The 57,308-nt window shown below is 60.9% G+C and carries 48 protein-coding genes and 7 pseudogenes (1 of these 55 running past the window's edge); 31 read left to right on the top strand and 24 right to left on the bottom strand.

Translation table 11 applies throughout. The features are described from left to right. From K289_RS45300 to K289_RS0127175, 4 genes and pseudogenes are all read right to left on the bottom strand, one after another. Positions 1-77 (bottom strand): annotated as a pseudogene (locus K289_RS45300) (FAD-dependent oxidoreductase); its annotated part reaches 520 nt to the left of the window's first position; the annotation flags it as partial. A 474-nt stretch (positions 78-551) separates the two neighbouring features. Then, positions 552-872 (bottom strand): annotated as a pseudogene (locus tag K289_RS45295) (Dps family protein); the annotation flags it as partial. A gap of 92 nt (positions 873-964) precedes the next feature. Next, the gene (locus K289_RS0127180; protein WP_027554404.1) at positions 965-2,566 is read right to left on the bottom strand and encodes a GMC family oxidoreductase; all 1,602 of its coding nucleotides are present in this window, start codon (positions 2,564-2,566) and stop codon (positions 965-967) included. 655 nt (positions 2,567-3,221) lie between these two features. Then, a complete protein-coding gene (locus K289_RS0127175; protein ID WP_027554403.1) occupies positions 3,222-4,634 on the bottom strand; it encodes a PLP-dependent aminotransferase family protein in 1,413 nt (470 codons plus the stop codon). Positions 4,635-4,721: 87 nt separating this feature from the next. Here K289_RS0127175 and K289_RS45290 point away from each other — a divergent pair. The 8 genes and pseudogenes from K289_RS45290 (at position 4,722) to K289_RS45275 (ending at position 10,511) form a co-directional block, all read left to right on the top strand. Beyond that, a pseudogene (locus K289_RS45290) lies at positions 4,722-5,157 on the top strand (cupin domain-containing protein). After that, a pseudogene (locus tag K289_RS45285) lies at positions 5,154-5,477 on the top strand (carboxymuconolactone decarboxylase family protein); the annotation flags it as partial. The pseudogenes K289_RS45290 and K289_RS45285, both read left to right, overlap by 4 nt. Positions 5,478-5,482: 5 nt before the next feature. Further along, entirely contained in the window at positions 5,483-6,364 is an 882-nt protein-coding gene (locus K289_RS0127160; RefSeq protein ID WP_027554402.1) for a LysR family transcriptional regulator, read from the top strand. Positions 6,365-6,650: 286 nt separating this feature from the next. After that, positions 6,651-7,187 carry a DUF1003 domain-containing protein gene (locus tag K289_RS0127155; protein WP_245284015.1) on the top strand — a complete coding sequence of 179 codons (537 nt, stop codon included), beginning with the start codon at positions 6,651-6,653 and terminating at the stop codon, positions 7,185-7,187. A gap of 56 nt (positions 7,188-7,243) precedes the next feature. Then, on the top strand, positions 7,244-7,753 hold the full coding sequence (locus tag K289_RS48990; RefSeq protein WP_198024778.1) for an OsmC family protein: 510 nt from the start codon (positions 7,244-7,246) through the stop codon (positions 7,751-7,753). 233 nt (positions 7,754-7,986) lie between these two features. Beyond that, entirely contained in the window at positions 7,987-8,649 is a 663-nt protein-coding gene (locus K289_RS0127145; protein WP_063614202.1) for a peroxiredoxin-like family protein, read from the top strand. A 190-nt stretch (positions 8,650-8,839) separates the two neighbouring features. Next, positions 8,840-9,799, top strand: a complete 960-nt coding sequence (locus K289_RS0127140; protein WP_027554399.1) for a LysR family transcriptional regulator — start codon at positions 8,840-8,842, stop codon at positions 9,797-9,799. A gap of 16 nt (positions 9,800-9,815) precedes the next feature. Beyond that, entirely contained in the window at positions 9,816-10,511 is a 696-nt protein-coding gene (locus tag K289_RS45275; protein ID WP_035685968.1) for a peroxiredoxin-like family protein, read from the top strand. A 408-nt stretch (positions 10,512-10,919) separates the two neighbouring features. Here the strand turns inward: K289_RS45275 and K289_RS0127130 are convergent, their stop codons facing one another. Further along, positions 10,920-11,159, bottom strand: coding sequence for a hypothetical protein (locus K289_RS0127130; protein ID WP_156918205.1), 240 nt, complete (start codon positions 11,157-11,159; stop codon positions 10,920-10,922). Positions 11,160-11,317: 158 nt separating this feature from the next. On the opposite strand from K289_RS0127130, the gene K289_RS0127125 reads away from it, so the two are divergent. Together K289_RS0127125 and K289_RS0127120 are read left to right on the top strand one after the other, a co-directional pair. After that, positions 11,318-11,947 (top strand): nitroreductase family protein, encoded by a 630-nt coding sequence (locus K289_RS0127125; protein WP_027554397.1) that lies wholly within the window; start codon positions 11,318-11,320, stop codon positions 11,945-11,947. A 21-nt stretch (positions 11,948-11,968) separates the two neighbouring features. Further along, on the top strand, positions 11,969-12,514 hold the full coding sequence (locus K289_RS0127120; RefSeq protein WP_027554396.1) for a carboxymuconolactone decarboxylase family protein: 546 nt from the start codon (positions 11,969-11,971) through the stop codon (positions 12,512-12,514). Positions 12,515-12,690: 176 nt separating this feature from the next. Here K289_RS0127120 and K289_RS0127115 read toward each other — a convergent pair whose 3' ends face one another. Further along, entirely contained in the window at positions 12,691-13,377 is a 687-nt protein-coding gene (locus K289_RS0127115; protein WP_027554395.1) for an antibiotic biosynthesis monooxygenase, read from the bottom strand. Positions 13,378-13,784: 407 nt separating this feature from the next. On the opposite strand from K289_RS0127115, the gene K289_RS0127110 reads away from it, so the two are divergent. Further along, entirely contained in the window at positions 13,785-14,702 is a 918-nt protein-coding gene (locus tag K289_RS0127110) for an NADP-dependent oxidoreductase (RefSeq protein ID WP_027554394.1), read from the top strand. Positions 14,703-14,889: 187 nt separating this feature from the next. Further along, positions 14,890-15,171 (top strand): DUF427 domain-containing protein, encoded by a 282-nt coding sequence (locus tag K289_RS0127105; protein WP_027554393.1) that lies wholly within the window; start codon positions 14,890-14,892, stop codon positions 15,169-15,171. A gap of 387 nt (positions 15,172-15,558) precedes the next feature. Here the strand turns inward: K289_RS0127105 and K289_RS0127100 are convergent, their stop codons facing one another. From K289_RS0127100 to K289_RS45265, 4 genes are all read right to left on the bottom strand, one after another. Then, positions 15,559-15,915: a hypothetical protein gene (locus tag K289_RS0127100; RefSeq protein WP_027554392.1), complete on the bottom strand. Its 357-nt coding sequence runs from the start codon at positions 15,913-15,915 to the stop codon at positions 15,559-15,561. Positions 15,916-16,533: 618 nt separating this feature from the next. Then, positions 16,534-16,953 carry a cupin domain-containing protein gene (locus K289_RS0127095; RefSeq protein WP_027554391.1) on the bottom strand — a complete coding sequence of 140 codons (420 nt, stop codon included), beginning with the start codon at positions 16,951-16,953 and terminating at the stop codon, positions 16,534-16,536. Positions 16,954-17,220: 267 nt separating this feature from the next. Next, complete coding sequence (locus K289_RS45270) at positions 17,221-17,697, bottom strand: MFS transporter (RefSeq protein WP_027554390.1); 477 nt, start codon at positions 17,695-17,697, stop codon at positions 17,221-17,223. 16 nt (positions 17,698-17,713) lie between these two features. After that, positions 17,714-18,055 carry a hypothetical protein gene (locus K289_RS45265; protein ID WP_198024777.1) on the bottom strand — a complete coding sequence of 114 codons (342 nt, stop codon included), beginning with the start codon at positions 18,053-18,055 and terminating at the stop codon, positions 17,714-17,716. A gap of 551 nt (positions 18,056-18,606) precedes the next feature. On the opposite strand from K289_RS45265, the gene K289_RS50715 reads away from it, so the two are divergent. From K289_RS50715 to K289_RS45260, 3 genes are read left to right on the top strand one after another with little or no spacing between them, the layout of a single operon-like run. Further along, positions 18,607-18,753, top strand: coding sequence for a hypothetical protein (locus K289_RS50715; RefSeq protein WP_156918203.1), 147 nt, complete (start codon positions 18,607-18,609; stop codon positions 18,751-18,753). Then, entirely contained in the window at positions 18,753-19,229 is a 477-nt protein-coding gene (locus K289_RS0127075; RefSeq protein ID WP_027554389.1) for a redoxin domain-containing protein, read from the top strand. The genes K289_RS50715 and K289_RS0127075 overlap by 1 nt, the downstream gene beginning before the upstream one ends. Before the next feature lie 34 nt (positions 19,230-19,263). Further along, entirely contained in the window at positions 19,264-20,706 is a 1,443-nt protein-coding gene (locus tag K289_RS45260; protein ID WP_035685929.1) for an MFS transporter, read from the top strand. A gap of 315 nt (positions 20,707-21,021) precedes the next feature. Here K289_RS45260 and K289_RS0127065 read toward each other — a convergent pair whose 3' ends face one another. Next, a complete protein-coding gene (locus K289_RS0127065) occupies positions 21,022-22,062 on the bottom strand; it encodes a hypothetical protein (RefSeq protein ID WP_245284014.1) in 1,041 nt (346 codons plus the stop codon). Positions 22,063-23,208: 1,146 nt separating this feature from the next. Between K289_RS0127065 and K289_RS0127060 the strand changes: the two genes are divergently transcribed. From K289_RS0127060 to K289_RS47850, 6 genes are all read left to right on the top strand, one after another. Further along, on the top strand, positions 23,209-24,357 hold the full coding sequence (locus K289_RS0127060) for an efflux RND transporter periplasmic adaptor subunit (protein ID WP_371260861.1): 1,149 nt from the start codon (positions 23,209-23,211) through the stop codon (positions 24,355-24,357). Beyond that, positions 24,354-27,527: an efflux RND transporter permease subunit gene (locus K289_RS0127055; protein ID WP_027554386.1), complete on the top strand. Its 3,174-nt coding sequence runs from the start codon at positions 24,354-24,356 to the stop codon at positions 27,525-27,527. Before K289_RS0127060 ends, K289_RS0127055 begins: the two co-directional genes overlap by 4 nt. An 81-nt stretch (positions 27,528-27,608) precedes the next feature. Then, complete coding sequence (locus tag K289_RS0127050) at positions 27,609-28,526, top strand: NADP-dependent oxidoreductase (RefSeq protein WP_027554385.1); 918 nt, start codon at positions 27,609-27,611, stop codon at positions 28,524-28,526. An 89-nt stretch (positions 28,527-28,615) separates the two neighbouring features. Then, positions 28,616-29,071 (top strand): (2Fe-2S)-binding protein, encoded by a 456-nt coding sequence (locus tag K289_RS0127045; RefSeq protein WP_027554384.1) that lies wholly within the window; start codon positions 28,616-28,618, stop codon positions 29,069-29,071. 4 nt (positions 29,072-29,075) lie between these two features. Continuing rightward, the gene (locus K289_RS0127040; RefSeq protein WP_027554383.1) at positions 29,076-31,283 is read left to right on the top strand and encodes a xanthine dehydrogenase family protein molybdopterin-binding subunit; all 2,208 of its coding nucleotides are present in this window, start codon (positions 29,076-29,078) and stop codon (positions 31,281-31,283) included. 160 nt (positions 31,284-31,443) lie between these two features. Beyond that, positions 31,444-31,740 carry a sigma factor-like helix-turn-helix DNA-binding protein gene (locus K289_RS47850; protein ID WP_027554382.1) on the top strand — a complete coding sequence of 99 codons (297 nt, stop codon included), beginning with the start codon at positions 31,444-31,446 and terminating at the stop codon, positions 31,738-31,740. 127 nt (positions 31,741-31,867) lie between these two features. Here the strand turns inward: K289_RS47850 and K289_RS0127030 are convergent, their stop codons facing one another. Next, positions 31,868-32,110, bottom strand: coding sequence for a hypothetical protein (locus tag K289_RS0127030; RefSeq protein WP_156918202.1), 243 nt, complete (start codon positions 32,108-32,110; stop codon positions 31,868-31,870). Positions 32,111-32,477: 367 nt separating this feature from the next. Here K289_RS0127030 and K289_RS47845 point away from each other — a divergent pair, with 367 nt between their 5' ends. Together K289_RS47845 and K289_RS45245 are read left to right on the top strand one after the other, a co-directional pair. Then, positions 32,478-33,851 (top strand): helix-turn-helix domain-containing protein, encoded by a 1,374-nt coding sequence (locus K289_RS47845; protein WP_051310859.1) that lies wholly within the window; start codon positions 32,478-32,480, stop codon positions 33,849-33,851. A 512-nt stretch (positions 33,852-34,363) separates the two neighbouring features. Beyond that, positions 34,364-35,170 (top strand): YiiX/YebB-like N1pC/P60 family cysteine hydrolase, encoded by an 807-nt coding sequence (locus K289_RS45245; protein ID WP_051310857.1) that lies wholly within the window; start codon positions 34,364-34,366, stop codon positions 35,168-35,170. A gap of 118 nt (positions 35,171-35,288) precedes the next feature. Here the strand turns inward: K289_RS45245 and K289_RS51740 are convergent, their stop codons facing one another. From K289_RS51740 to K289_RS0126990, 5 genes are all read right to left on the bottom strand, one after another. Next, positions 35,289-35,456, bottom strand: coding sequence for a hypothetical protein (locus K289_RS51740; RefSeq protein ID WP_156918201.1), 168 nt, complete (start codon positions 35,454-35,456; stop codon positions 35,289-35,291). Positions 35,457-35,699: 243 nt separating this feature from the next. Then, a complete protein-coding gene (locus K289_RS50705) occupies positions 35,700-35,840 on the bottom strand; it encodes a hypothetical protein (RefSeq protein WP_156918200.1) in 141 nt (46 codons plus the stop codon). Next, complete coding sequence (locus tag K289_RS0127005; RefSeq protein WP_245284012.1) at positions 35,837-36,853, bottom strand: LysR family transcriptional regulator; 1,017 nt, start codon at positions 36,851-36,853, stop codon at positions 35,837-35,839. The genes K289_RS50705 and K289_RS0127005 overlap by 4 nt, the downstream gene beginning before the upstream one ends. Before the next feature lie 44 nt (positions 36,854-36,897). After that, positions 36,898-37,860, bottom strand: a complete 963-nt coding sequence (locus tag K289_RS45240; protein ID WP_063614200.1) for a LysR family transcriptional regulator — start codon at positions 37,858-37,860, stop codon at positions 36,898-36,900. A 602-nt stretch (positions 37,861-38,462) separates the two neighbouring features. After that, the gene (locus K289_RS0126990; RefSeq protein ID WP_027554378.1) at positions 38,463-39,089 is read right to left on the bottom strand and encodes a response regulator transcription factor; all 627 of its coding nucleotides are present in this window, start codon (positions 39,087-39,089) and stop codon (positions 38,463-38,465) included. Positions 39,090-39,322: 233 nt separating this feature from the next. Here K289_RS0126990 and K289_RS0126985 point away from each other — a divergent pair, with 233 nt between their 5' ends. Continuing rightward, complete coding sequence (locus K289_RS0126985; protein WP_027554377.1) at positions 39,323-39,715, top strand: response regulator transcription factor; 393 nt, start codon at positions 39,323-39,325, stop codon at positions 39,713-39,715. A gap of 97 nt (positions 39,716-39,812) precedes the next feature. On the opposite strand, the pseudogene K289_RS45235 reads toward K289_RS0126985, so the two are convergent. After that, positions 39,813-40,061: pseudogene (locus tag K289_RS45235) on the bottom strand (DUF4242 domain-containing protein); the annotation flags it as partial. 509 nt (positions 40,062-40,570) lie between these two features. Here K289_RS45235 and K289_RS45230 point away from each other — a divergent pair. Continuing rightward, positions 40,571-40,915, top strand: coding sequence for a response regulator (locus K289_RS45230; RefSeq protein ID WP_084788725.1), 345 nt, complete (start codon positions 40,571-40,573; stop codon positions 40,913-40,915). A gap of 61 nt (positions 40,916-40,976) precedes the next feature. Here K289_RS45230 and K289_RS45225 read toward each other — a convergent pair whose 3' ends face one another. After that, on the bottom strand, positions 40,977-47,369 hold the full coding sequence (locus K289_RS45225) for an AAA family ATPase (protein ID WP_051310853.1): 6,393 nt from the start codon (positions 47,367-47,369) through the stop codon (positions 40,977-40,979). 1,724 nt (positions 47,370-49,093) lie between these two features. Here K289_RS45225 and K289_RS0126955 point away from each other — a divergent pair. From K289_RS0126955 to K289_RS0126945, 4 genes are all read left to right on the top strand, one after another. After that, positions 49,094-49,396 (top strand): hypothetical protein, encoded by a 303-nt coding sequence (locus K289_RS0126955; protein WP_156918199.1) that lies wholly within the window; start codon positions 49,094-49,096, stop codon positions 49,394-49,396. A gap of 90 nt (positions 49,397-49,486) precedes the next feature. Next, positions 49,487-50,722 (top strand): ATP-dependent Clp protease ATP-binding subunit ClpX, encoded by a 1,236-nt coding sequence (clpX, locus tag K289_RS45215; protein WP_245284010.1) that lies wholly within the window; start codon positions 49,487-49,489, stop codon positions 50,720-50,722. A gap of 102 nt (positions 50,723-50,824) precedes the next feature. Then, positions 50,825-51,013 (top strand): hypothetical protein, encoded by a 189-nt coding sequence (locus K289_RS52440; RefSeq protein WP_084788724.1) that lies wholly within the window; start codon positions 50,825-50,827, stop codon positions 51,011-51,013. Continuing rightward, positions 51,010-51,219 (top strand): hypothetical protein, encoded by a 210-nt coding sequence (locus K289_RS0126945; RefSeq protein ID WP_027554375.1) that lies wholly within the window; start codon positions 51,010-51,012, stop codon positions 51,217-51,219. Before K289_RS52440 ends, K289_RS0126945 begins: the two co-directional genes overlap by 4 nt. Positions 51,220-51,513: 294 nt before the next feature. On the opposite strand, the gene K289_RS0126940 is transcribed toward K289_RS0126945, so the two are convergent. The 5 genes from K289_RS0126940 to K289_RS50695 all read right to left on the bottom strand — a co-directional run bounded on the left by K289_RS0126940 (position 51,514) and on the right by K289_RS50695 (position 55,380). Then, positions 51,514-52,431 (bottom strand): NADP-dependent oxidoreductase, encoded by a 918-nt coding sequence (locus K289_RS0126940; RefSeq protein ID WP_027554374.1) that lies wholly within the window; start codon positions 52,429-52,431, stop codon positions 51,514-51,516. A 179-nt stretch (positions 52,432-52,610) separates the two neighbouring features. After that, positions 52,611-53,888 (bottom strand): MFS transporter, encoded by a 1,278-nt coding sequence (locus K289_RS45210; protein WP_051310851.1) that lies wholly within the window; start codon positions 53,886-53,888, stop codon positions 52,611-52,613. A gap of 299 nt (positions 53,889-54,187) precedes the next feature. Then, complete coding sequence (locus tag K289_RS48970) at positions 54,188-54,436, bottom strand: nuclear transport factor 2 family protein (RefSeq protein WP_051310849.1); 249 nt, start codon at positions 54,434-54,436, stop codon at positions 54,188-54,190. Between the two features lie 385 nt (positions 54,437-54,821). Beyond that, positions 54,822-55,199 carry a cytochrome c family protein gene (locus K289_RS0126920; protein WP_027554373.1) on the bottom strand — a complete coding sequence of 126 codons (378 nt, stop codon included), beginning with the start codon at positions 55,197-55,199 and terminating at the stop codon, positions 54,822-54,824. 25 nt (positions 55,200-55,224) lie between these two features. Next, complete coding sequence (locus tag K289_RS50695) at positions 55,225-55,380, bottom strand: hypothetical protein (RefSeq protein ID WP_156918198.1); 156 nt, start codon at positions 55,378-55,380, stop codon at positions 55,225-55,227. An 892-nt stretch (positions 55,381-56,272) separates the two neighbouring features. On the opposite strand from K289_RS50695, the pseudogene K289_RS53120 reads away from it, so the two are divergent. Together K289_RS53120 and K289_RS48965 are read left to right on the top strand one after the other, a co-directional pair. Beyond that, positions 56,273-56,734 (top strand): annotated as a pseudogene (locus K289_RS53120) (L-histidine N(alpha)-methyltransferase). 354 nt (positions 56,735-57,088) lie between these two features. Next, positions 57,089-57,308: pseudogene (locus K289_RS48965) on the top strand (IS256 family transposase); the annotation flags it as partial.

Genomic DNA, 57,308 nt, shown 5'->3' with positions numbered 1-57,308 from the left:
CCCCCGATCACGAACAGGTCGACGTCGAATTCCGCTTCGCGGGAACGCGCTGAAGCCTCGGCCGCCGGTCTCGACACGCCTGGCGGTCCCTGCAATGCGTTTGAGTCGCTCAAGTCAGGCATCCAATCCATTCTCTGAGGGTGGTCGAAATGCGTGCGCTGATCGCATTGTCCGTGCAGGCGCGTCGGCAAACGTCGGCCTAGACCGGCGCTCACTCTGGATTCGAATAGCCGTGACTCCTAGCGCACACGCGCCACTTCGGACTCGCGGCATCGTGTTTTGGACTTTCGGCGCAGCGCATCCGTCGACGATCAGCCGTGCGCCTTCGCTCAGGAACCACGCCCGCTTCTCGACCGCGTCTATGTACATGGCAGGCCCAAATCGCGCGAGATGCGTATCGTGCTGGACGGCCGCGTATCGATGGAGAGGACGTTCTGTAGCGCCAACAAAATGCCATCCAAGCGAAGGAGTCTGACGTCAAAGCCCAAGAGGGAATTTTTGCGGGAGCGTATGCAGTCACCCGAACTTCGCGGGTGGGCGTGCGCTCGAGGTTAAGCTCTCCTGGTCGCCTCGAACAGGAACCATGTGCGATGATCCGCCTCGTCGATCCAGTTTTCGATCAGGCTGGCCATGGCGACATCGCAATGCTCTTCGCAGACATTGCGTGTCTGCCGCATGCGCTGGGTGAGCGCCAGGTTGTCTTCCTTCAGTTCGGCCAGCATGTCTTCGGGCGTGACGAAATCGGCATCATCGTCCTCGATATGCTTCACCCTGGCGATGTGGCCGATCGAGCGGATCGTTGTGCCGCCGATCTTGCGGGCTCTTTCCGCGATGTCGTCCGTCATCATGAAAATCTGCGCGGCCTGCTCATCCGCAGTTTGCAAGGACTCAGCCCTTTGACGTTGACGCGACTTGGTCGGTTCCGTACTTGATGACGATCTATGTCGGTTCGCGCCAGAGCTCCTTATGTCCGCTTCAGATCCTCGACCAGCATCACCGTGGCGTGGCGCGCGAGCGCCTGGGTCGGGGCGTTCGTATTGCCGCTGGTGATGTTCGGCATGATCGAGGCGTCGATCACCCGGAGGCCGTCGACCCCGCGGACCCTGAGCCTTGCGTCAACCACCGCTCGCGCATCCCGGCCCATCCGGCACGTGCCGACCGGGTGCCACATCGTCGTCACAGCGCGCTTTGCCCATTCGCCGATCTCGGTGTCCGACTGGATGCGCGGCCCGGGCTCCATCTCTTCCTCGATCACCGGCGCCAGCGACGGCTGCGCCAAAACCTTGCGGATCGCGCGCACTGACTCCACCACGGCCCTCAAGTCTTGCTCCTCGCCGATGAAGTTCGGGTTGATGAGGGGCATCGACGTCGGGTCGCTGTCGGTCAACCGCACCCAGCCACGGCTCTTGGGCTGAAGCACTACGAGCTCGAAGGTGATGCCGGAGCGGTCGCCCGTCGGGCTCAGTTCCTGGTTTGCGATGATAGGGGCGTGATAGCATTGGATTGTCGGTTCGGCGGTGAAGTCGGACGGATTCCAGTGGGAAACCGTCTCGATGCCGTTGCCCGACGCCGGGCCATCCTTGGTCACGAAATAGCGCAGGCCCGCCTTCACGCTACCGAGGCCATGCGCGGCAGCTTGATAGCCAAGATCGCCCTTCACATAGACACGGACCGGTACCATCGGGTGGTCTTGAAGATTTTCGCCCACCTCGGGAGAATCGACGATCACGGCGATGCCGTGCTGGCGAAGCTGCTCGGCTGGCCCGATGCCAGAGTGCATGAGGATCTTCGGGCTATGGACGCTGCCGGCCGACAGCACAACCTCGCCGGCCGTGATTCTCACCAGGCCCCTGTCCATGAGCTCGACGCCGACGGCCCGCTTGTTCTCGACGAGAATGCGGACGACGGTCTTGCCGGTGAGAAGAGTCACGCGGCCCGAGGCGAGGTGCGGGCGCAGATAAGCGTCGACCGCGCTGCACCGCCGCTGATCCCCGACCGTCGACTGCACCGGTGAGACGCCGATCTGGCTCTTTCCGTTATAGTCGGGATTATAGGGAATCCCATATTCCTGAAAGGCCTTGAGGCAATATTGGTTCAGCTTGTTGATGCCCTTGGGCAACTGAACAGCCAGACCACCATCGATGCCGTGATATTTGTCGTGGAAGGTGTCGTTGTCTTCCTGCGCCATGAAGACGGGAAGCAGGTCTTCATACGACCATTTGCCGGTATCGCCGACCGCGTCCTGCCACGCGACGTAATCGCGTATCTGACCGCGGACGTAAGCCATCGCGTTGATCGAGGAGCCGCCGCCGAGCACCTTGCCTGAGCGATATGCTCGCTTGGTGCCGTGCTGGGGAACCGTCTCGTATTTCCAGACATGCCGGTCTTGGGCCAGTATCTTGGCGAAGCCGGCGGGAATGTGAATGAACGGATCGCGATCCGTATCGCCCGCTTCGATCAGCACGATCGAAGCATCGGTGTGTTCGGCGAGATAACTCGCAACGACGCAGCCGGCCGCGCCCGCGCCAACAATGACAATGTCGTACGCTTCCGCTTCTTGGGACATCAGCGTCGTTCTCTTTCGCGCCATTTGTAGTTCAATCAACACTCGCAGCTGGCGAGTCGCCATCGCGGTGCCTGATCCTGAGATTGATTGGACCGAGCTTTGGGAGAGTGACCTTGCAACGCCGACGACGGAAATCACCTCTCGCCATAGAGTCGATAGACGATTGTTATTGCGCATAACTGGTGCCGCGAAATTCGCGCAGTGAACCCCGACCGAGGATCGTTGAGGGCGCACGAGAACGGCAAAAAGCGTACGGGGCACTGTGGGCATTCATGATCCGCGTCAATAAATCGAACGCGTTTCTACGATCTAGGGCCTCGTGGACGGATTGATCATTTGCGCGCCAACGCATTCGAAGGTCACTCAGGAGACGGCCAGACTCTGCGGAAGCGTGGCGAGTGAGCGCTTAAAGCAGCTTGCCTAACAGGAGCCGCTTTGGGAAATGATTATCATCACTATGTGAACTGCCTTCTCTTTCACGCGGTAACCACACTACTTGTCAAAGTTACAGTCGGATGGCTACGCCCTGCGTGCTGGTCATGTCATTCTGGGCCGTGGCGCCATGGCTCTCGTTCCGTACGGAACCAGAGTCGTCAGATCACTCCGCCGCAATAAGAAGTTTCAATCGACAGCCAACGATTCAGTCTCAAACCTCTCAGTTGAACCGACGGATGACTTCAAACAGCCGATCGCAAGATCGAGCCAAGTGTTTCGTCGGCGCGGTCGCTACGCCAAGCAGAAGCCCGGACTCGGCGTTGTCAGCCGATACATACCAGGCTGAAAGCGGCGACGGAGCCATGCCGAACGCCGAGACTTCGCGAGCCACGGCTATGTCCGAAGTTCCCTTGGGTAATTTCAGCAGTACGGCCAGGCCGGGCGCAGCAACCTGATCGGCGGCCATGGCTGTCTGAAGGCAGTCCAACAACGCCTTCCGCTTGGCGGCATAGGCGCGTTTCGTGCGGCGGAGATGGCGCATGTAGTGGCCTTCGCGCATGAACTCGGCGGTCGCGAGTTGCACCGCCGGGCACGGTGCCGGCGCGAGACACGCCGTCACGTCGGCGAACCGGGAGGCGAGTTCGAGCGGCGCGATCAGAAAGCCCAGCCGAATGGTCGGGCTGATCGTCTTGCTGAAGGAGCCAATGTGGATGACCCGTCCATCGCGGTCGAGCGACGCGAGCGCCGGCGCGGCCCTGCCAGACAGCTGTAGCTCGCTCAAATAGTCGTCCTCGATCACCCAAACCTCTTGTGCGGCTGCCCATTCGAGCAGGCGAAGGCGCCGTTCAAGCGACAAGGTGGAACCGAGAGGCGCCTGCTGACCGGGTGTCACGAGTATGAGCTTGGCGTCAGGATGGTGGCGCAAGCCATGATCGATATTGATACCGTCGGCATCAACCGGGATCGGAGCGAGGGACAGGCGGGCGAGCTCAAGTCCCTTTCTGCTCCAGGGGAAGCCGGGGTTTTCGATCCAGGCCGTTTGCCCAGCCAAGCCCAGAACGCTGAGCGCCAGGCCGAGCCCTGCGCCGAAGCCCCCGGTGACTACGACCTGCGATGGCATGCAGATGATGCCCCGAGCGACGGCAAGATAGCCCGCGATTTCCTGCCTCAGTTCGAGCTCGCCGCGCGGATCGGGGTAGAGGAGGGGAACACTCGCCTCGGCACGAACTGCGTGCGCCCGAATTCGCGCAAACAGCGTAGCTGGAAAGCTCTCGGTCGCCGGCACGCCCATCTGGAAGAGCGCAGGACCCTGCGTCATCTCCCGATAGATCTCCATGAACGAGCCTGCGTCCGGCGGCTGCTCGCTCCTGACGAGAATCCGAGGCCGCTGGGCGACGCGCGTGCCAGCGGTTCGCGAGGCCTCGATCAATTGGGCGGCGGCCAACTTCTCGTACGCGGTTCGCACCGTACCTCGCGCGACTCCGAGCTGGGCGGCGAGGTCCTGCCATGACGGCAAGCGTGCGCCAGCCTCCAGTACTCCACCCTCGATGGCCGCGGTCAGCCCCCTTCGGATCTGCTCCGCTAGAGGTAGCTTTGCCGCACGGTCGACCTTCAGCTGAAGCGGCTTGTTCATCGTTCATAGTACACGATTTATTTGCATTCTTGGTACTTTTTTCTGGCCCAACATGGGACATCTATGGGCGGACGGAAGGAGAAGCCTATGAGCGTCGGCACCATAACCATTGTTGCCAGCGCGGCCTTCGCCTTTGCTATTGCCAGGCCCGCTTTGGCACATAACGGCAAGGCCGAAACGGTCACGCCCAAATCGAGCGATTCCTAACATTCCTGGCAAATCGCTCGTCACCCTGGAAGCCGACTAAGCGCCGCGCGCGGCCTCCTTGCCGAACACACGTGCAAAGTCCGCTTTCATCTACGCCTATGTGATTTCGGGCGAGATCGAATCGAAGGCGAATGACGGCGGGACCCGCATCTACAAGGCCGGCGAGAGCTGGTCCGAATCGCCGAATTCAACCCATTCGATCAGCCGCAACGAGAGCAAGACCAAGCCGGCGAAGTCTCTCGCAGTCTCCGTCGTCGACTCCGACGACAAGGCGCTCGCCCCCTGTGAAGTAAGACCGAACGGATCAGAATTATGACCAAGAGGCTCGATTGCAACCAGATGGTTCCCGACGGGGCCAAGGCGTTCGACGGCGTCTATGGCTATGTCATGCAGAGCGGTCTGCCGAGTGAACTGGTGGACGCAATCTGTTTGCGGATCTCGCAGATCAACAACTGTGCCTATTGTCACGACATGTACACCCACGACCTCACCGAGAAGGGGGTGGAGGTCGAGAAGCCTACTCTGGTGCAGGCCTGGCGGGAGGGCGGCGGTCTTTTCAGCGCTGCCGAACGCGCTGCGCATTCCTGGGCCGAGAGCGTGACGCGCGTCGCCGAGACCGGCGCGTCGGGCAGCGCCCGCTGATGAACGACCGACTTACAGCGTTGAAACTGTTTGCCCGCGCAGGTCGCGTCGGGAGCTTTTCGAGTGCCGGTCGTGAGCTCGGTCTCTCTCAGCCCTCGGCGTCACGCCTTATCGCCGCGTTGGAAGCCGACGTCGGCGCGACACTCTTCAGTCGGACAACCCGAGCGGTCACGCTGACGGACGCTGGAGCAGCCTACTTGATGCGTGTAGAGGCGATCCTGGCCTCGCTTGAGGAGGCCGACCATGAGGCTCGCGGCACCGGAGAACTGCGAGGGGTACTTCGTGTCGGAACCTCGTCGAGTTTCGTGCTCCGGGAGATCACTCCGAGGCTGTCGAGATTCTTGTCAGCGCATCCGGCGCTTCGTGTCGAATTACTGTCTAACGATCGATATCAGGATCTGGTCGCCGAGGGCATCGACGTCGCCTTCCGGTTTGGAAGCCTGGCTGACTCAAGCGCCACTGTAAGAAAGGTGATCGACGTTCCGCGCATTCTTGCAGCCGCGCCCCTCTACCTCGAAGAGCACGGCACGCCGCTGATGCCGTCGGATCTTGCAAACCATGCGATGATCATCGGCCCTGCCCATCTCTCACCGACCTTCTCGTTCCGCAAGGACGGGCGTGTCGCGTCCGTCCGTGTGCAAAGTCAGTTGGCAGTGACAATCGTCGAAGGCGCCATCGCCGGCGCGAAGGCTGGACTGGGTATCGTCGCCTCTAGCCTCATCAGTGCGAAGGCAGAGTTGGAAAGCGGTGCGCTCGTTCGTATTCTGTCCGACTGGGATTTCGGCTCGATGGAAGTCAATGCACTGTTCGTGAGCGGAAAGACCATTAAGCCAGCCGCGCGCGCGTTCACGGATTTCCTTATCGGGGAGCTTCGACGCTGACTTCACGAAGCATTCCTACCGGTTATGGATATGATAGCTTTACCCGAGTGGTCGCCGAATTTAACTGCCGAACGCACTGAGTGAAGTAGATGCGGCGCCGAGATCTCCCTTGAATTACAAGACTTACTCTGCACTGCTATCGACCTGCGCGCGCACATGCTGGTTGGGTCAATAACTCGGACGATCTGGCGTTGCCTCAACGCGGTTGATTGGAAATATGCGCGACGCGCCCGCCGTACGGATGAGGAGCAGGGCCATCAAATCCGTAGAACCGGAAATCGACAGCATGGAGCCCACTGAGCGCGAACTGCTCGCCGAATTGCGGCGGCTGCGCCGCTCACTGCGCTTTCGTCCAACTGACACGTGCGATCCGATCGAGTCGCTCTCAGTCGGTCAACGTGTGGCAGACAAGGTCGCGAGCGTCATGGGCTCCTGGAAGTTTATCATCGTCCAGACCATCCTTCTCGCTGCATGGGTTTCGATCAATCTTGTCGCCGCGGCGAGGAGTTGGGACCCGTTTCCATTCATCCTGTTGAACCTCGCTCTCTCGGTCCAAGCTGGCTATGCAGCGCCGATCATCATCATGAGTCAGAACAGGCAGCAAGATATCGATCGAAGAGCGGCAGAAAACGATTATAGGGTCAACGTCAAGGCCGAACTAGAAATCGAGCTCTTGCACGAAAAGATAGACGAACTTCGAGCGCGGGAGGTCCTCGGACTGACCGAGGCCGTCAAATGTCTGACTGATCTACTTCTGCAAACGAGGCAGTCTGCTCGAGCGGACTTTGTCGGCCCCGTTGAACAAGAGGTTTCCGCTCCCTAACCCGGGCTAACGACGCCGCTTTGCATGACGCGCTCACTCCAATGGAAGGACACTCCATGATACCACAGGACAAGGCACCCAAGATCCGCGAAGTTGTCGTCGCAAACGACCCCGGCAATCAGGGCGCGCTGGTTGGCCATGTCGGCGCATCTCAGTTTCCTATCGGCGGTCCGGATGGCGTCGGCCAAATATCACCCGGTCCCAATCCTTACGACCTTCTCAGCGCATCTCTCGCGGCGTGCACCGCTATGACCGTTCGTTTTCGGGCTCGGCGCCGGAAACTTCCGTTGGAGAGGGTGGAAGTGCGCGTCAGCTTCCATCACAGCGCCCAGGGCGAAAGAGGTTCGTTCGAGCGCATTCTCGTGCTGGAGGGAGAACTCGATGCGCAACAGCGCGCATTCTTGTTGGAGGCCGCAAACCTCTGCCCCGTTGGCGAAATTCTCGGCATTAGTGCCGATATTCGTACACGCGCGGACGCCACTACTTCCGGCCGCAGCGCAGGCACTCAGGCCAGCTATGAAGATGATCTGGCTGAACTCCGGATCCCTTATATCGATCCGGATTGAGCGTCTCTCGGCAGTCGATCACTGCAGTTGGGGCGCGGCAGCCTATCAAACCCGCAGGGACTCAGGTTCCGTGCAATCCGTGGCTGGCACGAGACTTAGACCGAAGCTGTGGCATGGAGGCTCGCTCATGTCGAGCGAGAATATGTCAGATTTGCGTTTCGGCACTACCGCCAGACTGGCACCACCCCCAAGGTCAATAGTGAGGGCGGCCGAATACGGTGAGGATGACCGCAATGCGACTCCAAGATGAGCTCGATGTGCTTAGGGACAAGTGTTATGAAAACACCCCTGCGCATAGTAGGCGTGTCCGCCAGGAAGCCATCGACGACTTGGTCTCCTCGGGCATCGCCGAAAGAGCCATTCATGCGGGAGACTATGCTCCCGAATTCCGGCTGCGCGATCCCGATGGCAAAACGATTTCATCCTACTCCGTTTTAAACGGTGGCCCAGTTCTCATTGTCTTCTATAGGGGGGGATGGTGCCCCTATTGCAAGCTCGATTTGCACGCGATCCAGGCTGTCGCACGGGAACTTCGCTCATCGGGAGCGTCGATCATCGCGGTTTCCCAGCAGTCCGCGGACGAGAGCCGCTCCACTGAGCGAGTGAACGGCTTATCGTTCCCCAGCCTCGTCGACCGCGGCGGAAAGGTCGCTCGGGCGTTCGGCCTGCGCTGGAAGCTATCCTGGGAGTTGCGCGCAGCTGAAATAGAATGTGGTCTCGACCTCGCCGCCGTGAATGGCGAGTCGAGTTGGACACTGACGATGCCAGCTCTGTATGTAATAGGCCCCGAAGGGATCGTCGAGTACGCCGATATCAGCGCCGACTACACCCGACGCTGCGACCCAACCGAGCTCTTTCCCGTCCTTAGCCATATTCGCGCACGACTTGCACACTGATCCTCAGCAGTGGCCGGCTTTGGATTCCACAATGCGTGTCCGCTAGTCCAGGGACGTCCGACACGGGTTTCATCGTGCCAGCGCTAGTGGCAACGTGGCTTTAGGATATAGCGCCTCTGCGCGCCGCGTGTTGCTGCATTGCCATCACACGTGCTCAAGAGTGACCAGAATAGTTTGCGGTGAACGTCCAATGGAGCTCCACCAGGTTCGGTACTTTCTAGCTGTTGCGAGCGCGCTGAACTTCACGCGTGCTGCGCAGATGTGCAACGTCACGCAACCGGCGTTGACCAAGGGCGTGCAGAAGCTCGAGCAGGAGCTCGGGGGGCAGCTTATCTACCGAGAGCGTCAATTCACCCATCTCACTGATTTGGGGAAAGCGGTCCTTCCTATGCTCGAGCGCGCGCTTGCATCCACGGATGCTGTTCGACGCCGAGCGCGTGAGCTTCGGCAAAAGGAAGTAGCTCCATTAACCATCGGTCTCGCCCCGTCCATTTCCGCTTCGCTCGTTCTTGAGCCTATCGCTGAGATTCGCAAAGTCGTCCCTGGCCTCCATGTCGAGCTTCGAGAAGAACCGCCAAGCCGCCTAGTTGAGCTTCTGTTGGAGGGCGAAGTAAATCTCGCCTTGGTCGGTGATCTCGACGATAAGCCAGAACGAATCGACGATTGGGCGCTGTTCGAAGAGCGTTATGTCGCAGTGCTCGCCCCGTCGCATGAACTCGCGGGCCTTCCGGTGATCGGAATGGAAGCGCTTCGCCAAGCCACTATTTTGGATCGCTTCAACTGTGACGTAGCTCCGAAATTTCACCGTCTCTGCTTTCCCGACGCGCTGCCGCATTACAATCATCGCAGCAGCCGGGACCTGCACCTACAACATTTGGCGGCCGCGGGGTTCGGAATAGTCCTCGCCCCGGAGCATATGCCCCGGTTACCCTCCCTAAAGGCTCTTCCGATCGAGGGGGATCCGGTATGGCGAGAGGTCCGGCTTCTCGCCGTGCAGGGCCGCCGCTACTCACCGGCGCTTGACGCCTTCGTAAAGGTTGCGCGGCTGCGCGACTGGTCTCTTCACGCGGGATCGCCTCTCCAAACCGAGCATCGTGGCCACCTCGAAGCGAGCGGTATGTCCGCACGACTCGCATCGCCCATTTCTTGAGATGCCCGGTGTGCAGATGAACATCGAATTGAATTTAACCAAGACCCTCAATCAGGTGCGTAGCAAGCTTTTGGCCGGGTTCAGTGACACGGACCGGGAGGCGTACACCCATCTCGTCGAATTTCTTCGCAAGACTGATGTCGCGTCGGGCGCATTGCAGGTTGGTGATACGGCGCCAGACTTTCTCCTGCCCGATGTGCATGGGCGACTTCATTCGTCCGAACATCTTCGTGGTAAAGGGCCGCTCGTAGTTAGCTTTTATCGAGGTGGATGGTGCCCATTCTGCAATGCAGAGCTTCGCGCTCTTCAGGCGATTAAGGCCGAATTTGACAGTCTAAAGGCGAACCTTGTTGTGCTGTCGCCCGAGACCCGTGATCTGCCGAGGCAGCTCAAACGGCAGTTGAACCTCGACCTGACGATGCTCGCGGACGTCGACCATGCCGTGGCAATATCCTACGGCGTCCTATTTCGTATCCCTGACGAAACCAAGGCGTACTACGCGTGGCAAGGTTACGACTTCGGGCGCCGTCACGGGTCGACCGAGTGGATGCTGCCAATCCCGGCGACTTTCGTGATAGATCAAGGCGGCGTCGTCAGAAGCGCCTTCGCCGAGCCCGATTTTACGATCCGCCAAGAACCATCCGATATCCTCAACAAGGTTCGCCAACTTGCGAGATCTCAGGCTGGGGATGCCTCCGCATCCGACGAATGATGTCGGCCAGAGGACTCCGCTACCAGAGTGATCCTGCGAACCGGACTCACAATTTTGTTTCTGACAGGCTCCGTCGAGATAAAGATCAAAAGTTGCGTAGTCGTGCACTGCTGCGCTTGACGCGCTCAATCGAAACCCCAAGACGAAGTCACTCACTTTCTCCGCAGACATCTCGCGTGATTTGAGAGATGCGTTGCCCGATCCCGAGCGGCAGAGGTTGAAACTGATCGAGTGCCCCAGGTTGAAGCCGACCATGTCTGCTCCTGCCAATCCTCGCGCAAACGGGCGGTTGCGTCGTCCATCGTCGGATCGGCGAAAGCTCGCACCACATCGCCGTCCCACGGAGAGCACTTCGCTGTAGCCCTCTGTGATGGCTGCCGGCGCCGCCTTGAAATCGACTCTCTACATTCACGAGCGCTCCCTTTCGGCGTGAGGAGTAGATGTTTGTACCGCCGCGTTGATTTTGCGAGCCACGTCGATGGCATCGATTCCATAACCAAAGGTCATTGGTCCATCGAGTTTGGCCGCAATATTTTCGTTCGTGTGCAAAGGAATTCGGGAAGACGACGACCCGCCGTACAAAAACAGGGGGACGATGAAGGCAATCGTTGTGAAGAGCCGGCGGCGAGCGCGGGTGGCCGGCGCCATCCGGATCGTCCGACCACGTTCTATCAGACTCGCCGGGGTAATCTGGGAAACTACCCATGCCTCCGGCATGAGGTGTCGAACGGACTACATCGCCACAACATTTCCAGCGCATAGGAATCACCATGACTAACGGAATCACTAAGAATAACGGAATCGCAATGACCAACGGAATGACCAACGCCGTCATTGAATGTATCCTGAGCCGAAGCGCCGCCAAGTATTACGACCCCGCCGCCACCTTGAGCGACGACCAGATCCGCGAGCTGGTGCGAATCGGCACCACCGCGCCGACATCCTTCCACTTGCAGAACTGGCGCTTCATTGCCGTGCGCACGCCAGAAGCCAAGGCTCGGCTGAGTCCGATCGCTTGGAGTCAGCCCGCGATCACCGAAGCGGCCGTTACCTTCATCGTCTGCGGCCAGTTGGCCGATTCCAGCGTAGTACCAGAACGTCTAGCACCGCTGGTGGAAACAGGCATCATGCCGGCAGAGATGGTGGCGGAATGGGAAATCCCGGCGCGCGATCTGTACATGGAGTACCCGCAGCGCCAGCGCGACGAAGCAGTACGCACCGGCACCTTCGGCGCGGCGGCGATGATCTATGCGGCCCGTTCGCTGGGCTTGGGTTCGACGCCGATGATCGGTTTTGATGCCGACGCGGTGCACCGCGAGTTCGGGCTGACCAAGGACGAAGTCCCGGTCATGCTGTTGTCCGTAGGGGCGGAGCGTCCGGGAAATTGGCCGCAGAAGCCGCGCCGTCCGGTGGCCGATGTGCTGGATCTCGTGTAGTTATTGGTTACGGAGACTACGATGCCAAGAACAGCAGCTCTAAAGTCGGAACAGGTGCCGGCCGATTGCAAACCCACTCTCGATGCGTTCACCAAGAACATCGGGTTCACCCCAAATATGATGGCGACCTTCGCGCAGAGCCCGATCGCGTTCAACGCCTGGGCCACGCTGCTCGGCTCGTTGAGCAAGGCGCTCGACGTGAAGACCCGTGACAGCATCGGCCTTGCTGTCTCCGAAGTGAATGGCTGCAACTACTGCCTGACGGTTCACAGCTTTACGGCTGAGCATATGGCAAAGCTGCCGGCGGATGAAATCATTCTCGCTCGGAAGGGCCATGCCACCGACCCGAAGCGGGACGCCGCCGTCCGGTTTGCGCGCAAAGTCATCGAGACCCGAGGACATGTCAGCGACGCCGATCTGAAAGCCGTCCGCCATGCCGGCTACACGGATGCGAACGTCATGGAGATCGTCGCGCTGGTGGCCATGTACTCTCTGACGAACTTTTTCAATAACGTGTTCGATCCCGAGAAGGACTTTCCTGTCGTTACGCCAGCCGGGTCGCTCTAAACTTTACGGTCGCGTCGATCATCTCCGAGGTACCCTTGGGGGGTGTCGTGTGATGCGAGCGTGACGGCAAAACCCAGATGCACCCAGGAGAGATTCAAGGGAACGCGTCTGGGCTTTTCGGATGTGCCGACGGCCGCTCGCTGGGGCCGCGCTTCGGGTTCCTGGACGGAGCGGTGTCAGGCGTGGAGGGTCTCGCCGCCCTTGGCGTCTGCGTAATACTGAGGCGCTTCGCGACGGTCGTATTTCCCGTAGTCGCGCACGATGCGCACTCTCCGGACCCGCGCCTTGTCATTCGGCGCGGTAGTGTCCTCGTAGCCCTGCGCCGCAGCTGCGTTCTTCCAGGATATGAGCAGAATCAGATCGCCGGGCGTGAGCAAGGCCTCGAAGATGTCCCAGGACGTGCTGTCGGCGGCCCACGGATTCAGCCCGAGCCACTCGGCGCAATCGTACGGGTTGTTGGTCTGCTTCCACTCCGCGGGGCGAGTCGCGTTAATCAGCGTGACCGTCGTTCCCTCCCCGACTTCGGTCTCCTCGAGCCTCTGCTCCGCGAGGGCGTAGCCTGGCGGCACTTGATTGTCAGCAGTGATCTGGCCGACGCGCAGGTGGTAGTCAGCGAGGATTTCGTCGCGGCCCTTCTGCTGGACCTGGTGATGGCGCATGTGGGTGCGCCAGCGCACGAGCGACTTCTCGTCCCGCCAGTTCGAATGCGAAAGGGTCCAGCCCTCGCGGGTCAGGCTCTTGTAGCGGATGTTCTCGACGAAGCCCTCGACCTGCTCCAGCTCAGGGCGCAGTATCCTGGCGTAGTGGAGGTAGTCATCGAAGTTCCATTTATTGGGGAGCGTCTCGAAAATCACTGAAAACATGGTCGTGTCTCCCACCTAGAGTGCTTCGACGTAATCGATCTCGATGTCGAGGTGCCCGGGCCATGAATGTACTCGCAATTCCAATTGCAGCGAGCTGTACGCCGTCGGCCGCAGCCTCACGACCGCGCTCACCGCGACAGCGTTATTGGCAAGGAATCGACCCGTAAAGCTATGATTTCGATAACCGCGTGTAATGCGGGCGTGCCCAGAGGATAGGCACGTGCAACACCATCGCGGTCGCACGATACCTTTCGAAGGAGCAGATGTTTGTACCGCACGTTTGACTTTCGCGCGCTGTGTCGATGGCATCGATTCCATAGCTACCGGTCATTGGACCATCGAGCTTTGCGTCGTATTTTCCGTGGTCTGCGAAGGAATTCGAAAGATGACGACATAAGAGGTGGACGATGAAAGCGATCGCGGTAACGGCCCAGGCTGCGGGGACGGCCGGAATGAAGCTGGTGGAGCGGCCCGAGCCGCAGGCGGCGATAAACGACGTCGTCGTTCAGGTTCATGCGTCGGGATTCGTCGGAACTGAGCTGACGTGGCCCTCGACCTGGACAGATCGCCTCGATCGTGACCGAACACCGTCGATCCCTGGGCACGACCTGGCCGGAGTGGTCACCGCTCTCGGCTATGGCACGACAGGGCTGTCGGTCGGACAGCGAGTGTTCGGCCTCGCCGACTGGTATCGCGACGGCACCCTGGCGGAGTACGTAGCAGTCGAGGCACGCAACCTCGCGCCGCTGCCGGGCGACGTCGACTTCACAGTCGGCGCGAGCCTGCCGATCTCGGGCCTGACCGCGTGGCAGGGACTGTTCGTGCACGGCCGCCTTCAGGCGGGGCAGAGCGTCCTCGCGCACGGTGCGGCCGGCGCGGTCGGGTCGATGGTAACGCAGCTCGCACGCGAGGCCGGCGCTTACGTCATCGGCACCGGACGCGCCGCCGACCGTCAGAAGACGCTCGACTTCGGCGCGCAAGAGTTCGTCGACCTCGAGAACGACGCCCTGGAAGACGTCGGCGGCGTCGATTTGGTGTTCGATGTCATCGGCGGCGACATCGGGAAGCGGTCCGCAGCCCTGATTCGAGCCGGAGGAACCCTGGTGTCCATCGTCGGGCCGAGCGAGGCACGGCCCGACGACGGTCTGGCGGTCGACTTCGTTGTCGAGTCCGATCGCGCCCAACTGGGTGAGATCGTCCAGAGGGTACGAGACGGACGACTGCGGACGAACATCGGCACCGTCTCGACCTTCGATGACGCCGTCGCAGCCTTCAACCAGAAGAAGCGGATCAACGGGAAGACGATCATCCGCGTCCGTCCGTGAGCGACACGTGCCTATTGATGCACGCGGCTGAGCGGCGCTGCCCAGATCGGCACGTCACCTTCGAGGAAGAGGAAGTACGTAAGCCGGGTTTGCCCCCGCATTTGCGGACCACGCTATCTGGCGCCGACCGAGCGCATCGAGCCCAGGTTGTATCGGCTCGAGCTTATAGCATGGAAGGGAATGTGAAATGGCAGTCGCGACATGGAACGGGACAACGATAGCGGAATCGGACAAGACCGTTGTCGTTGAAGGCAACCACTACTTCCCGCCCGATTCGGTCAGTACACAATATCTTAGGAAAAGCATGACGACCAGCCGGTGTCCATGGAAGGGTCTTGCGAATTACTATTCGGTCATCGTCGACGGCAAAACTAATGAAGATGCGGCATGGTATTACGCCGCGCCCTCCGATGCAGCCGCGGCCATTAAAGGCTACATCGCATTCTGGAAAGGTGTGGATGTAAGGTAATGGACTGACCACCGTCCTGACGGCGGCTAAGGTCGGACCAGCGGACTGGACGTCAATTCGGTGGTACAGGAATTCAGTGTAACCTCTAGCCGCCCACTTGCCTGAGCGGCGCGAGCGACGTTTCGACGCTCGGCCTCTTGGGGCAAGGCCCCGCCGCGCAGGATGTAGGCGCCGCTTATCTCCGCCGACTCACGCCGCTGTCTTGCTCTGATCGAAGAGGTAGGTGGCCATACGTCGCTTCGATCGTGTCACTGGCTACGGTCTATTCAACCCCGATCGGCGCAACACACTTTTCTCGCGATCAAATCTGAAACGGGATACCGCGCCGAAATCGAATCGATCCTCACATCATAGTCCGCGTGTCGAGGTTCGCTCGCTGGGCGGCGCTCAGCTCGGGCGGACTGAGACTAAGGTCGTCGGCAAGATCGCAGCGGCGAGAACCCAGTAGGACCAGCCGTCAAGCCCAGTAAAATGGAAAGCGGAGGGGGCCGTGAGGGAGATCACAACCAATGCGCCGTGCAGCCAGAGATGCAGCCAGTAATGGATGACCCGGATGAGCTCCGTCGCGTGGTTCGTGAAAGCCGGCAGCAGTAGCGCAGTGACGCGGGTCACCACCGAAAACCACAGCGCGACAGGACTGCTCTCGCCCAGTTTCAGCCGGAATGGCGCGACCATCAAGACGATGGCAACAGGATAGTCGATTAGGTAGGTGTGGAGAGACTTTGTGATGAAGCGAAAGGACACGGCGCAACTCCTGCATGCTGGGCTGCTCGATCGAGTTCTTGGGACATCGAGAGTAGGGGGCCAGCGCACACGAACGGTGGATCGATCGTGGGCCACCCGTGCTGCCACCAAGTATCGATGAGGTGTGTGAGGAGGGTATTCCCGTCTGCGCACTGTTAGAAATGCCGGATCGCTATCGTTTTCATTCTCTCCGGCGCCAGGGTCTAAAGCTTTCAGACACAAACGACCCCCACGCAGGAGGTCAGACAAGCGCTCGATTAGAAACCTCTTTCATTGGTTCATTGGGACGCTCCCGGTTTGTCCATCGTAACTGATGTCAACCTAGCGCCGGCGGAGCGAGAGTCTTCCATAACATCGATTCTGAGAAAATCCTGTTCTGACCCCGTGTTCACAGGTCGTCCAAAGTAGCGTGAATCGACGCATTGTTTTCGTCATGGCCCCAATCACTCGGGGCGCCGTGCTCTTCGATCTGATATGCTTCGGTTGAGCCAAGCATCAGACAACGTAGTCGAGGTGCTTTTCGCGGGCGATTTGGCGGGCCGCCCGCTCGAATGAAAGCATGTTCTTGTCATCGTTACCCCCTCGAGGACCCTCGTTCCTCTCAATGCGTCCGAAGGTCTATTTGATGGGCGTGGTAAGAGGATTGTCATTGGTGTCGAGGACGAAAACAGCGAGCAGCTTCGCTGGCTCGGTCTTACTCGCGTTGCGGCTGATCGGATGGATCGCACCCGGTGATTCGGACCAGCTCTCGCCGGCCCGATAGATACGCGTCTCGCCGTCGTTCACTTTCGACTCGATCGCGCCCGAGATTACATAGGCGTAGATGAAAGCCGACTTCGCGTGGGTGTGGGACGGAGAAGCCGCGCCCGGCGCGTATTCGACCTCCACCGCGAGCAGCGACTTTCCTGGGATATTGGGAATGGCCGCCTCGAAGTTCTTCGTGACGGTTTCCGTTTTGCCATCATGGGCCGAGATGGGGCCGACTATCGAGATGACGAGGGGCGTGCAGGCGGCTGCGATGATGGTTCGGATCTTCATTGGCTTTCTCCTTCTTCCGATAGGTCGGTCTTGTTCTTCATTGTTTCCTCCCGGCCTTACCGACCTGCGCCGAACGGGTCAGTCATCGCGGGATGAAGTCGACGTGGGCCCCGGCTCGATAATGAACACCGCGAGCGTTGCGAGAACGCAGGCGAGCGCTGCGACAGCCTTCGCCATGTGGAACCCCAAGAATAGCTGAGGACCGCCCTGCTGCAGGACGCCGCGAGCAGGGTGATAGTGAAGAGCGCCCCGGTGCGCGAGACCGCGCTATTGACGCCAGACGCAGTTCTCGCGCGATCGGATTCGACGGACGTGAGAACGAGAGTTGTCAACGGCGCGATCGCCAGGCTCATGCCCAGCGCCAGCAACAGGAAGGGGGAAGATGTTCGCCCAATAGGTCGTGTTCGGACCGACGCCGACCGCGATGGCGTATCCCAAGGCGACGACGGCACCGCCGGCGAACAATGGCAAGCGCCGGCCGAACCGGCGGCAAAGTATACCAGCGAGCGGCGAGACGGCAGTAATCAGCACCTGCAGGAGAATGAAGGCCAGGCCCGCCACCAACGTCGGCAGGTGCGCGCCCCGGATCATCTCGAACGGGATCAAGGTTAGCATGACCGTGAACGGCCCGTAGAGGAGCGCGGTGAACAGGTTCGCGCCGACGACCGACCGCGAGGTGAAGAGGGCCGTAGGCTCGGAGAGCGCCTGGCTGCGGTCGGTCAGGATTAGGGACGCGCTGCTCACGACGTAATCCCTCGGTTTAGGTCGCGCGATTTGCGGCGCGCGAGCTCATTGACCGGCAGCTTGAAGCCGCGCAATCCGTCTCCACCAGCCGCTTGGCTAACTTGCGGACGTAGGTCTCAACGAAAATGTCGAATGCGTCGATCAGCAATCCTTTGTTGTGCGTCTTTTTATCCGAAATGAAATAATCAGGTCCGTTCTCCAAACGGAGGGCGGTGTCGACGTGGATGTGCCTCGGGTGTAGCGGGGTATTGAGCGCCAGGTCGAAGGGATCGTCATCCTTGCTACGATACTTACGGTCGTATCCCTTGTTAACGAGTCGCGAAACCGCCCACACGACACCAGCTACTTTTAATCTCATCCAAAACTCCTGGCGACACTCCTGGCGCCTGTCGGGCGATGCTAAGCCGGTGGTTTTCCCTGGGGAAATATCCGACTGTTATGGTTTCCATTCCGACGCGCTCACGGCGGCGATAAGGTGTCGACGGCGTAGTAGAGACGGCCGCTGCTCTGGTCTCCAGCCGGCGAAGTGCGTTCGCTTCTCCGTCGCACCTGGAAGATCAGCCGGGCCAACCGTACCGGCGTCGAGCGACACCAGTGACACATCATCGGCGCCATGCCCGCTTATCAGTTCAGGAGCGGATAGCCGCGCGTCTGCGCGCAGGCCGCGACGAGATTGATTGCCGGCACAGCGACTGAACGGGTGGAAGTCTCTGCAGATGCGGCTAGTAGCGTCTCTCGCTACGGCATCACGCCAGCTCGGCTAGCGGCAATAACGATCGTCTATCGACTCTATGGCGAATGGTGATTTCCTTTCGCCGGCGTTCCGGGGTCATTCTCCAAACCATCGTCGTAGACTTTCGGTGCCGCGACCGACACGCGATGCCGGATTGAGAAGCCAGGAGGCTCGATATGCAAAGCTACGACGTAATTGACGTCGTCACGCCTGTCGGAGGTAGGATCAGCGAAGTTACCTTATTCCAGGATGCGACGGCCGTTCTGCGGGAACTGCGAGCGGTTTTGGGCGACTGGCAGTTCAAACAACGAGACCAACTGTGATGCTGCAAAATGGCGACGTCTTTCCCTCTCTTACCTTTGCTCGCGTCGGTGGCGGCGAAATCCGTTTGCCTGCCGATCTGGCCGGTTGGTTCGGCGTGGTCCTATTCCACCGCGGTTCCTGGTGCCCGTACTGCAATGCCCAACTTGCCGCTTTCGCGCGAGCGGCGGACAAATTCGCTGGGGAGGGCATCAAGGTCGTCTCGGTATCGGTAGACGATCGGGAAAAGTCGGAGATGCTCGTCGAAAAGCACAAACTCGGTTTCCCGGTTGCTTACGGCGCCAACGCGCGAGCCGTTTCCGCAGTCACCGGCGCATTCGTCAATGACGATCCCGTCTGTCTCCAGGCAACCGGCTTCGTCCTTAATCCCGAAGGCCGGGTGGTGACGGCCGTCTATTCGACCCGCGCGATCGGCCGTCTGATGCCCGACGATGTGCTCGGTTTTGTCCGCCATCTCAAATCTTTGGCAAAGAACTGAAGAGCGGCGGCAGATTAGCGGGGGAGGTCGATGAATGGCGCAGCCGTTTGTAGAGCCGTGCAGCCGCGGCGTTATCGATGCGGAATTGTGCCCGGCAGAGCTCGGGCGGGGAGAGCCGGGTCGGCATCGGGGCATGGTGCTGGCCGCCTGCGTGCTCGCATCCTCGATGGCGTTCATCGATGGGACGGCGCTGCCCGTCGCGTTGCCGACATTGCGTGCTGATCTCGGTGCCGACCTCGCCTCCGTACAATGGGTTCTCAATGGGTATATGCTGGCGCTTGCCTCGCTGACATTGATCGGCGGCGCGCTCGCCGATGTTTACGGCAAGGCGCGCATGCTCGCGCTCGGTTGCGTCCTGTTCGGTCTGGCGTCCGCGGCTTGCGCGCTGGCGCCGTCGCCCGCTTGGTTGATCGCTGCGCGCGTCGTTCAGGGAGCGGCCGCTGCAATCGTCACCCCTGCCAGTCTCGCCCTGATCGGGGCCACCTATCCGCGCGCGGAGCGAAATCGAGCGATCGGCGTATGGGCTGCGACATCGGCTCTCACCACCGCCGGAGGTCCTGTCCTGGGCGGCTGGCTGACCGAGACCCTGGGCTGGCCATCCGTGTTCTGGATCAACCCGCCGCTCGCGCTCGTAGCAGTGGGAGTTCTGCTGGTCTTCGCGCCCGAAGATGGCCGCATCCAGCGCCGCTTCGACGTGATCGGCGCCACGATCCTGGCTTCGGCGCTCGGGGCGCTCGCCTGGGCGCTCAGCCAGATCGGACCTAGTGAAGCTCAGGGCGCCGCGGACGCTCCGGCCCGGACAGGCACGGCGCTCGCGATCGTCGCCGGCCTCGGCATTGTCGGGCTCGCGGTCTACGCGTTCTGGGAGCGCAGAAGCGAACACCCGATGACGCCACCCCGCCTTGTTGAGAACCACGCCTTCCTCGGGCTGAACGTCGCGACCCTGATGATCTATACGGGGATTTCGATCATGTTCTTCCTGCTACCTTTTGATCTCGTCGATCGCCGTGCCCTGTCGTCGACCGATGCCGGGCTGGTATTTCTGCCCTTCACGCTCGGCGTGGGACTCCTGTCGAATGTCTTCGGCGGGTTGGCGGACAAGATTGGCGCGCGGACCATGCTCATCGCGGGACCGGCAGGTGCCGCACTGGCATATGTTTGGATGGCGCTCGGTCAGAAGGAATCCTTGATGCTTGGCGTTATCGCACCCATGACGCTGCTTGGACTGTCCTTCGCAGTGCTTGTGGCACCGCTCACCGCGTCCGTCATGTCGAGCGTTGACCAGACGAACGAAGGGCTCGCCTCCGGCATCAACAATGCGGCGAGCCGGATTGCGCAGCTTGTCGGCGTGGCACTGGCCGCCGGTGTCGCGTCTTTCGAATCTGGCTACGAGATCGGTCTCGCCGTAGCCGCCGCGACCTCGATTGGCGGCGCCTTTACGGCCGCAATAACCCCGACGCCGGCTGCCATCAGCTAAGGCGTATACGTGAGAAAGCGATAGCGCGCTTTAGGTGGCTATAACGTAGGCGTAGTACCCCCATCGTGCCGTAGACATACGAAGCGGCGGAGCATGAAGCGGATCGGGTCAGGATTTCCCTGCTAACTCTCCATCGTCGGTCGCCCGACGCTGGTCATCGCTTGGCTGCGCCACAAGACGAGACGCACGGTTCTTTCCCGGCGCGTCAACATGAAACCAAGTAAGAATAATTCTCAGACCGCGCGCCATCCAGGTCGGGGATTCCCGCGCATTGCGCAGAACGGAGTAAGCGACTGCGATAATCACGTTCGCAAGTCACGAAACCAATGCACCGATCCTGACGCCGGACATTCCCGCGATGATCGCGGCCGCGACGATGGCGCTCATCGCGACGCTGACACCCCAAAGGCGATCGGCATTGCGTTGATCGACACCGTGTGCGATCAGCACCACTCTCAGCCCGGAAGCAAGGTGGCTCAGGACGAAGAAGGCGCCGAGCGCGTAGTGAGGCAGCAGACGGATATTCCATGCGTCATGAATGAGCCCAGTCGGGGCTCCGATCGCGAAATTCCAATCCGTCGGTATGCCGAGAACGCCTCGCGCGTAGACGAAGACCGAATCCATGTGGCCGAGAATGAACAGTGAGAGATAAGTTCCCGAAGCGACCTGATAGGTCCGCTGGAAGTCATGCGCCGCGGCGCTCCAGCGCCATGCCAGAAAGAGGCCGGTGCCGATCTGGAAAAGCATGGCCGCCACCAACAACGGTTCACCTACGGCAGAGCGATAGACCACGCGTCCGACCTTCATAACGGCCGCATGCGCATCCGGCCCTATCAAGCCGAACAGATGATTGGTGAGATGAAACACCACATACAGGGACAGGACCGCGGCCGTTACCCCGTGGACAACCCGCCAACCCCCGACTGCAGGCACAGCTGCAGCGATCGGATATCGAGCGGACTGCGACCAGATCGCGCTCGCGAGCCAAATCGCGCACCAGACGACCTCGTCGGGAATAGGGCTCTTGATCATGGTCTGGAAAACGCCGAGAAAGACATAGAGCGTTGGCGACACAACGCTGGCATAGGCGAGGCGTCTTGAACTGAGATCGGACGTGGGTCGACAAGCCAGTGCTATCCCAAGAAACGGCACGACGAACGCAACGATCAGGATGAAGATCGCGCTGGCGAGTGCGAGCGGTGGCAGGCTTGCGGCTTGCGTGCCGACGATGGCATGAAAAGCATTGAGGAGAAATGGATAACAAATCGCCGCCGCTGCGGGAAGCAGAGCCAAATAGTCAAAGCGCTTCCCAAGAAATCCTCTGCGATTCTGCGGGCGAACGAATGCTTCCATCATCAACCTATAGAGTCACAACAAAGAAGCCGTTGTGCGAGACGACTTCCAGGACAGGTTTGAGAACCCACCTTCACGTACTGCGTTGCGACCGTGCATGGACTCCCTATTGTTTCGATGACCACATAAACTCACACATTGTCAAAGAACGTTCACGAAAAGGAAGGCAGAGTCGTTCATCGCTTCTCAATTGTCGTCCCATTTCTCAGCCGGGTTCTGTGGCCGAAATGCCACCTCTCGCTTACAAAGATAATTCGTGAGATGTCTCTTTTGGCGATCACCGTCGTCGTTGAGCCAGTGAACGCTCCGATCGGTGTCAAAGCAAGGGGCGAAGGTAGCTTCAGCCGAAGCTGGTGGTCTCCTGAGTGATCTTCGAATGCGTTGGCACGCAAAATGACCAATTCGTCCAAGAGGCGCTAGATCGTGAAAATGCATTTGAGTTATTTATGCGAAGCATGACTGACCCACAGTGCCCTGCGCGCTTCTTGCTGTTCTCGCGCGCCATTTGCGAACTTCTCTCGGGGCTCACGGCTCAATTTCGCGGCACCAGTTGTGCAAACCGCGACGGCAATGATTGCTGATAGGCGACTGAATGCGGCTTAGACGTCGCTGCAGAATATGGCCGTCGGTTTCAAGGTGCGATGTGGCTCGTTGCATGCCTCGCTACGGCATCACGCCGCGCGGCAAGCGGCAATAACGATTGTCTATCGACTCCATGGCGAGAGGTGATTTCCCTCGCCCACGTTGCAAGGTCACTCTCCGAAGCATCGCCGTACCGAAACATTCAGTGCCAAAACCGACACGCGGAACACGATGCCAGATTGAGAAGCCAGGAGGCTCGTGATGCAAAGCAACGACGCAATTGAAGTCGTCGCGCCTCTTGGCGGTGGGGTCAGCCAAGTAACCCTTTTCCCAAATGCGGCTGCCAAATCAAGTCGGAGGTCGGTGTCGGAACAGTGGCGCGAGTGATGCTGCCGGCTGTATCGAGACCGGCCGACGGTAACGGTGTCGACCTGTCCAATTCAATTGCAACATTCTAGGTCCTTGGAGACGGAAGTGAGTGCGACTGACAGAACGGAGTATCCGGCTCCGGCGACGCGGCTCGATCGCGGTCCGTTCCGCCGACTTCCACGATACGCCGGCGCACCGATCGGTATGCTGTTCGCGCTGGCGCTCGCCGGCTGCCACGGGAAGGCGCAATCGCAAGCGGCCGCGCCTCCGCCGCCGGTGACGGTGGCCCAACCGATCAAACGGACCGTCATCGACTGGGACGAGTTCACCGGCCGCTTCGAGGCGGTCGAGGAGGTCCAGGTCCGCGCCCGCGTCGGCGGCTTTGTCACCAATGTCGAGTTCAAGGACGGCGACATGGTGCATGCCGGCGACCTGCTTTACATCATCGACCCGCGGCCGTTCGAGGCGGTGGCCGAGCAAGCCAATGGCCAGCTTGCCGACGCCCGGGCAAAGACCGAGCTTGCCAAGCGCGAGCTCGATCGCGGCCTGACCCTTGTCCAGACCAGCGCAGTCTCCGAACAGGTCGTCGACCAGCGCCGCGAGGCACTGCAGGCCGCGCACGCCGCCGAGATCCGGGCGGAGGGCGCGCTGAAGGCGGCCCAGCTCAACGTCGAATTCACCCATGTGGTGGCGCCAATTAGCGGCCGTATCAGCCGCCATCTCGTCAGTGTCGGCAATCTCGTCAGCGGCAGTGACAATGGCGCATCCACATTGCTGACCACCATCGTGTCAATGGATCCCATCTACATTTATTTCGATGTCGACGAGGCGACCTACCTGAAGAACAACAAGCTGTGGTTCGAGGGCAAGCGGCCGAGTTCACGCGATACGCCCAATCCGATGCAAGTAGCGCTGACCGGCGAAACCAAGCCTTCGCACGAGGGCCACATGGATTTCATCGACAACCGGCTCGATGTCTCCACCGGCACGCTGCGCAGCCGCGCGATCATCCCAAACCACGATCTGTCCATCCTGCCCGGCCAGTTCGGCCGCGTCCGGCTGATTGGCTCCTCGCCCTATGAGTCGCTGCTTTTGCCGGATACCGCTATAGCCACCGACCAGTCGCGCAAGATCGTATTCGTGGTCAAGGACGACAACACGGTGGAGGCAAGGCCGGTGGTGCTCGGGCCGCTCGATGAGGGGCTGCGCGTGATTCGCGAGGGCCTCAGGGCGGAGGATCACGTCATCGTCAGCGGGCTGCAGCGTGCCCGCGTCGGCGCCAAGGTGACGCCGAAAATGGCGCAGTCGCCGGCAGGCGAGAAGGCTCCGGCAGGTGCCAAGCCATGAATCTCGGAAGGCTCTCCATCAACCAGCCCATCCTGGCGATGGTGCTGTCGATCGTGCTCGTGATTGTCGGCGCGATCGCCTACCAGACGCTGCCGGTCTCGGAATATCCGCAAGTGGTGCCGCCGACCGTCACGGTCACCACGCAATATCCGGGCGCTTCGGCGCAGACCGTGTCCGACACCGTTGCCGCGCCGATCGAGCAGGAGATCAACGGCGTTGAGGACATGCTGTATCTCTACAGTCAGGCGACCTCGAACGGCCAGCTCACCATTACCGTCACCTTCAAGCTCGGCACCGACCTCGACAAGGCCCAGGTGTTGGTGCAGAACCGCGTCGCGATCGCGCAGCCGCGGCTGCCCGCAGAGGTGCAGCGCAATGGCGTCACCACGCGCAAGAACTCGCCCGACATCCTGATGGTTGTGTTCATGCTGTCGCCTGACGACACTTTCGACCAGCTCTACATCTCCAACTATGCGCTGCTCCAGGTTCGCGACCAGTTGCTGCGGATCGACGGCGTCGGCGACATCCAGATGTTCGGCGCGCGCGATTACTCGATGCGGCTGTGGCTCGATCCCGACCGGATCGCCAATCTCGGTCTGACCTCGACCGAGGTGCTGGCAGCGATCCGCGCGCAGAACTTGCAGATCGCGGGCGGACAGATCGCGGAGCCGCCGATTGCCGATCGCGCATTCCAGCCGAACCTGGTCTTCACCGGCCGCCTCAAGGATATCAGGCAGTTTGAGGACATCGTGGTGAAGGCCGGCTCGGACGGCCGTACCGTGCGGCTGCGCGACGTTGCCCGCGTCGAACTCGGTGCGCTGTCCTACGCCACCAACAGCTTAATCTTGCGCAAGACGGCCGTCGCAATGGTGGTGACGCAACGGCCCGGATCGAACGCGCTCTCGACCGCCAAGCATATCTCCGACACGATGGCGCAGCTCAAGACGAGCTTCCAGAAGGGCCTCGACTACAATATCGGCTACAACCCCACCGAATTCATCGCTCAGTCTATCCGTGAGCTGATCAAGACGATCTATGAGGCGATGGCGCTCGTCGTCATCGTGGTGCTCGTGTTTCTGCAGGGCTGGCGACCGGCGATCATTCCGATCATCGCGATCCCGGTGTCGCTGGTCGGCACCTTTGCGGTGATGGCGGCGCTCGGATTCTCCATCAACAATCTCACTCTGTTCGGTCTGGTTCTCGCGGTCGGCATCGTGGTCGACGACGCCATCGTGGTGGTCGAGAATGTCGAGCGGCATCTCGAGCACGGTATGAGCCGGCGGGAGGCAGCGCTCAAGACGATGGAGGAGGTGGGTGGCGCGCTGGTCTCGATCGCGCTGGTGCTGTGCGCGGTGTTCGTGCCGACGGCGTTCCTGGGCGGCATTTCCGGGCAGTTCTTCCAGCAATTCGCGGTCACCATTGCGGTCGCGACCGCGATCTCCTGCTTCTGCTCGCTGACGCTGTCGCCGGCGCTTGCCTCGCAGATCCTGGTGCCGCACGAGGAGAAGCGTCCGCCGGCGCGCTGGAACATCATCGCGCGCGGCTGGGAGAGCTTCACCGCGCTGTTCAACCGCATCTTCGACGGCCTAGCGCACGGCTATGCGGCGGCCGCCGACTTCGTGATCCGGCATTCGGCGGTGATGCTCCTGATCTATGTGGCGCTGATCGGCAGCGCGGGCTGGCTGATCGTGACCACGCCGCAGGGCTTCATTCCCGCGCAGGATCGCGGTTACCTCATCATCTCGGTGCAATTGCCGGGCGCCGCGTCGTTGGCGCGGACCACCGCGGTGGTCCGCGAGATCGAGCGGATTGCGCTGGACACGCCCGGCATCGTCCGCGTCGGGGCATTTGCCGGGTTTTCCGGCGCGACGCGCACGCAGGCAGGCAACGCCGCGGCATTGTTCCCGGTGTTCGACGAGCCGGAGGCGCGGGTGAAGAAGGGGCTGACGGCAACCGCGATCACCGCCGAACTGCGCAAGCGGTTGTCGGTGATTCAGGGCGCTTTCATCATCGTCATTCCGCCGCCCGCGGTGCCGGGCATCGGCACCGGCGGCGGCTTCACCATCCGTATCCAGGATCGGCAAGGGCGCGGCCCTGAGCTGCTGGCGGCCGCGACCGACGAACTCGTCGCCGCCGCGCGGAAGTCGCCAAACCTGACTTCCGTCTTCTCGCCGTACTCTGCAAACACGCCGCAGTTATTCGTCGACATCGATCGCGTCAAGGCGCAGAAGCTCGGCGTTCCCATCGCCAATATCAATGACACGATCCAGACCTATTTCGGCTCGACCTACGTCAACGACTTCAATTTGTTCGGTCGCACCTATCACGTGACCGCGCAGGCCGACCTGCCATTCCGCAAGGAGACCACCGATCTTACGCGGCTGCGGACCCGTAACGCCGCAGGCGATATGGTGATGCTCGGTAGCGTCGTGGACTTTAAGAACATCTCGGGCCCCGATCGTGTCGCGCGCTACAATCTCTACTCGGCGTCCGAACTGCAGGGTGAGCCGGCGCCGGGCGTAAGCTCGACGACGGCGCTCAACACCATCAAGAAGCTCGCCGACGAAACATTGCCGAGCGGCTTTTCCCTCGAATGGACCGATCTGTCCTATCAACAGGTGACGGGTGGCAATGCCGGCCTCTATGTGTTCCCGATCTGTGTGCTGTTCGTCTATCTGGTGCTGGCGGCGCAATATGGCAGCTGGACGCTGCCGTTCGCGGTGATCTTGATCGTGCCGATGTGCCTGTTTGCGGCCACCATCGGCGTGCGCATCATGGGCCAGGACGTCAACATCCTGACCCAGATCGGTTTCGTGGTGCTGGTGGGACTTGCCGCCAAGAACGCGATCCTGATCGTCGAGTTCGCGCGCGACATCGAGCGCGAGGGCAGGCCGCGGCTGGAGGCCGTCATCGAGGCCTGCCGGCTCCGCCTGCGGCCGATCCTGATGACGTCGTTCGCGTTCATCCTTGGCGTGCTGCCGCTAGTGCTGTCGACCGGTTCCGGCTCCGAGATGCGCCAGGCGGTCGGAGTAGCCGTGTTCTTCGGCATGCTCGGCGTTACGCTGTTCGGCCTGATCTTCACGCCGATCTTCTACATGGTGGTGCGCAACCTCGCGGAAGGCAAGAACGAGGGCAAGCCCACCCAAACGATGGCGGCCGCGGCGGAGTGAGTTGCGGTGACGCCGATGCGCGACGGGTTTTCCATCCTTGCAGCATTCCACCAGAGACAAATGACCGAGGAGATAATTCCCATGAAGGCAATCGTTGTGACGGACCAGGCGTCGGGAACGGCCGGGATGAAGCTGGTGGAGCGGCCAGAGCCGCAGGCAGCGATAAACGACGTCGTCGTTCAGGTTCATGCGTCGGGATTCACCTGGGATGAGTTGACGTGGCCCCCGACCTGGACCGATCGCCTCGACCGCGACCGAACACCGTCGATCCCCGGTCACGAACTGGCTGGAGTGGTCACCGCACTCGGCTATGGCACGACGGGGCTGTCGGTGGGACAACGGGTGTTCGGCCTCACGGACTGGACTCGCGACGGCACCCTGGCCGAGTATGTGGCAGTCGAGGCGCGCAACCTCGCGCCGCTGCCAGGCGACGTCGACTTCACCGTGGGCGCGAGCCTGCCGATGCCGGGCCTGACCGCATGGCAGGGACTGTTCGAGCACGGTCGCCTTCGGGCAGGGCAGCGCGTCCTCGCGCACGGCGCGGCCGGCGTAGTCGGTTCGATGGTAACCCAGCTCGCACGTGAGGCCGGAGCCTACGTCATCGGCACCGGACGCGCCGCCGACCGTCAGGCGGTACTCGACTTCGGCGCGCAGGAGTTCACCGACCTCGAGAACGACGCCCTGGAAGACGTCGGCTCAGTCGATCTGGTTTTCGATGTCTTCGGCGGTGCCATCGGGAAGCGGTCCGCAGCCCTGATTCGAGCCGGAGGAACGTTGGTGACCATCGCCGGCCCGACCGAGGCGCGGCCCGCCGACGGCTTGGCGGTCGACTTCGTTGTCGAGTCCGATCGTGCCCAACTGGGTGAGATCGTCCAGCGGGTGCGGGACGAGCGACTGCGGACGAACGTCGGCACCATCGCGACCCTCGACGATGCCGTCGCCGCCTTCAACCGGACCGAGCGACGCAAGGGAAAGACCATCATCCGCGTTCGTCCGTAGGGACACGTGCCCATTGATGCATGCAGTCGGCCGGCGCGGTCCGGGTCGACCGGCTGCGTCCTGTCAGCCCTAGCCACCGAGAGGCATCCATGGCTTTCACGTTAAAGATCAACGGCACACCCCATGAGGTCGATGTCGACGGCGACACCCCGCTGCTGTGGGTGCTGCGCGATGTGCTCGGTATGACCGGGACCAAGTTCGGCTGCGGCCAGGCGCTGTGCGGCGCCTGCACCGTGCATGTCGACAGCCAGGCGGTCCGCTCCTGCCAGACACCGGTCGACAGCGTCGGCGAAAGCGCAGTCACCACGATCGAGGCGATCGGCCAGGCGCCGCAGGGCGCAGCCTTGCAGAAGGCGTGGCTGGAGCTGGAGGTGGTGCAGTGCGGCTACTGCCAGTCCGGCCAGATCATGTCGGCGGCGGCGCTGCTGAAGGACACGCCGAAGCCGACGGATAACGACATCGACGCCGCCATGTCGGGGAATGTCTGCCGATGCGGAACCTATCAGCGCATCCGCGCTGCGATCAAGCGCGCTGCGGGAGTTTGAGATCATGGATGAGCTTATTCTGAGAGAGCAGATCGCCGATGAAGCAGCGATGTCACGGCGCGCCTTTCTACAGGGCGCAGGCTTGCTGCTTGGTTTTGCGCTGACCGGTGCAAGCACCGAATCCGTCTTCGCGGCGCCTGCTTCGCGGGTGGTCGAAAACGAGGTCACGGGTACTTTCGCGCCGAACGGATTTATACGGATCAATCCAACCGGCGCCGTGACACTGGTCATGCCGATGGCCGAGATCGGACAGGGGGTTTACACGGCGCTCTCAATGCTTCTCGCTGAAGAACTGGAAGTGAAGCTTGACCAGATTGAGGTTCAGCATGCGCCGGCAAATGATGCGCTTTACGCCAACCCGTTCCTGCACATTCAAACTACAGGTGCTTCCTCCTCTGTTCGCGCCTTCTGGACGCCGCTGCGTCAGGCAGGCGCAGTGGGTCGTAATCTGCTGATTGCGGCTGCTGCCAAGCGCTGGAATGTCGATCCAGCGACTTGCCATGCCAAGAACGGCGTCGTGTTCGATGCGTCAGGCTCGAAGCATCTGAGCTACGGCGAACTTGCGAAGGCTGCGGCGAAATTGCCTGTGCCGCCTGCAGCAAACGTGAAATTGAAGGATCCAAAGGATTTCGCCCTGATCGGCACGCGTGCCAAGCGCGTGGATTCATCGATAAAGGTCGATGGGCGCGCGCTCTACGGCATCGACACGCGATTGCCGGGAATGAAGGTCGCCGCGGTTGCTATTTCGCCTGTGCTCGGTGGCAAGGCGAAAACGGTGGACGAGAAGGCCGCGCTGGCAGTGAAGGGCGTCCGGCAGGTGGTCAATATCGATGAAGCTGTTGCCGTGGTGGCGGATCACATGGGTGCGGCGAAGAAGGGGTTGGAGGTTGCCGCCATCACGTGGGACGACGGGCCGAATGGCAAGGTCAGAAACGCCGATATCGTCAAGCAATTGGAGGAAGAATCCAAAAAGTCGGGCGCGGTTGCCCGTAACGATGGCGATGCAGGGAAGGCTCTTGCGGAGGCGGCGCAACGACTCGAAGCCGTCTATCAGGTGCCTTTCCTGGCCCATGCGACGATGGAGCCGATGAACTGTACTGTTCATCTTCAGAAGGATCGCTGCGACATCTGGGTCGGGACGCAGGCGATGGCGCTCACGCAGTCTCAGGTGGTCGAACTCACCGGCCTGCCAAAGGATGCGATCAAAATTCATAATCATCTGATTGGCGGTGGCTTCGGCCGAAGGCTGGAGGCCGATGGCACGGTGCTTGCCGTCAAGATCGCCAAGCACGTCGATGGCCCGGTGAAGGTGATCTGGAGCCGCGAGGAAGACATCCAGCACGATATGTATCGGCCGTACTACTTCGATCGGCTGTCGGCCGGACTTGATGCGGTCGGCAAGCCGGTTGCCTGGACGCATCGGATCGCCGGCTCCTCAATCGCCGCTCGCTATATTCCCTATTGGTTCAAGGACGGATTGGACCTCGATGCCGTAGAAGCCGCGGCCGAGCCGCCCTATGCGCTGCCCAATATCCACGTCGACTATGTCCGGGTCGAGCCCCCTGGTGTCCGCACGGCTTTCTGGCGCGGCGTCGGACCGACTCACAATGTTTTTGTGGTCGAAAGCTTCATGGATGAACTCGCGCATGCTGCGAAGCAGGATCCTGTCGCTTATCGCAAGGGATTGCTTGGTCACAATCCGCGAGCGCTTGCTGTTCTGTCCCTTGCTGCCGAAAAAGCAGGCTGGGGATCACAACTTCCCACCCGGCATGGCCACGGAATCTCGGTACAATTCGCATTCGGAAGTTACTTGTCGGCAGTCGCTGAGGTCGAAGTGGCGGCCGACGGCTCTGTCAAAGTCAAGCGGATCGTCTGTGCGGTTGATTGCGGCATGTACGTCAATCCCGATACGATCGAAGCACAGGTTCAGGGTGGAACGCTTTTCGGGCTGACCGCCGCGCTCCATGGCTCGATCACCTTCAAGGATGGACGGGTCGAGCAGAGCAATTTCGACAGCTATCTGCCGATGCGTATCAACGAGGTGCCGGTGGTGGAGACGCACTTGATTAAGAACGCAGAGGCTCCGGGTGGCATTGGTGAGGCTCCGACGGCCATTGTCGGTGCTGCAGTGACCAATGCGATCTTCGCCGCGACCGGCAAGCGCGTGCGCAGCCTGCCGGTCGATACGGATTCGCTGAAGTCGTCGTCTTAGTCCTTGCCCGTCATCCAGTGTGCGTGTCAGCGCGCACGGAATGACGCTCCGGAGCCGAGTGGCCCGAATGGGAAGACTCCGTGAGATAAACCCTTCCAGGGATTGGTCTCAGATAGTGCGGCGCTGCGAGGGTAGCAAGGAGTTGCTCCAGGAGTGATAGATGGCCGACGGTGCGGTCCGAAACATCCTGGAGCGGTCGATAGATGAGTTGCCCGATGAGCTGCGCACCGTGTTCGTGGCCCGCGTTGTCGACGGCATGACGCCGGGGCAGTGTGACGAGTTGTCTGCACTCACATCGGAGACGGTAGAGGCACGTCTGCACAACGCCCGAAGCTTGCTGGATGAAGTGCTTGTACGCCAGTTCAGTCCCGCCTTCGGTGGCGTCCATCAGCTTGACGATAGCCGTTCCGAGCGCACTACGAACGCAGTAATGGACCAGCTTTTCCCTCGCCGGTGAAGCGCCGCAACATGAAGGCGGCCAAGCTGGCTCGTCGGTTCTGTCGCAAACCCTTCAAAGGCTGCAGCGGTTCACCGCCCTTTCTGCCCATTGGGCGCGCGTCGGTCGCATGGGCGGTTGGGTGCACCTAAGCAACGACGGAATTAGCGCCCGGCGACGCCTCGAGCCCGCGGAACCGGTAGATCACGTCACTGGCTAGATAGGCGTTCCTCACGATGCAATCGACCGCTTGTCGTACCTCGTCCAGGTCCAGCGGTCGATGATCCAGAAAGCGCCGAAGGGTCTGTGCGCTGGCGACTATCGTCGCAATGCGTTGCGTTGCTTCAGCAATATTGTCTGATGCGGCGCCCAAATGTCCAGTGTCGATCATACTGCTCTCCATTGCATTTCAGAGCGAAGCACAAGACCGCGAAGGTCGGTCTGAAGGTGAGCATCCCACGAATGATCTAGCTCCTCTTGGAGGGATTTGATCCGGCCCGGAGGCTCTTGCTTTTTTACCGGGAGGTTTGATCAATTGTTGCGTCGGGATCAGCACTGCCAATAGGCGAAAAGAGTTCCGTCAGTTGCGGTGATTGCGTGGGTACTCCGCGCGGTGTACGCTGAAGCGCTTCAACAATGCTTTTTTGGTATCCGCGGTGCTTTGATGCGCGCCGTTCGCCACGACAGCGCGTTTCGCCATAGTAGCAAACTGGACGGCGCGCCATTGCTATAGCTACCATCGTCAACCAGGTGCGGAGATGGAACTCTCGGAGCACTCTGTAAGGTCGCTCGGCACTATCGTGGGGCACGTTGAACACGTTTGCTCGGTTGCCGAGGGGGCGACGCCTCCGCCGGGGATAGAATCGGTATCAAGTTCCTGGCAAAGATCAGCAAAAAAATACGGACTCGATCCAATCGATAGCAAGGCGCCACGTATCCTCACGCCTGCTGAGCTGAAAAATTTTCGCGAACCGCTCGATAGGCTCATCTTCAGCGCCCAAGAAGAGATAGATCAATTATACGAGGTTGTTCGCGAAGCTGGATATACTGTCTTGTTCTGTGATAGCTCGGGCGTCGCAGTTGCGCATCGCGGCGAACTTACCCGGGCAAGGGAGTTCCAATATTGGGGAACCTGGCTCGGCGGGGTATGGTCCGAGGAGGTGGAGGGCACAAACGGCATCGGCACCTGCATCGTCGATGAGCAGCCTGTTACTGTTCACAAAAGCCAGCATTTTAGGTCCAGACACATTAACTTGAGCTGCTCAGGCGCGCCGGTGTTCGGGGTCGATGGGCAACTGATAGCAGTCTTGGACGTCTCCGCCATCGATCCCGAACTCTCCGAACGAGCGCACGCGCTGACTGGCGCGCTAACAGTACGATCAGCGCGCGCGATAGAAGAGCGATTTTTTCGTGAGCAGTTCCGTCGAGAGTGGATCGTCGCGATAGCGCCGCCGCAGGGAGGGGGGGCAGGCATGCTGCTGGCGATTGACGGCAACCAGCGCATTGTCGGCGCAAACCGGGTCGCGCGCACGTCCCTCATGCTCGATGATCGCGGGCTCCGGGCGGGTATCAGCTTGTGGTCGATCTTCGAGCGAGACGTCGAGCTCTTCCGGCGTCAGGACCGGACCGATATCACCGCGCAATTGCTGATCGCCGGCAGCAATGACAGTCGGTCCGCGCTTGTGACCCGACCCGATCACCCTATGCGTGCCTCGAGCAATCCAACGAACTGCAACCTGCACACACGCCCGCGCCTGGGCTCTATTGATATTTCGACGCTGCCGCAAGCACAGCAAGCACACGGCGGATTGTCGCCCCGCGCGATGCGTCGGGTGCGGGAATACGTGGAAGTGCATTTGGGCGAAAGTATCGATCTGTCGATTCTGGCTGGAGTCGTCGGACTATCAGTGCATCATTTTGCGCGACAATTTAAGCAATCCGTCGGGGTGACCCCGCATGTCTACCTCATACAAAAGCGAATCGAGCGCGCCCAGGAGATGCTGGTTCAGACGGATCTCTCGTTGGCGGAAATTGCGATAGCCGTGGGCTTTTTCGACCAAGGTCATCTAGCGCGCCATTTCCGTTATGTGCTCGGTACCACTCCTCGAGACTTTCGGTGGTCGCAACGCTAGAAACAAACGACGCTTTGGATCGCTTTGCCGAGATTTCGCTGAGGAGACGCGCCTGCGATCGTGATCCTGCAACTCGAACGTTAAAGTCTCTTTTGGGTCATTCTCGACGGAGCCAGGCGGTCCTGCCTGCCAATTGATGTCCGCTTTTACCCTGAAGCAATCTGATTATTGCGCGCACGCGAAATAACGCCAAGGGCCAAAACCCGAAATTAGCGTCTTGATTTGTCGCTTCGCTCCACCCCTGCGACCTCGGAAGCGCATCCGGTGAAGAGCAGTGTCACCTTGCTGATGGACCGATAACCAGGTAGCTGCCGGGCGAGGCGCGACATTCCCATCACTGGGAGGGGCCCGGGTGGTAGTAAACTTAGGTATGGTCGTCTCAGACAAATGCACTGCACAGATCAACCTCCGTGCAATGGCCCGGTCCATCGTTCCTGACTACGCTTGCATAACGACGGGACAGTCGTCTGGAACCGCCATACGGGAAAGCGCCAAAAAGCAAGGAACGAGTGATGGGCTGGATGTTCGACAACGTCGAACGTTTGATTGCCCGGCTGCAGAAGCCGGCCAATCACCGTGAGCCGCTCATCTCGGATGATGCAGCGAGGGCCTTACGCGATACGCTTCGACCCGGTGACGTTCTGCTGGTCGAAGGCAAAGGTCGTATTTCCGGCGGCATCAAATATCTCACTCAATCGACCTGGTCGCATTCTGCGTTGTACGTCGGGTCGATAGCGAGCGCCACAACCGGCGGCGAGCCCCACGTCCTGATTGAAGCCAATGTCGACGAAGGTGTCGTGTCGGCGCCTCTGTCGAAGTATTTGCATTGTCAAACCCGCATCTGCCGGCCAGTTGGCCTGAGCGAAGCGGACTGCGAACAGGTCTGCCGCTATGCATTCGAACGCATTGGTCTCGGATACGATTTCAAGAACATCATCGACCTCATGCGCTATCTATTCCCATGTCCGCTGACGCAGCGTTGGCGTCGCCGAACCATCGCGCTCGGCTCCGGCGATGCGAGCCGCATCATCTGTTCGTCGCTGATTGCGCAGGCATTCGAGGCCGTGCGTTATCCGGTCCTGCCCAAGATCACGTACATCGAGAATCAGTCCGCGCGGCGCGAAGTCGCCGCGATCCGTCACTCATCACTCTACGCGCCGCGCGACTTCGATTTATCGCCCTACTTCATGGTGGTGAAGCCCACGCTCGCGCGCAGCTTTAACTATAAAGACATGCAGTGGGACGATCTTCTCCAGGTTCACGCCGAGCCAGCCACACCTACGCCGGAGATAGAACGCGCGATCGCGGCAGTGGCTTAGCCCGAATTTCCGGTGAGGTGAGGCCAGACTATTGAATGCGAAACCAGTCGTGCTGACGTCCGTTGAGGGGCGAAATGCGAAGAACTCAACGTGAGCAAATCTCGTCCGCTGTGCCTCGCTAAGCAGACCGCGATAAGGCGTCCCGCCACTTCGCTGAGACGCCGATGGCGTCGAAGGCCGCATTGATCGTCGCCTGATTGCTGGTGACGACTGGGACGCCGAAGCGCTGCGTCAACAACCGACGGGCCTCGACGGCCCGGAAGTTCGTGCAGGAAACGAACAGCATATCAAATTCCCGGCCTGCCAACTCCCGTTCAGCGAAGGCAACGATCTCGGCCGGTGTGACGTTGCAGATGACGAATTGTCCGTGATCCCCAATCCGGCCATATGCACTACGGTCAGGTCGCGCGACTCCAACCCGGCGCGAATGGCTTGGTTGAGTAACTCAGGACGAGGGGTCCGTTGCAGCTACTGCTCGGAGGAGTGGATGGCCGTCGGCGTCTGAAGGAAGTCTGGAGAGGTCCGGCCCTCAACGAGCGCTGAACGTCGTCAACAGCTCGGTGCGAACCTGGGCGAGTGTCTTGTCGGTCTTGTTTGGCATCGGGAAGGTGTCAGGCCGCGGATCGATTGGCTGGAAGCGGTTGGCCGCCGGCGTGCGTGTCGTGGTCATGCGGGCGCGCTCGTCACCTCCGGTAGCGTTGCGTGCGGCGTGCCCCAGCGGGGGACTTCGACCGACCAGTCGCGAAGCCGCGCGACCTTGACGAAAGCGTCCAGCGCCGGCGAGTAGCGGCGCCCCTGCACAGCCAGCAGCCGCACCTCCCGCGAAACCGGGTCGCCTTCGAGCGGAATGGTCTTGAGCGTCGGAAGGCGCGGCATGTGCTCGGGCGCGAGTATCACGCCGAAGCCAGCCGCGGCCATGTGCTGCAGGTGCAAGTCGTGGCCGCTGCAGTGGCCCAGCTGGAGCGGTTCGTCGTGGAAATACGATCGTTGGATCTTCGAGGCGACGTCGCATCCGGCGCGTTCCAGCAAGACGGTCTCGCGGAGGTCGTCGATGCCGATCGAGGGGCGGTTTGCGAGCCGGTGTGTCGGCGCGAGAACCGCGACGTAGCGCTCCTCGAACAGCAACCAGTCGTCGATGCGGGCGGGCATGTCCTGTACGTCCCCGACCATTGCGGCGTTGATCTCCCCCTCAAGCAGGAGGTCGACGAGCGTCTCCGCCGCGCCCTCGCGCAGCTCGACGTGAAGTCCAGGGACGAACTTTTCGATCTCCGCGATCAGATCGAGGATGAGCGACGCCGAGATGGAGGGGGCTAGGCCGATCCTCAGTGGCGCGACCTCCTTGCGTTGGAATTCCTTGGCTCTGCGACGCGCCGTCTCCGCCGAGGCCAGTGTGCGCGCCAGAATCGGAAGGACTTCCTTCCCAAGGTCGGTGAGCTGCGTCAGCTGGCGCTCGCGGTAGATCAACTGGCCGCCGAGCTCCTGCTCGAGCTTCTGCACCCCCTTGGTCAGGGCGGGCTGCGTGACATTGCATTGCTCGGCCGCGCGGGTGAAGTTGAGTGTGGACGCGACGGCGAGGAAATAGCGAACTTGATGAAGCTCCATGGGTTTTTCTCCGTTAAGTTGCTCCTGTCTATACTGCCGAGCCTTTGCACTCGACGACGTGACGGGGCGCACCGCAATCATGGCGCATGGATGCCACTTGCATGCACACGTTGGCACGGCTCGGTCTATTGGTTTGGACGCACGGACACGCTTTCTGGAGCCTCTGAGAGCCGGGCTAGTGCGCGGCGAGGTGGGCGAGGACCAGGATCAGTTCGGAGCTCCCTGAGTAGGAAGTCGGCAAATGCGCGTGCGGCAGGCTTTATGGTCTTTCCGCTGACGAAGAGCGCATTCACTTCCATCGAGCCGAAATCCCAGTCAGGCAGCACCCGCACGAGCTGCCCGATCTCGAGCTCTGCCCGCGCGCTGTTTTCGCTCGACGCGACAATCCCCAGCCCGGCGACGGCGCTTGCCGTGGCTCCTTCGTTGATGGTGATAGCGAGCTGGCTGTCAACGCGCACGGAGGTGACGCGGCCGTCCTTGCGGAAGGAGAAGGTCGGCGAGGGGTGCGCCGGACCGATGATCACCGAGTGGTGCGCGAGGTCCGACGGCATCGTCGGCGTGCCGCGATCTCGTAGGTAGTCTGGGGAGGCCATGAGTATCCTCGGCAGGTGGATGATTTTGCGCACCATCGCGCTCGAGTCGGGCAGGGCGCCGAACCGGAACGCGACGTCGATGCCCTCGGTCACGAGGTCTTGGTAGCGGTCGTTCGCCACGAGTTCGATCTTCAGCGCTGCGTGCTGCTTCAAAAACGCGGGAAGCCGCGGGATGATTTCCCTGAGCACGAAACTTGACGACGTGCCAACGCGGAGCGCGCCGCGCAACTCTCCCGTTCCGCGTGCCTCGTGGTCGGCCTCGTCGAGCGCCGCCAGGATCGCCTCGACGCGCATCAGGTACGTTGCGCCGGCCTCGGTCAGCGTCACCGCTCGCGTGGTACGGCTGAAGAGCGTGGCGCCGACCTCCTCCTCGAGCGCGGCGATCAGCCGGGATGCAGACGGCTGCGACAGGCCGAGCTCGCGTCCAGCACCGGAGAAGTTGCCGAGGCGCGCGGCGCGGACAAACAGTTTGAGTGTTGAGAGTCGATCGTTCATCGCTCAGCGCGCTCTAGGCGGGCTACACGGAGGGGCGCCAGCGCGAAGGCTGACAGGATCGAATCGAGCGCGGCGGCGACCGCCACCACAGCGCAGACGGCGGCGATCCCAAGCCCCCCGTGCTCGTCTGAAGCGGAGAAAGGTAGACACGGGCTCGAGCCATCTAGCAAAAGAAACCGTCTCGGAAGCAGGCGAAACGGTCCGAATGAAACTTTGGTTGGCGGAAGAACGAATGCCTTGTCCGTATCCGAACTTTGAGCGGCGTGATTTACGTCAAATCCCGGTTCGGCATGCGCCAAATGTCCGATAAATGCGCGCATCATAACCTCGTGTGCTTGGTACATGCGGTCTTCCGAAAAGAGCGTTATGACGTGTAACTAAGCGGCTTCAAGCGCTGCGGTCGATTCCGCGGGAGGTACTGTGAGGTCGGCTTGTGGTTGCTTGCGCTAAACGATCGCTTAGAAGCGAACGGGCGAACCACGCTCTGGGTCCGTTAGCCGGAGGGACCCTTAAGGGAGGGGGGCAGCGGCGCAGCAAAATGCGCAGATAGCAGTCTGCGCGGATGGATAGCGCCCTCGCGAGCATGCTCTCCGCAGAGGACTCTACGGCTGCGGTCGCCTCACGTTGAGGGTGTCCGCCATCCGGCTGAGCTCGGGAAGCGAACGCGCCTTCATCTTCCGCATCAGGTTGGTGCGATGCACCTTCACCGTGGATTCGGCGATGCCGATATCGTTGGCAATCTGCTTGTTCAGGCGACCGGCCACGACTTGGAGCATGACTTCACGCTCGCGGGAACTGAGCATTTCGAAACGCTCTTTGAGCGCAGCCAATGCGCTATCACTCTCTCGACGGGCACGATCGCGAGCTAGGCCGGCCTCGATGGCGTCAAGCAGATCCTGATCGCGGAATGGCTTTGTAAGGAACTCTATCGCACCGCCCTTCATCGCTTGCACGGTCATCGGCACGTCGGCGTGCGCTGTGATGAAGATAATCGGCACTTGCCTGTTTGCGGCAACAAGGTCGCGCTGAAGCTCAAGACCGCTTCGCCCCGGCATTCTCACGTCGAGCACCAGGCAAGAGGGACCGTCCGGCTGATCGGCCTTGAGAAAATCGGGAACAGACGAAAATTGTCGGGCAGGTAGGCCGACTGTTCGCAATAGCCGCACGACCGAGTCGCGAAACTCGGGATCGTCATCGATAACCAAGACACAGGGATTTGCCTCACCCATTCTCGGTATCCTGGGCGGAAAGCGCCTTTTTCCCCTATTTCAGTGTCATTCTATGCACAATCAGTCGAGATGAACAGGTATCTTTTTGCCTAAGCGGATAGCCGGAAACCTAAGCCATCGCTTACGGGCGTGGTCATTGCATTATCGGGGAATGTACCGGACACTAGAGATTGCATGCAGGCGCGAGGCATGCCGCTGGTGTGGTGGAGCGAAGAAGTTGCCTGGATCCGGCAATGTTGAACCGAACACTAATATCCATCGTCGACGATGATGAGCTCTATCGCGAGTCAATGCGAAGGCTCGTAGTGTTAATGGGCTACAATGTCGAGGCGTTTCCCTCAGCAGCCGATCTCCTGGCGTCACGCTTTTTGCCGGAAATCACCTGCTTGATCGCCGACGTCCACATGCCCGGAATGACTGGAGTTGAGCTGCACAGGCATTTGGTCGATGCAGGGTACGCAATCCCGACGATCCTCGTTACCGCCTACCCCGATGATGTCGTTAAGGATCAGGCTCTAAAAGACGGGGTTGTTTGCTACCTCAGCAAACCGGCGGACGACAGCGATCTCGAACGCTGCCTGCGTTCGGCTCTGCAGCCGGGCACGCCGGCCAAAGGGAATTCATAAGTCCTCTTGCGCCGTCGGCACGGTGAACTGAAATACGGCTCCCCGAGGCTCGTTCGCTTCCACCCACAGCTTGCCCCCATGAGCGTGGATGGCCCACTTATGAATTATCCGTTTCCTCGAGCATCGTATCGCCCTCGGTTGTCGTCGGGTCGATCATCGCGCGCACGCGCGCGATGCTGTTAGCCGGAAAGCCGCCCAGTTGTGCATGCGCGCGCACCGCGGCTTCGTCTGTCGCGATATAGACGCAATAGATTTTGTCGTCGGTAACGAAACTCTGAAGCCACTGGATCTCCCGCCCCATGTTCTGCAGGACGCCACAGGCCTTCTGTGAGATCGCTTGCAGCTCCTGCTTTGGCCACTTGCCGGCACCGGCGAACTAACGCTCGATCACGAACTTTGGCATCATCGCCTCCTCTTGCTCGTGAGGGCGCACGGTTGCGCCACTCGCGCCCCAAGGGCACTATAGTCCCATTGACACTGCCGCGCATCTCAATTGGCCGCGAAGATCCGGAAAGCTTTGCTTGCTTCGCGTGCCCGGAAAGGAACAAGCGGCCACGACATTTCATGCAATTTTGATACGAAAAGCAGGCTCGTGCGCGGCAAGGCGGCGTCTGGAGGTTAAGCCCCGTGATGCGGCCTCGCGGGTGAGCGAGGCTTGTGGCGAATCCTTGTTGCACCGGGTCCTCGATCGTCGCAATGACAATGGGAGGTGTCTTGGTCGCGTTCTTGGCGGCCGAGCCCGCTGGACTGTTCCCGGCCACGACGAACATCCGTGTTCAAACCCGCGACTTCGGCCGCGTACCAGGGGAACTGTTCCGTTGAGCCGCGGCCCCATCGCCACTCAATGGCAATGTTGTGACCTTCGACGAGGCCCAGGTCGGCAAGTCCTCGAATAATTGTATGTGTGTATTGCGATCCGAGAGGCGAGGCCGTCGTGAGAAAGGCTATTCTCGGCGCCTTGTGTGGCTGCGCGCCGATTTCCTAAGATTGCGCCACTTTCCTGATACCGCCTGCCTGGTCGCCGACGTTCACATGCCCGGAATGACCGGTGTCGAACTGCACTGGCATTTGGTCGATGCAGGGTACGCGATCTCGACGATCCTCGTTACCGCCAACCCCGATGAGGTCGTCAGGGATCAGGCTCTTAAGGACTGGGTTGTCTGCTACCTTCAGCAAGCCAGTGGACGACAACTATCTTGAGCGATGCCTGCGTTCGGCTTTGCCGCCGGGTTCGCCTCTCGAAGAGAATTCATGAGTCCTCTTAGGCTGCCGGCAGGGTGAAGCGGAATACAGCGCCGCGAGGCTCATTTGGTTCCGCCCACAGCTTGCCGCCATGAGCATCGATAATGGACCGGCATATCGTCAGCCCCATGCCGGTCCCACTGGACTTCGTGGTGTAGAAGGCGTCGAAGACGCGATCGAGATGCTCCGGATCAATACCAGGCCCGGAATCGCGCACCGTCACGAGAACGTCTGGCCGGTCTTGTTGGGTGCTGATCGACAAATCTCTTGCCCTCTCCTCGGCCGAACCCATTGCTTCAGCTGCATTCAGAATCAGGTTCAGCAAGACCTGCTGCAGCTGTATCCGATCCCCCAGAACCGGAAGCAATCCATCCGCAAGCCGAGTCTGAACCGAAACGCCGTTCTTCTGGATCACGCTTTGCGCCAATACGAGCACTTCGCTAAGCGCCGCATTGAGATCAAGGCGTTCCTTTCGCGGTGGCGCTTTCTTCATGTGATCGCGCATCCGTCCAACGATATCCCTGGCTCGGTCCGCGTCCCTGACCACACAACCGAACGCTTCCCTGGCCTCACCCAGATTCGGCGGATTCATTTCCAAAAAGCGCATTCCCGCGCGGGCGTTGTTGCGAGCGGTCGCTATCGGATGCAAAATTTCATGGGCCAGCGAGGCAGCAAACTCTCCCATCGTGCTCACGCGGTTCATGTGGGCGAGATTCGCCTCGCTTTCCCGCAATGATTCCTCAGCTTGTTTGCGCTTTGTCACATCTACAGCGGTACCGACAAACTGGATGAGCTCGCCGTCTTCGTTGAGAACCGGATGACCCGAGGCACTGATGTGCCTAACTGTTCCGTCTCGCAGAACAACCCTGTACTCGGCATAGGTGTCAATTTTTTTGCGAAGCGACTCCTCAAATCTCTCCTTTACCCAATCGCGATCCTCGGGGTGGATTTGCTGTCGAAAATTTTCTCGAGAGGGCAGGCTCGACCGTGGATCCAATCCGTAAATATGGAACATTTCCTCGGAACAAAACAGCACTTGTTCCGTGCGGGGATCCCAAGCCCAACTGCCTGTATGCGTCAGCTTCTGCGCTTCGGCCAAATAATCCTTACTTCGCATCAGAGCGTCCTCGGCGCGCTTGCGTTCAATGAACTGACCGATCTGGCTGCCGATGGTGGCCACCATGTCGAGCAGCTCCTGATCGGGTTGCTTGATCTCGCGGCTGAAAAACTCGATCACGCCCAAGACTTCGCTCCCGAGCAGGATAGGAAAGCCGATTGCCGCGTGTAGTCCTTCGCGTTCGGCGATGGGGCCGCGCGGCAAGTTTTTATCAGGAACGACATCCGGAATGTATGCGGGCTTAAGGCTGGACCACACCCGGCCCGGTAGCCCCACCCCCGGATCGAAGGTGAACTGCCAATCGGCTCTTTCAAATTCGGGGATTTCTATTGACTCTTTATGCCAAAGCTCGACGCAGCGCAGCGTCTCGGCCTTCCGGTCCACGCGCCAGAGCGCGCCTACGTCCCATCCCAGACACTCGCCCATGGCCCGCAGTATTCTCGGAGTGACCTCCTCGATCGTGGCCGCTTCCGCCAAGACCTGCGCGACGGTGTGCTGCACGCGGAGGCGGTCCTCTGCGCGTTTGCGCTCTGTCAAATCGAGCACGAATGCAAGGCCCTCGTCGCCTCCTTCTTTGAACAGAGCGGCGCCAATAAGCACCGGAACGCGGCTGCCGTCTTTCCGAACATACTCCTTCTCGAAGGGCTGAACTATCCCGGTTGAGCTCAGTTCTGCCTGAGTCAATATGTCGCGCTCGCGCCATTCGGGCGGGGACAGCTCAGTCCAGCGCACGCGGCCCGAAACCAAGTCCTCACGGTCATATCCTACGAGACGTAGAAACGCGTCATTGGCTTCAAGAATTCGACCTTCGCGGTCGGCAATGATGATCCCGATGATGTTGGCGTCGACCAAACGCCGAATCTTCCCTTCGCGATCTGCGACGTCGCGATAAAGCCGCGAATTTTCGAGCGAGCTCGCCGCCTGCGACGCAAGCACCTTCAACAAAGCGACGCGATCGGGCGTAAAGACTCTGGGCGCCAGATTGTTCTCGAGGTAGAGAATGCCTGTAAGCTTTCCCTGGTTGATTAACGGCAAACAGAGAATAGAACGGAGATAACTCTCAACGATGTAGGGATCGGCGGAAAATGGATTGTGAGCTGACGCATCGTCGAGAATCACGATTTCCTGGGTGCGCGTTGCATAACGAACCAGCGACTCCGGCAACACGGCTGCAATATGCCGCCCGTCCCGCAGATGCACGGTTACATCCTCTCCACTAGTGGTCGCTTCCGCCTCTATCTCCAGCTCCTCGCCTCGCGGGATAATCAAGAGACCTCGTTCGGCGCCTGCATGCTCGAGGGCTGCGCGCATGAGTTTGTCGATGAGCTTTTCCAGCACCATCTCGCCAGAGAGTGCTTGCGAGACTTCGATCATTGTTACGAGATCGAGATGTTCGGCCGGTGCTTCGATTGTACCCGCTAGCGCCGGCGCACGCTCGTCCTGCCTTAACCGCGGATGGAGCTTATCGAGCTGCCGCACCTTTCCGTTGGCTCCCCATCGAAGGTAGCCCCGCCGTGCGTTCCCCAGGTAGAGATGCGCGAACTCTTTGGAGCCTCGCACCTCGTAGAAGCGGGCAGCTAATTCGTAGGCGAGCGCCTCGTTATGGACAAAGCCGTTTGCGCGTGCCGACGCGATGGCGCGCTCGTAGAGGTCCATGGCCTCGAGCGGGCGTCCCTCGATACGGGCAATCTCGGCCCCGACCAGCGCGGCGCGATCCTCGAAGTTCTGCGGACAATTCGTCGCCCAGGCCCGAAGCTTTCGCTCGTGCCGCCCAAGCGCTTCGCGATGCCTGGCATACGGGTCAGGGCCGATCGGCTCGCAGCATGCAGCGCGAGCCAGTGCGGCATAGAAGTTATACTCCTCCTCCTCCAGCATGAAGAGCGACAGCGAGGGGGACATAGCGTACCATGTCTCCACTTTATCGGCGGCGTTGATCGCCGACACGTAATCGCCGGCGAAGAAGCGCGCCTGGAGCTTTCGGATCCAGTAATAGCATTCCAGGAAGGCCTGGGTGGGCTGACCTGTCGCGCGCTCCTCGAAGGCGCGCTCCGTGAAGCGACCATCGTCGAGGGAGCCGAACTTTGTGGTCCTTCCACGCAGCATCCGGGCGAGCGCGAGCGGCGCTGAAATTCTGTCTAGGAAGAATCCGAACCGCCTCACGAACTCCAGTCCGTGCTCGGCCTCACGTTCGAGTTGATCGAGTGGATGGCCTAGGGCAAGAAGAATGGAACTGAGAGCGCGGAGGGCGAATGAAGCAAATGACGGGTCGCCGTGCTCTTTCGCCATCTGGAAGGCACGATGCGCCGGATCGATCCCCTCCCCGAGCGGTCGTGTCCATGGAAGCGCGCCCGCGAAGAGGAAATAGGTACGTCCCCCTAAATGATTCAATCCGCGGCGTTCAAGCAGATCGCAAGCCATCTTTCCGAATCGATAACCTTCTTCGTAGTGGCCGAAACGGGCGCCTGCGATAAGGGCCAATGCCTGGTAGTTCGGTGGTGCGGCGTCGCTGTTGCCGCGCTCCAGGCTGAGATTGGCGGCCCTACAGATGGTGAGCGCGAACAAATTTTCGTCGATGTACATGGCCGAAGCCGGCAGGCCGTTGAGCACGTCGAGCGTCGCCAGAGACTCAGGGTCCTGCATCAGCGGCAAATCCACGACATCCTCGATTGCGCGACTTCCGAGACGCGACCAGATGCGCTCGTACTCGCGGCGCGCTTCCACCTCAGTGGGATGCGCCGACCAATTGACCCCGACATGCCGCAAGCATTCCAAAGCCACCGCCACTGCGCGCTCGCCCGCCCCGAGCATCGTGTACAGATCAGTGCGCCGACGTGCCACGGCGCATCGTTGGACCGCGCCGAGAACGCGCATTGCGAGTGCCTCCAGACGCCACTCGGCGGCCTGCAGCGCGCCCGTGCAGACCTCGCAGTCGGCCGCGTGCAGCTCCAACGCAAAGGCCAGCTCCTGCCGCCGTTCCCACGCGTTCTGCGGCAATAGCGCCGCACCGATGGTGAAATAGGTCAGCGCCGAGGCATAGGCTGATGAAGCCTTAGCACGTTTACCTGCGGCCAGATTAAGGTCCGCGAGCCGCTCGCGCTCCTCCTGCGACGTGATCTGAGGCGCGCCGCGGTTGAGCTGGTTGACGATCTCGAAGATCGCTTCATCGCGTTTTTCCGGAGGCGTCTGTGCCACGAGCAGGCGGCCGATCATCAAATGCGCTTGTGCGCGCGACGCCTCCGGGATCAGCGCATAGGCCGCTTCCTGCACCCGGTCATGGACGAACTTATAGGAGCGCTCGACGCGATCGATCAGTTGTTGGCGCTGCGCCTCCCAAAGAGCCGCGTGCACCTTTTCCTCCGGCGTTCCGAGAACGATCGAAAGGATCTTGAAATTGGCAATGTTGCCGAGGCACGCGAGCTGCCGCAACGCGTCCTGCGTGTCGAGCGGTAGCCGCGTCAGCTTCCCGGCCAGAAGGTCCACCACATTGTCTGCATACCCTTTGGCTTGGATGCCACCGAGATCCCAGCACCATCTCCCCCGTTCGTGATCAAAGGTCAGGAGATTCTCGTCAGCGAGTGCGTTAAGAAATTGGATCACAAAGAACGGATTGCCGTCGGTCCTCGCGTGCACCAGCCCTGCGAGCGGGGCGGCCTGCTCCGCGTTGCAGCGGAGCGAGTCCGCGACCAGTTCTCCCAGGTCTTCGGCTCTCAGCGGGGCAAGTCTGACGTCCTGCACCCTTCCGGTTGCCCGGATCGCCTCCAGCTTGCGCGTGAGCGGATGCGTTGCCGTTACTTCGTTATCGCGGAAGGCGCCGATGAGGAGAAGATTGCGGAGATCGGACCGGCTCAACAGGTCTTCCAAAAGGTCGAGCGTCGCCGCATCTAGCCACTGCAAGTCATCGAGGAACAGTGCCAGGGGATGTTCCGGCCGAGCAAAGATACCGATCAATTGCCGAAGTACCATCTGGAACCGCCGCTGCGCGTCCTGGGGCGGAAGCTCAGGGACCGGCGGCGGCTTTCCGATGAGGACCGTCAGCTCAGGAACGAGATCCACCATCAATCCTGCGTTAGATCCCAGCGTCTCCTGCAAGGCATCGCGCCATGGCGCAAGGTCGGCATCGCTCTTGCCGAGCAGCGGCCGGATCAGGCTCTGAAGCGCCTGCGCCAGCGTCGCGTAGGGAATATCACGCTTGAGCTGATCGAATTTGCCGGAAGCGAACAGGCCACGCGGCGGCACCAGCACCGGCTGCAGCTCGTTGACGACCGAGGATTTGCCAATGCCGGAATAGCCCGAGACCAGGACCAGTTCCGGGGCGCCACCGTTGACGACGCGATCGAAGGAGGCGAGCAAGGTCTCGACCTCGCGCTGCCGCCCATAGAGCTTCTCGGGGATCATGAACCGGTCGGACGTGTCATGTGAGCCGAGTGGAAAGTCGTCAATATGGCGCCGCGCCTCCCATTCGGTCTGGCAGCGGCGAAGGTCGCTTTCGAGACCAGCCGCCGTTTGATAGCGATCTTCGGCGCGCTTCGCGAGCAGCTTCATGACGATCGCGGAGACGGCGTCAGGGATCTCTTTCAGCCGCTCGGCAGGCGGCAACGGCCGCTTAGCGAGGTGGCAGTGCACACATTCCATCGGCTCCGCGGCGGTGAACGGCAAAACACCGGTGATCATTTGATAGAAGGAGACACCGAGCGCGTAGAGGTCGCTCCGGGAATCGATCGACCGATTCATCCGTCCGGTCTGTTCGGGCGCCATGTAGGCAAGCGTGCCGGCGATGGTCTCGGGCGGCTCGGAAGCCTGCCGCTCGCGGGACAGGCGCGATGCGATACCAAACCCGGTGAGCCGCACGTGTCCATCCGCGCAGTCCACCACAATATTAGTTGGCTTGATGTCTTTGTGGATGAGCCCACGTTGATGAAGCTTGCCCAGAGCCGAGGTAACAGCGATAGCCAGGCGCAAGAAGCGTCCTACCTCCATGGGCCTATCGAGTAAACGGTCGAGCGGCTTGCCGCCCAGATCGTCGAGCACCAGCACGGTCCGACCGGCGTCGCGCATGAGGGCCAGCGGCAGCGCTGCCCATGCCCTGTCGAGCTCATCTTTCAGCTCGTATTCGTGCGTGAGGCGATCGATTCTTGAGCGGGACGGGTGGTCGGCGGCAGGGGCAACAAGCAGCACGGCGAGCCGGTTACCATTGTCGTCCAGTCGCCAGCCGCGGCTGAACACGCGCTCGCCGTCCTCCCACAACACCTGAGAGCTACCATCCGAGTACGCGACGTTCGACGACTGCTGCGCCATCTGTCAGACTCCGGCGTCGGGCTTCGGCTTGAAGTCGGCTGATCAAGCTCTTCGTGCGCCACACGCGCGGCCTCTGTCCGCCCTGGAGAAATCGTACTCCGTCGCCCGAGAAATGCCAGCCGTCCCTTGGTCTTGCTGGATGCGGCGGACGCGGAACCTCCTTCATTTTTGTAGCAATTTGACGCGAGTTGCCCGGCTCTACTCGTTGCAGCGGCCGCCGCTCGAGCGTAGCTGGACGCGAAGTTCCGCGCGAGAAACAGCACAAAAGTGATGTGTGGATCGCGGCAAATCCGACGTTTCTTGGTGCGGGGGTTTGAACCAGTGCTTTAGGAGTTGGAAATCCGCGCCAATGGCGGCCCCGGCGCACCAATCTCGATCGAAAAACAGAAGTCTATGGCGCGCACCGAGCTCCTTCTGGGTGAGAGGCGGGCGCTCCTTTCGGTCAGCATCGATCGATTACGGGACCGGGAGTTCGGGGGTAGGTTGTCCTTCGATGCTCTGGGTCATGTCTATGCTCGCAATCCTCATTGCCGCGAGGTGCAGGCCGTCGGCCGCGGTCTCGCACCCCCTCACGACGGCAGCCAGTGTAATTGCCGCGAAATTCGCTGGTGAGGCTATGATTTCAATAACCGCTTGTAATACAGAAGCCCGGACGATTGGAGCGTGAAGACCTCTTCGTGGCGGCCGAGAGTTCCGCTTCAAGCAAATCCTCATGGAACGAGCACCGCACTCTCGCCGCACGACCCCAAGCGTGCCTCAGCCGTTCCGATAACGGTCGGCTATCAACTCCATGGCGAGAGATGATTTTCCTTCAACCGGCTTGAACTCAATCTGCAACTCATCGTCGCCACGCTCGCGTGTACGGCCCGAAGTCGGCGTTCCGTTGAGCGATCGCAGGCCAGGAGGCCCGACATGCAGATCAGAGAGACAATCGACTACCCCTCCACAGCCTCAACCGAGAGCCCGGCCGGAGGATGTTATCATGCTCGTGGACAGCGCCGGGGTCGCCCTCGGAGTGCAGCACGAGTTCAGCGCGAAAGTGCGAGCCTAATTGCGAAGCCAATCCGGCATGGCTTGTAATCGAGGCTTGCGCCGGACGAAAGCAGTCGCGGGATCGCAGCGGGCGAACTCCAATTAGGACTCGTCTGAGCCTTCGTATCATCGTCCCGCTCCCTTTGGATACCCGAGCTCAACCCGCGCCCAATTGAGCCGTTGGTGACAATCCCCTTAGTCTTAGTGCATCCGAAATGCACACAGGCCAAGAGGAGAAAGCAATGCCTTACCGCTTGGAAAGTCACGGGTCTGACAAGGCCATGCGATGCGCAATCTGTGAGGGCAAGTTTGGTCTGGTCCGGCATTATTCGTGGCGAACGCCGCTTTGCTCCAGGAGGTGCGTCGATCGCTTCAAGGCGCGTCGCCAAAGTGTCCACAGTTGGATGGGCTGGTTCCAAATCGCTTTCGACCAGTCGCCCGAAAATCGCGCGAGGGCATCATGACGCTTCAGTTCTCACAGCGAGGCAAGGAATATTTGAAGACCGCGCAGACTTTGCGTCGCACGGCCAAAACCATGACGGACCAAGCGATTGCGGCTCAGCTTAAGGCTCTTGCCGACGACTACGAGCGGCGAGCCGAGAAGCCGTACCCTGAACAACCCACGTGCAATAGAGGATAGACCGGCGGAAATGTAAGTCTCCTCGCAACAACCCGCATTCTGGAGTCCGCTCATGAGGAGAATCACTATTCTCATCGCTTCTGCTCTGATCAATGCATCTACAATTCCCGGGCTCGCGGCGGAGTCCACGTTAAAGGATGTTAACGCCGCTCGCGTGGTCTCGGCGACTGTACACAGCGAACCCGGCAATGCCGCCGACAACGAGAAGACTTGTCGCGCCTTCGCCGCCTCATTTTATGAGTCCGCGATGCGGCAGGCCGCTGCGGGCCGCGTCGACGGCGCGCGGGTGCTAACTGCGCTCGATTCCGTGATCAACGCTTTCAAAGGCCTGTTGGCGACGAAATGCGGCGGCTGACCCTCACTATTCTCTGACAATGACAATGGTCGAGGTCCGCAGATGATCGTCTTCCCGCTTATGACCGCCTGGATGTGGTTTGAGGCCGCCATGGCAGTTCAGTCACTCTCCAACAATGCACTCCGCAAGCTGTTCGCGGGGCCGACTGTCTTCGTCCGCGGCGAATGCGTCGAACTTTGCATGGACATCATCCGCGAGGAGAAGAAGTCCTCGCTGGTCAAGTCGCGCGACGGCATTCCGACGCCGAAGGAAATCTGCAAGGTGCTGGACGATTACGTGATCGGCCAGAGCCATGCGAAGAAGGTGCTGTCGGTCGCGGTGCACAATCACTACAAGCGCCTCAACCACCAGACCAAGCACAACGACGTCGAGCTTGCGAAGTCGAACATCCTGCTGATCGGTCCGACCGGCTCGGGCAAGACGCTGCTCGCGCGGACGCTCGCCCGTATCCTGGACGTGCCGTTCACGATGGCGGATGCGACGACGCTGACCGAAGCCGGCTATGTCGGCGAGGACGTCGAGAACATCATCCTGAAGCTGCTCCAGGCCGCTGACTACAACGTCGAGCGCGCCCAGCGCGGCATCGTCTACATCGACGAAATCGACAAGATCAGCCGCAAGTCCGACAACCCCTCGATCACGCGCGACGTGTCGGGTGAGGGCGTGCAGCAGGCGCTGCTCAAGATCATGGAAGGCACGGTGGCTTCGGTCCCGCCGCAGGGCGGCCGCAAGCATCCGCAGCAGGAGTTCCTGCAGGTGGATACCACCAACATCCTGTTCATCTGCGGCGGCGCGTTCGCCGGCCTGGAAAAGATCACCTCGGCGCGCGGCCGGTCGACCTCGATCGGCTTCGGCGCCCAGGTGCTCGCGCCGGAAGATCGCCGCACCGGCGAGATCTTCCGTCACGTCGAGCCCGAAGACCTCCTGAAGTACGGCCTCATCCCCGAGTTCGTCGGCCGTCTGCCCATCGTGGCGACGCTGGAGGACCTCGACGAGACCTCGCTGAAGAAGATCCTCACCGAGCCGAAGAACGCGCTGGTGAAACAGTACCAGCGGCTGTTCGAGATGGAGAACATCGAGCTGACCTTCACCGACGAGGCGCTTGGCGCGGTCGCCCGCAAGGCGATCGAGCGCAAGACCGGCGCGCGTGGGTTGCGCTCGATCCTCGAGGCGATCCTGCTCGAGACCATGTTCGATCTTCCCGAACTCGAAGGCGTCGAAGAAGTCGTGATCTCCCGCGAAGTGTTCGGGGGGACGGCGGGTCCGCTCTACATCTACGCTGAAAGCTCCGATCGCGCGATGGAAAGCAGCGCCACGGCGTACTAACTCGACCGAACTAAACGACCGCCGCCTTACAACATCCGACCCCGGCGTCAACGGACCTGCACGACCAGATGGAATGATTATTGTAAATAAAAGGAGTGAAATATGGGCGAGGTTATTCGATTTGTCCCAGAGTCCGAGCGGGAGCGCGCTCGCCTTATTCGAGAAGCCCGAGCGATCTACGACAGCGTCTTTCCGCCGTCTGATCCCGTCCGCGCGCAGCGGGGCAATGTATCCGCAAGCCATATGCGTGTCGACGCGGACGACCATCGCGGCGAGGGAGGCCTATCATGATCGCGATCATCGCCGTGCTCTGCAGTTTGTCTTCTCCAGCAAATTGCCACGAGCAGACCGTCACCACCTCGGACTTCGCTGACGTCTCGATGCTGTCCTGCCTAATGGGCGCACCGCAGCTCGCCGACTGGATGAATCAGCATCCGACCGAGCGCCTTGCGGCATGGCGCTGCGTGTTCGGTAAAAAGGATGGCAGGGGAGCTTAGGGGCCCGAGGTCGATTTGCTCCTGAAACAGACTCTGCACGCGATCTGCAAGGAGCAAACTTGCCTTGATCCGGGTAGGCCTTGAGGAAATCCGCCAGGATCGAGACGGTTATGCGCGCGCTGATCCTTCGCCGAGTCGGCCTGATCGAGGAAGGCGCACCGAGCACGACCGTGAGGATAAGCTCGGAGACGGTCGGATGGATGGGCACAGCCCCGCGCGGCGCGCAGACGGGCCCACGGGGAAGGCGCCGACAATCCATGCGGGAGAGGAGAACCGCTCGCCTTCGCTGTTTCCTCACGGACGAACTCGGATGATCGTCTTCCCGCTGATTCGCTTGGTCGGATTGAAAGCGGCGACGGCATCGTCGAGGGGCGCGATGTTGCCGATGTTTGTACGCAGTCGTCCGTCCCGCACCCGCCGGGCGATCTCACTCAATTGGGCGCGATCGGACACGAGAACAAAGTCGATCGCCAAGCCGTCGGCCGGCCGCGCCTCGGTCGGCCCGGCGATTTTTACCAGCGTTCCTCCGGCTCGAATCAGGCCTGCGGACCGCTTCCCGATGTCGCCGCCAATGACATCGAAAACCAGATGGACTCCGCCGACGTCTTCGAGAACGTCGTTCTCGAGGTCGACGAACTCCTGCGCGCCAAAGTCGAGCGCCTTCTGACGGTCGGCAGCGCGTCCGGTGCCGATGACGTAGGCGCCGGCCTCTCGCGCGAGCTGCGTTACCATCGAACCGACTGCGCCGGCCGCGCCGTGCACGAGGACACTCTGCCCCGCCTGAAGGCGGCCGTGCACGAACAGTCCCTGCCAGGCGGTCAGGCCCGGCATCGCCACGGCCGCACCCGCCGTGAAGTCGACGTCGCCCGGAAGCGGCGCGAGGTTGCGTGCCTCCACGGCCACATACTCCGCCAGGGTGCCGCCGCGATACGAGTCCGAGAGACCGAACACCCGCTGTCCTACCAACAGCCCGGTCGTGCCGTAGCCGAGACCGGTGACCACACCCGCCAGCTCCTGGCCAGGAATCGTCGGCGTCCGGTCACGGTCGAGGCGATCGGTCCAGGTCGAGGGCCACGTCAGCTCACCCGAGGTGAATCCCGACGCATGAACCTGAACGACGACGTCGTTTATCGCTGCCTCCGGCTCGGGCCACTCCACCAGCTTCATCCCGGCCGTTCCCGCAGCCTGGTCCGTCACAACGATCGCCTTCATGATAGTTTTCTCCTCCGTCATTTGTCTCTTTGCTGGATATGTTCCGGCGATAATCTGCGCTTCTGCGAGGCAGCACTACTGGCGCTCGGCGCCGGCGCGCCCGAATTGCTGGCCGATTACGGCCCATCCCGCTACGCCGCCTTCCTTGTCCACCCGGACGGCAAAGACAGCGACGATTCTCATGACACTGTTCCCTGCATTGGTGAACCGGTAGCGTTCGAGCTGTCGCAGCTGCAGTTCTCCGTCGTGTCGGTATGCGGATTGCGTGCACCGAAGACAGTGAACAGGGTGGCGACGACGGCAAGTCCGCTGTATCCGAGCGCGATCTGCGGTAGCGAGAACGCGTTGGAAAGTTGGCCGGAGATGAGGCTGGGGAGGGCGGCGCCGCTGTAGCAGAGAAGGTAGATCGTGCTGAAGATCGGTGCCCGTTCGGCCAGGGTGCTGCCGTGCAGCAGGCCGCGGGTGGTGGCGCTGATGGCGATGCCTTGGCCGGCGCCGGCGACGATGGTTGCGATGATGAACAACCCCAGTGTGCCGGCGGCGATCGCTGTGCTGATGCCGATCATTCCGGCAAGGAAAGTGATCATCCCGACGCGTTGGGCTACCGCGGATGTGAACCGGCCGCCGATGGGAGCGCCGAAGACGCTGAGGGTCATATAGGTGGCGAACACCAGTCCGAGGATCAGCGGGCTGCGGGTGTGGAGTTGATCTTCGACAAGCGCGGGCACGAACGCTTGGTAGAAGCCCCCGCTCGCCCAGGTGGCCAGGAACACTGCCGCCGCGACAGGGAGCAAATGTCTGACCCGGACCGGTACGCTGACCCTGGGTAACAGCGATCGCCAAGCGCCCGGAGTCGGAGTTGCTGTTTCCGGGCTGATGACGATGAGTGCAGCAGACAGTAATTGGAAGCCGATGCAAGCCAGGTAGATGAGGTCGCGTGGCCAGGGGCCGAACTGGACCAAGGCGCCGGAGGCGATGGCGCCGACAGTGAGGCCGAGCATTGGTCCTTGGCTGGAGGCGACGGACGCCAACCATTTCGGTCTGCTGGGTGCGGCATCGACGATGTAGGAGGTCAGGCTGCTGCTGGCCAACCCGGTACCGACGCCCACGAGGAGCCGACCGGCCAGCAGGGTGTCGATGTCGTGCACATTCAGCAATAGCAGACAGCCCACCAGGAGCAGGCTGAGGCTAGTGATCGCAGTGAGCCGCCGGCCCAGATGATTGGACAGTCGTCCCAGCACCAACAGCGCGGCGATGGTGCCGACGGCGTAGGCGACGATGGCCATCGAGATGCCGGCGTTAGTGAACCCGTCCTCCGCCCGGTAGATGTTGTAAAGGGGGATCGGAGCGGCCGCCGCGGCAAACGAGACCACCAGGGAGACTAGCGCAGATAAGAATGCCAGGCGAAGCGTTCCGCCCCGGTGAGCCTGGTTGATCACTGGTGCCACGTTTTGCATCGAGCCGTGTATCCGTCGTCTCCCGGAGAATTCGGACGCACAGGTCCAAAATCTCCGACTAGGTAGTTTCACCAAAGGGCGGTGATCGTCGACGCCAGGCTGAAGAGTGACTCCATCGCTGAGAGCTGCCGTGGCGTACATATGTCAGGCGGGCCGTCGCACTGCCGTCCCTTGATTGTTGTCGATCAGATACCGCCATCGTCCATCTGCGCCGCGGCGCACGACGTCGCTCGCCGAGCCTCCAAGGTGCACGTGCTTGCCGTCGGGACCTGTGCCATCAATTGACCAGCTCAGCACGACTAGGCGATATCGCCAGTAACGAACACATGGCGCGCCTTGGCCTTCAGCGGTAGACCGAGCCTGAGATCGCGCTTGAGTCGGGCGGCGATCTCGGTGTGATCGGTGATGGTTCGCCCGTCATTCGCGATGAACACGGCCTCTGGGTCGCACAAGGCCATCATCGCGCCGACCTTGCCGGAGTGAAATCGCTCGAGTAGCGACGCGACAATGCCTTCGGGTTCAGTAGGGAGTGGATAGGAGTCGGACATCAGGGGTCTCCTGTTCGTGTTGGCTGAAACGGTTGCCCTGGGCGTTATTCGATGAAATCTGCGACAGTGATCGTCATTGGTCGCAGCGCGGGACGAAAGTTTCCAATGGCTGGTACTTATAATTTCCATAGCGGCGGGGAATTGTGCTGCGACAGTCCTCACTTCCATTCATAAATCAAGGCAAGTTGCGCAGGCCGCGAGGTCGTCACGCCGTGCGGTGAGCGGCAACAACGATTGTCTATCGATTCGATGGCAAGTGGTGATTTCCGTCGGCGGGGGGCGACCGCCACGGTGTGAGCCCGCACCCGTCCCGAGCCGGTAGGCATATCGATGGCTTTAACGTCCGAATGGATGGTGTCTTGCTGACGATCCGCTCAACGGGCCGCTACTTCAACGTAGCAAGATAGGCAACGAGGTCGGCCCGGTCCGTCGGGTTCTTCAGCCCAGCGTAGGGCATAATGTTTCCGGGAACCACCTTCTGTGGCGATTCCAGATACGCATCGAGGCTCTTCGCATTCCAGACAATATCGGACGTCTTCATCGCGCTACTGTAGCTGAACCCGGGAATCGTACCCGCCTTCCTGCCGGTTATTCCTCCCAGGCCGGGCCCGACGCGATCGGTCTGATCCGTAGCGTGGCACGTTGCGCAAGCTTTGAAGATGTTTTTTCCGTGCTCAGCGTCCTGCGCGTAGCCTGGATTCGCGGTCGCTCCTGCAAATATGAGCGCCGCGATAATCGCGCCGATCTTTCCTGCGCTTTTCATTGGGAACATCCTTTTTGGATCGGGATCAGAGGTGGCGCGGCCGCGCAGCGTAATTGTTGAGATCGTCGCCGAGTGGAAGCGCGAGTGCCCCCAGCGGGCCTGTCGGGTTGTAGCCCGCATTGAAGGGATAGATGGATGCACCGGCGACAGACAGGTTCAGCGATAATACTCGCGGAAGCATCCACGGATTCGGAGGGGGCAGGTTCGGATGCTTCCGCGAGAGCCGCGGTTGTCGCGGCGGTTCCTATCAGGACACCCGGAGCCAGCGAAGCAGCGCCCGTGGCGGCGGCGCCGGGAAAGCCTCGACGGTTCGAATGGAAGGTTTTGTCGCTTTGGTCATTGGTCATCGGAGTTGCAGTCCACTTTTTGATCGCGGCGTAATCGCGTGTTCATCCATGTGCGAGGCGTCCCCCTCTGTGCGGCAGAAGCGTAGATGGCCTCATGCGGAGCTCAGTCTGCCTGACGCGGGCTCGCGCTCGGGCCGGCCGGAGCCGCTCCGCAGATCTACGCGAACGTCGTCACTGTGGCGGCGAGCAGGGAGACGGCGACAGCCGGTCCGACAGTCCTCGGTAATCTCATCGGGGCTCCTTTGCTGCCCGCACGCGTCACGGCGGCTCGGCGCAACAGTTTCAATTCTTGTCGAGGCGGCCGCGCGTGTTCGGCGGGCCCGGCAGACCCAAAGATCGGATACAGCGGACGAAATTAGAAATTCCCTTTGAACATACATTCGATAAGCGTGAGGTATCGTCGTCCAAAAGCGCTTTGCGCGCGTGCGTCCGGCCTGTCCGCGATCAGCCGTCGAAGAGTGTGCCGTACTCGGGGTGTCGGGCGGTGTAGGAGGAATGAAAGAGCACCTCGTGCTGTGTGTCTGGACGACCGGCGACGGATTGTGGATTCGCGGTGCGATCCGCGGATTTACGTTCCCGCCGCGGCGGCGTGCGCCCGCAGCAATTCGGTTTGGGCCATTGAAGGAAACATGCGTCGATGCACGATCCGATCGCAAGGCTGCCCCATAACGACCACAACCTCTTTCGCTCCGACGTCGTCGAGGGACTGTCCCGCCTTCAAAGACGATCCCGTGCCGCTGGCTGTATGACGAACGAGGTTCCGACCTGTTCGAGGAGATCACGCGGCTCGAAAATTAATATCCGACGCGCGCGGAGAAAGCGATCCTGCGGGCGCGCCAATCCGAGCTGCGACAGTTCGCCGGTCCGGGGCCTATCCTGATCGAGTACGGCGCGGGTGCGGGAGTGAAAACCGAACTCGTGCTGGACGCGCTTGCAGAGCCGCAGGGCTATGTCCCTATCGACGTCGCGCACGAGTACCTGCTTCAAACGGCGCATCGGATGGAACGCCGCTTTCGGTCTCTGTGGGTGCGGCCTGTCGAACGCGACTTCCTGAGCACATTCGACATGCCCACGGGGATGCCTGCGGGCCGGCGGCGCACGGCGGGCCCGGGAGGTTCGGTTACAAGATTACCCGAAGTGATGGTCCCGAAGAGGCGCAATTCTGTTCCGAGTGAGCTGGAACGATGAACGCAGAAGTTAACAAACGTCCGCACCGATCGCCAATGGGTACACGATCTAGTTCATGTGGATCGAAGGCGTCGACACGTAATCGTTGCCGCATTGGAGTGGGAGCAACCCCGGCTGCGCCGACAGTTCGCCCTTACGTCGTGATCGGTCCGTTACGCGAACCCGGCTCTGCGATTGAGGCTCGGGCCTCCTGCTGACGCGCGTCGGCATGCGATCGCGTGAATTCATGAAGTTTCGGCGGTCGCCGAGACTCTCGGGGATGTCCCGGGTTCTGTTGAATTTCTGAAGAGGTCGGCGTTGCCCACCTTGAGCCGGTAGGCTCGGGGTGCTGATTCCACAAAGGAGAGCAACGCCATGACGAGAGATATCACACCGGCTGGTTCGCCGGCGACTGGGGCTGTGGACGAAGCGTTTGCAGAAGTGCGGGCGAGCTTTGATCGGTTCTGCCTTGCGGCGGGGATCGAGGCGCTCGGCACGATGATGGAGGCGGATGTCACGGCGGCCTGCGGGCCGCGCCACGGTCGCGATGCGGCGCGGCGGGCGCACCGTTGGGGCCGAACGCGGGGACGGATCG

The organism is Bradyrhizobium sp. Cp5.3, assembly GCF_000426265.1.
In the GTDB taxonomy this organism is placed as follows: domain Bacteria; phylum Pseudomonadota; class Alphaproteobacteria; order Rhizobiales; family Xanthobacteraceae; genus Bradyrhizobium; species Bradyrhizobium neotropicale.
Note: the sequence above shows the minus strand (reverse complement) of the source record. Positions and strands in the feature narration are given on the sequence as shown.

Coding starts and splice junctions, on each gene's coding strand:
- K289_RS0127115 (WP_027554395.1), bottom strand. CDS start 13,377: ATGTTTTCAGTGATTTTCGAGACGCTCCCCAATAAATGGAACTTCGAT.
- K289_RS0127040 (WP_027554383.1), top strand. CDS start 29,076: ATGGATGAGCTTATTCTGAGAGAGCAGATCGCCGATGAAGCAGCGATG.
- K289_RS0127045 (WP_027554384.1), top strand. CDS start 28,616: ATGGCTTTCACGTTAAAGATCAACGGCACACCCCATGAGGTCGATGTC.
- clpX (WP_245284010.1), top strand. CDS start 49,487: ATGGCAGTTCAGTCACTCTCCAACAATGCACTCCGCAAGCTGTTCGCG.
- K289_RS0126920 (WP_027554373.1), bottom strand. CDS start 55,199: ATGAAAAGCGCAGGAAAGATCGGCGCGATTATCGCGGCGCTCATATTT.
- K289_RS52440 (WP_084788724.1), top strand. CDS start 50,825: ATGGGCGAGGTTATTCGATTTGTCCCAGAGTCCGAGCGGGAGCGCGCT.
- K289_RS0127055 (WP_027554386.1), top strand. CDS start 24,354: ATGAATCTCGGAAGGCTCTCCATCAACCAGCCCATCCTGGCGATGGTG.
- K289_RS45260 (WP_035685929.1), top strand. CDS start 19,264: ATGGCGCAGCCGTTTGTAGAGCCGTGCAGCCGCGGCGTTATCGATGCG.
- K289_RS0126955 (WP_156918199.1), top strand. CDS start 49,094: ATGAGGAGAATCACTATTCTCATCGCTTCTGCTCTGATCAATGCATCT.
- K289_RS45210 (WP_051310851.1), bottom strand. CDS start 53,888: ATGCAAAACGTGGCACCAGTGATCAACCAGGCTCACCGGGGCGGAACG.
- K289_RS0127075 (WP_027554389.1), top strand. CDS start 18,753: ATGCTGCAAAATGGCGACGTCTTTCCCTCTCTTACCTTTGCTCGCGTC.
- K289_RS51740 (WP_156918201.1), bottom strand. CDS start 35,456: ATGCTGTTCGTTTCCTGCACGAACTTCCGGGCCGTCGAGGCCCGTCGG.
- K289_RS0127095 (WP_027554391.1), bottom strand. CDS start 16,953: ATGAAGATCCGAACCATCATCGCAGCCGCCTGCACGCCCCTCGTCATC.
- K289_RS0127155 (WP_245284015.1), top strand. CDS start 6,651: ATGGAGCCCACTGAGCGCGAACTGCTCGCCGAATTGCGGCGGCTGCGC.
- K289_RS45225 (WP_051310853.1), bottom strand. CDS start 47,369: ATGGCGCAGCAGTCGTCGAACGTCGCGTACTCGGATGGTAGCTCTCAG.
- K289_RS0127140 (WP_027554399.1), top strand. CDS start 8,840: ATGGAGCTCCACCAGGTTCGGTACTTTCTAGCTGTTGCGAGCGCGCTG.
- K289_RS0127130 (WP_156918205.1), bottom strand. CDS start 11,159: ATGGCGCCGGCCACCCGCGCTCGCCGCCGGCTCTTCACAACGATTGCC.
- K289_RS0127175 (WP_027554403.1), bottom strand. CDS start 4,634: ATGAACAAGCCGCTTCAGCTGAAGGTCGACCGTGCGGCAAAGCTACCT.
- K289_RS0127030 (WP_156918202.1), bottom strand. CDS start 32,110: ATGATCGACACTGGACATTTGGGCGCCGCATCAGACAATATTGCTGAA.
- K289_RS0126985 (WP_027554377.1), top strand. CDS start 39,323: ATGTTGAACCGAACACTAATATCCATCGTCGACGATGATGAGCTCTAT.
- K289_RS45265 (WP_198024777.1), bottom strand. CDS start 18,055: ATGAGATTAAAAGTAGCTGGTGTCGTGTGGGCGGTTTCGCGACTCGTT.
- K289_RS47845 (WP_051310859.1), top strand. CDS start 32,478: ATGGAACTCTCGGAGCACTCTGTAAGGTCGCTCGGCACTATCGTGGGG.
- K289_RS0127125 (WP_027554397.1), top strand. CDS start 11,318: ATGACCAACGGAATGACCAACGCCGTCATTGAATGTATCCTGAGCCGA.
- K289_RS0126945 (WP_027554375.1), top strand. CDS start 51,010: ATGATCGCGATCATCGCCGTGCTCTGCAGTTTGTCTTCTCCAGCAAAT.
- K289_RS48970 (WP_051310849.1), bottom strand. CDS start 54,436: ATGTCCGACTCCTATCCACTCCCTACTGAACCCGAAGGCATTGTCGCG.
- K289_RS0127160 (WP_027554402.1), top strand. CDS start 5,483: ATGAACGACCGACTTACAGCGTTGAAACTGTTTGCCCGCGCAGGTCGC.
- K289_RS0127180 (WP_027554404.1), bottom strand. CDS start 2,566: ATGTCCCAAGAAGCGGAAGCGTACGACATTGTCATTGTTGGCGCGGGC.
- K289_RS0127120 (WP_027554396.1), top strand. CDS start 11,969: ATGCCAAGAACAGCAGCTCTAAAGTCGGAACAGGTGCCGGCCGATTGC.
- K289_RS50695 (WP_156918198.1), bottom strand. CDS start 55,380: ATGCTTCCGCGAGTATTATCGCTGAACCTGTCTGTCGCCGGTGCATCC.
- K289_RS0127065 (WP_245284014.1), bottom strand. CDS start 22,062: ATGATGGAAGCATTCGTTCGCCCGCAGAATCGCAGAGGATTTCTTGGG.
- K289_RS0127105 (WP_027554393.1), top strand. CDS start 14,890: ATGGCAGTCGCGACATGGAACGGGACAACGATAGCGGAATCGGACAAG.
- K289_RS0127050 (WP_027554385.1), top strand. CDS start 27,609: ATGAAGGCAATCGTTGTGACGGACCAGGCGTCGGGAACGGCCGGGATG.
- K289_RS47850 (WP_027554382.1), top strand. CDS start 31,444: ATGGCCGACGGTGCGGTCCGAAACATCCTGGAGCGGTCGATAGATGAG.
- K289_RS45240 (WP_063614200.1), bottom strand. CDS start 37,860: ATGAACGATCGACTCTCAACACTCAAACTGTTTGTCCGCGCCGCGCGC.
- K289_RS50715 (WP_156918203.1), top strand. CDS start 18,607: ATGCAAAGCTACGACGTAATTGACGTCGTCACGCCTGTCGGAGGTAGG.
- K289_RS48990 (WP_198024778.1), top strand. CDS start 7,244: ATGATACCACAGGACAAGGCACCCAAGATCCGCGAAGTTGTCGTCGCA.
- K289_RS0127145 (WP_063614202.1), top strand. CDS start 7,987: ATGCGACTCCAAGATGAGCTCGATGTGCTTAGGGACAAGTGTTATGAA.
- K289_RS0126990 (WP_027554378.1), bottom strand. CDS start 39,089: ATGGGTGAGGCAAATCCCTGTGTCTTGGTTATCGATGACGATCCCGAG.
- K289_RS0127005 (WP_245284012.1), bottom strand. CDS start 36,853: ATGATTGCGGTGCGCCCCGTCACGTCGTCGAGTGCAAAGGCTCGGCAG.
- K289_RS45245 (WP_051310857.1), top strand. CDS start 34,364: ATGGGCTGGATGTTCGACAACGTCGAACGTTTGATTGCCCGGCTGCAG.
- K289_RS0126940 (WP_027554374.1), bottom strand. CDS start 52,431: ATGAAGGCGATCGTTGTGACGGACCAGGCTGCGGGAACGGCCGGGATG.
- K289_RS45275 (WP_035685968.1), top strand. CDS start 9,816: ATGAACATCGAATTGAATTTAACCAAGACCCTCAATCAGGTGCGTAGC.
- K289_RS50705 (WP_156918200.1), bottom strand. CDS start 35,840: ATGACCACGACACGCACGCCGGCGGCCAACCGCTTCCAGCCAATCGAT.
- K289_RS0127110 (WP_027554394.1), top strand. CDS start 13,785: ATGAAAGCGATCGCGGTAACGGCCCAGGCTGCGGGGACGGCCGGAATG.